Consider the following 57,671-nt stretch of genomic DNA (forward strand, 5'->3'; position numbering starts at 1 on the left):
TCTCGAGGCTAAGCCCTGGTTTCCTGGCTTCAACGAATGGAAGGATCTCTTCTATCTACGCCCGATCGTTTCGCGCCCTCAAAGTCGAGGTCGCTTATGGCTTGCATCCACCGATCCTACGCATCCGCCACAAATCGATCCACGCTATTTAAGCGAACCCGACGACATGCGTGTCTTGCGGGATGGTTTTCGGATCGCCCGAGAAGTGGCTCAGCAACGGCCACTGGACGCTTTCCGGGGTGAAGAGTTGAATCCTGGGCCGAGGTGTAGCACAAGCGCGCAGATCAACGCGCATATTCGCAAGACTGCAACGACGGTGCAACATGCGTGCGGCACGTGTCGTGTTGGACGTGATTCGGGGGCGGTGGTCGATGCGAAACTGGGAGTGTACGGCGTTGAGCGGTTGCGAATTGTTGATGCCTCCGTGATGCCCACCATTCTCAACTGCAACATCCATGCAGCAGTCTTGGCGATTGCCGAATGGGCATCCGACTTAATCAGAGGCCGTTCTCTGCTGCAACCCGAGGGCGACCGAAGCTAAAACGAACAGTCAGCTCAATAGAACTTAGTGCGTATTCCAGTTAGGTTGCCCATTTGCTCCGCGAATAGTTGATCATCAATTAGTAAGAAATCTAGTGTTGCTCATCTTGCGCGCATTAGGCTCCAAACAGGGGATGGCGGTAGATCAGGATGAATCAAATGGTTAAAGACAAACTTTTTCCACAGGCGAGTCGAGTGAGGTCAACTCTGTCCCCAAAGTTTCAATTTGTTTGATCAGATCCTTACTGGCTTCGTCAAGAGGCGCGCGTTCTCGAAAGATTACAGCAATGTCTCGCTTCATCAAGGGAAGAGTAATGGATAGGGCCCTTATGGTGCCATCCCGAACATTGGAGACCACTGAGTGCGAAGGCAGCATTGTCAAATGCTCGCTCGATTCCACAAGCGATTTAGTGAAATCGATCGAGCCGCATTCAACAAGATGGGCAGGGGGGTTGAGTCCTTCTGCCGCCATAAGTTTCTCAAGCACATTCCGTTGTGGCCAGCCGACCATGGGGCAGACCCACGGATAACGCGCGAGGTCGGCCCAATTGACTGCCTCTAGTTGAAAAAGTGGATGGTCTGAACGCGCAAAAACACACAGCCGATCTCGAAACAGAACACGCTGCTTGAGGCCATCCGGAAAAACGTCGAAGAACTCAGTTTGGCCGACGATGAAATTGAACTTGCAGGAGAGAAGCCCAAGAAGCAATTCAATCTGGACTTTTTCGACGATACGAACCAGCGTGTCGGGGTGTCGAAGACGCCATCTGGCGATTGCACGTGGAATCACACTGCTACCGAGCGTCGGTAGTACGCCGACAGTGATGGCGCGAACTTTTCCGGCATCTGCTTTGATTTGCCCTTGCGCCAGTTCCATTTCGTCTTTGATCAGCCGGGCGTGTGCGTAGATCAGCTCGCCAGTGGCAGTGGGCGAAATCCCCGCGGGGCCTCGCTGAAGCAAGCTCATGCCGAGCTCCGCTTCAAGTCGATCCATAGACTTCGAAAGAGCGGGTTGGGAAACGGAAAGGAGCTTCGCGGCCTTGGCCAGGCTACCTTGTTCGATGATCGTGGTCAGGTGCAAAAGCTTTCGTGGGTCCATGGTGTCTCCAGGCATCCCGCCTCTTCGTGGGCGTTACGCAGTTTAAGGCTAGACCGCGTAGCTATAAGCCCGGATCATTATGCATGTTCGCTCCAATGAGCTTAGAAGCACTCGATTTCAGGACAAACCAGTCAGTTGGAGTCGGTAATGCCGTTGTCTTTGATGACCTTTTCCCAGCGAACCGCCTCGCCCTTCATGTACGCGGCGATGGCCGCCTGGTCTCGATACTCCACACTGAAACCGCTAGACGCCAGTTGCTCTAGAACCCCTGGATCTTTCAGTGCCTTAGTAAACGCCTCACCAAGTTGAGTCACGGTCTGGGCTGGCGTGCCAGCTGGTGCCAGAAATGCATACCAGAGCCGCGGAGAAAAGTCGGCAAACCCGGCGCTTGCCATCGTGGGTACGTTTGCAAGTTCAGGTTGCGGTGCGCTGGAAGTAACTGCCACGGCCCTCACCCTGCCTCCTTTGACGAGTGTTGCAGCTTCAGTTGCCGAAGAAAAGAACGCTTGTACCTGACCTCCCAAGAGCGCTTGGACTGCGTCAGGGCTACCCCGGAACGGAATGTGAGTCCCAGTTCCGCCGATTTCATTTAGGAATCTCACGGCTGAGAGATGCGCCAACGTACCGTAACCGCCTGATGCATAAGTGATGCCGTTGGCCCCCTTGGCAGCTTTGGTCACGTCCACAATTGTCTTCAGATTAGATGAGGCAGGAACAATCAGCGCCATTGGGTAAGACCCGACGCCGACGATGGGCACAAAGTCCCGTTGAAGGTTATACGGCAGCTTCTCACGCAATACAGTGATCACAACACCAGAAGCCGTCAGGCTCAGAAGTGTGCAACCGTCTGGTTTAGCCTTGGCGACGAAATCAGTACCAATGGTCGTGCTGGCACCTGCCTTGTTTTCCACAACGAAGGACTGTCCTAGCAGCGTGGCCGCTTTATTTCCAACGATACGGCTGACAACATCCCCCCCACCGCCTGGGGGGTTGGGGACGATCATTTTGATCACCGAGCAGGTGCTCTGCGCCACTGCACTATCCAAGACGACGGCTTGTGCCGCGCTTAGTAACGCCACCACATACAAAAATCTCTTTCCCCTATTCATCTTGGCAACTCCTAATGTCACTGTGACACCTTATGAGCGAGTCTAGGTACCCTTCGCCAAAAGGAACTGCTCCGTTTCCTGATGCCTATAACCATCGGTTATGGCCGGTGGCTACGCACCCGTTCTTATCGTTGACGATGGGTTTCATTCGCTTCATCATCGACATCGTTAGGTGACTGCACCGAAGTTCGGATAGGAGCTACACCGCGTTAGCTAGCTAGGCGAAATAATTTTTCGCCTCTCTCTTGAAACGCTTCGGATAAGCCTGCTGTTGCAACTAACTTTCGCTCTTTGGAAACTGGTGAAGAAGAGCTCAAAAAGGTCTGTACGAGCCCGCTTATTTCAGGGGCGTTAAGCCTCAAAACGCAACGCCAGTAGCGAGAGATTTCGTAACTTGAATGGAACATGACATTGCGAAATGAACGTGCGACTCTGGCCAGTCACCAATAGGCCGATGTAGACCTACCGCCTAATTTATTACAGGCCTATCTCAACCAACAAAAATCATGGACCAAGACTGCACTCTCCCCGAGCTGATTCGGAACGCCAATTACATTGACGGTGTCTGGAAGCCGTCTGCCGATAGTCGTTATTTCAATGTGACGGATCCGGCCACCGGTGTGGCCATCGGCCAAGTGCCTGATAGCGGTGTTGTTGACGCCCGGATAGCCGTCGATGCCGCGTACGCCGCATTCGCTTCTTGGCGAAAGGTTCCGGCCAAAGCACGGGCGCAGATCATTAAGCGCTGGAATGACTTGGTACTTTCACGCACGGACGAACTAGGGGAACTGATCTCGCGCGAGCAAGGCAAGCCGCTGGCAGAGGGAAAAGGCGAAGTCGTCTACGCTGCAAGCTACATCGAGTGGTTCGGCGAGGAAGCCACCCGCGCGAATGGCGACGTGATCCCAGCAGCGGTTCCCGGACGTCGGATGTTCGCAATTAAGGAGCCGGTCGGTGTTGTGGCGGCGATCACGCCCTGGAATTTTCCAGCAGCAATGATTGCGCGCAAAATCGCACCCGCTCTGGCGGCGGGTTGCACAGTGGTGTGCAAGCCCGCAGAAGATACGCCGCTCACCTCCCTAGCGCTGGTAGCGTTAGCCGAGCAGGCCGGCGTTCCCAGGGGAGTGATCAATATCGTGACGGCCTCGCGAGAAAGCACGCCGGAGGTGGTGGATGCTTGGCTTGACGATCCGCGCGTGCGCAAGGTTACATTCACAGGCTCTACGCCCGTTGGAAAGCATTTGGCACGGCGCAGCGCCGATACGCTTAAAAAGCTCTCGCTCGAGTTAGGTGGTAACGCACCGTTCATAGTGTTTGAAGACGCCGACATTGAGGCTGCAGTCGAAGGGCTGATGGTTTCGAAGTTTCGTAACGCAGGCCAGACTTGCGTTTGCCCCAACCGTGTGTTCGTGCAGGCAGCAGTGCACGACGCATTTGTCAACAAGTTGGCAGAGCGGGTCGGCGCGCTGAAAGTAGGCCCATTCACCGATGCCATGTCGCAGATCGGACCCATGATCAACGAGCGTGCCATCGAAAAGATAGAGCGCCACGTCATGGACGCCGTGAGTCGCGGCGCAAAGGTCCTCGTCGGAGGCCGCCGCTTGCCCTCTATTGGACCTACCTACTATGCACCTACCGTGCTGACAAAGGCCAACGCCACGATGACGTGTAGCAGTGAGGAGACCTTTGGCCCAGTCGTACCGATCACGCGATTCGAGACAGAAGACGAGGTTATCGCCGCGGCGAATGACACGCCTTTCGGCTTGGCGGCGTATTTTTTCAGTCAGGACGTCCGCCGCATCTGGCGCGTGGCAGATGCGCTGGAGACCGGCATTGTCGGCGTTAACGAAGGTGCTCTGGCGGCCGAGGCCGCGCCTTTCGGGGGTGTAAAGGATTCGGGCTATGGCCGCGAGGGTTCAGTGCACGGCCTGGATGATTTCCTGCACGTAAAGTATGTCTGCCAGGGGCAACTCAATTGAGCAAATCACTCACATCAGACAGTCACGGGCTCGCGGAATTCGCAAGGCGGGATGAACTGGTCAAGCATTTGAGCAATGCGATACAAGGCGAAGTGCGCTTCGATTCCGGAAGCCGCGCTCTATACAGTGCAGACGCTTCGAACTACCGGCAAGTTCCGATAGGCGTGGTTGTACCGAGGAACATCGACGATATCGTCAAAACGGTAGCTGTCTGTCGGGAATATGGGGCCCCAATCCTGGCACGCGGCGGCGGCACTTCGATGTGCGGGCAGAGCGTCAACGTGGCAGTTGTTATCGACACCTCTAAGTACGTTAACCGCGTGCTCGAAGTCGATCCGGTTAAGCATCTGGCCTTAGTCGAACCCGGAGTTGTTTGCGACGTACTCCGCGATGCGGCTGAGCAATATAACCTGACCTATGCGCCCGATCCCGCTACGCACAGCCGTTGTACTTTGGGGGGAATGATTGGCAACAACTCATGCGGTCCACATTCCATGATGTCGGGCAAGACAGAAGAGAATATTGAGGAACTGGAGATCTTGACCTACGACGGTGCACGGTTCTGGGTAGGGCCGACTAGCGAGGAAGAGCTGGAGCGGATCATCCAAAGTGGCGGACGTCAGGGCGAAATTTACGCTGGACTAAAGGCTCTTCGCGACAAGTACGCAGATGAGATTCGCGCGCGCTTTCCGGACATCCGGCGTCGCGTCTCGGGGTACAACCTTAACCAGCTGCTGCCGGAGAATGGCTTTAATGTTGCGCGAGCTTTGGTTGGCTCTGAAGGTACTTGCGCCCTGACACTCCGGGCACGAACCAACCTGGTGGCCAGCCCTCAGGGACGCGTGGTTGTGGTGGTGGGCTACCCCGATATTTACCTGGCGGGAGACGCGGTGCCCACCTTGCTAAAGTTCCAACCGATCGCGATGGAGGGGCTTGACGAACGCATCATCGGGGGACTCCGCGAGCGCAACTGGAAGCTTGATGACATAGCGCTACTTCCCGCCGGCAACGCATGGATCATGGTCGAGTTTGGCGCCGATACGCCCGAACTGGCGGCAGCGCGCGCGCGTGAGGTGATGGACGAACTGACCCAGCTCTCCTCCCCACCGTCAATGTATCTAGCGGAGAGTGCAAAGACGCAGGCACGCCTGTGGTCGATTCGCGAGCAGGGCGCCTCTGCTACCTCGATGAGCAATGTACCGGGTGAACCCGATCCAATCGTCGGCTGGGAAGATGCTGCGGTCGATCCGGCGCGCCTGGGTGACTACTTGCGCGAGTTTCAGCAGTTGATCGACCGGTGCGGCTACAAGACTTCACTTTACGGACACTTCGGTGATGGTTGCATCCATGCGAGGATCACCTTCGACTTGCGAAGCGTGCCGGGAGTGCGTCAGTGGCGAGAGTTCCTGATCGATGCTTCCAGGCTGGTGGTTAAGTACGGTGGCTCGCTCAACGGCGAACACGGTGATGGAAGGGCCAAATCGGAATTTTTGCCGATCATGTTCGGCGAAACGCTAATGCAGGCCTTCCGCGAATTCAAGGAAGTTTGGGATCCAGGCCACAAACTAAACCCACACATCATCGTCGACCCCTACAAAGCTGACGAGAACTTGCGTATGGGCCCAGACTACCAGCCGCTACGCCCAATTACGCACTTCTCATTTGCAGACAAACAGGGAGGTTTCACGCGCGCGGTCGAACATTGCATCGGCATGGGCAAGTGCCGATCGACCCAAGTCGGCACCATGTGCCCGAGTTTTCGCGCCACTGGTGAAGAGCGCTATTCCACTCGTGGCCGTGCCAGATTACTTTGGGAAATGCTCAAGGGGGAGGTCATCACCGATCGCTGGCAAAGCGAAGAGGTCAAGGAGGCGCTTGACCACTGCTTGGCCTGCAAAGGATGTAAAAGCGACTGCCCAACGCATGTGGACATGGCTACATACAAGGCCGAATTTTTGTCGCACTACTACGAGCATAAGGTACGGCCAGTGCAGGCGTACTCGATGGGCATGATTGGGCGCTGGGCCCCCCTGGCAGCTGCGCTCCCGGCTCTAACCAACCTTGTGACACAGACTCCGGGCTTGAAGAGTATCGCCAAGGCTATGGCAGGTATCGCTCCCGAGCGGAACATCGCACGTTTTGCACCCCGCAGCTTTCGCAAGTTGTTTGAAGCCCACCAGCCCAAGGCGCAAGGCGAACGACGCGTGATGCTATGGCCTGACACTTTCAACAATTACTTCCATCCTGAAACTGCAATGGCTGCGGTACGGGTGCTCGAACACGCAGGCTACCGCGTCGAGATCCCTTCGGTGAGTCTGTGTTGCGGTCGGCCTCTGTATGACTTCGGGTTGCTAGATCAAGCGCGGTCGCAATTGCGCGAGATCCTCGACGCGCTGGGCCCGGCGATTGCTGCCGGCGTGCCGCTCGTTGGCCTGGAGCCGGCATGCGTGGCGGTTTTTCGCGACGAGATGGTAAATCTTTTCCCCGACGATGCCCAGGCTACAAAATTGTCAAAGCAGACATTTATGTTCTCGGAGTTCTTGGTCAAGCAGGCACGCTACCAGCCGCCGCCTCTCAAGATGAAGGCGATCGTGCACGGCCACTGTCACCAGAAAGCGCTGATGGGGATGAGCGACGAGGTGTCGCTGCTGAGTGCCATGGCGCTCGACTTTAATCTGCTCGACTCCGGCTGCTGCGGCATGGCGGGCTCCTTCGGCTTCGACAAAGAAAAAGTCGCCTTGTCGATGAAGATCGGTGAAATGGTGCTGCTGCCACATGTACGTGCTGCGGATCAGGATACGCTGGTCATTACCAACGGGTATAGCTGTCGCGAACAGATCACGCAGGGCGCGCAGAGAGACGCACTGCATCTGGCGCAGGTGATCGATTTGGCAATCCAGCGTGAGGGCAGCGCGCGACCCCAGCAGCCTCGATCGGAACTTGCTTAGTTGAGAATGGAGATCACGGTATTGATGCAGGCAGGAAACCAGCTGTTGTTGGCGCCGTTGTCATGATGTTCACATGAGGTCTGGCCTGCTTCCACCGTTCTTAACGACGAGACTAATGTACGCGGCCGGCGTGACAGAAATGGGGTGGTTTTCTCCAAATCGCGAACTCTTGTGCAATTGAGCAGCCGCGGTTCTCGACCGCGGGCTGCAGCACAAAGCAGCTTGGTCAGCGTATTGGTTTCGTGTACAGGCCCGCGGCGCGGGCCTTCTGTATTGCAAGTCCCACGATCAGGTCGCACGTAGGTGTCGGCACTTCTGCGAGCCTGGCGAGTTCAAGTGGCGCTGCCAGAAGTGCCTCGACTTCCATCGCTCGCCCAGCCATCAGATCCTGCAGAATACTCTGCCTGTGTTTTGATACCCTCAAACGAGAAAGCCCCAGCATCGGGTCGCCCACCGAACAGCCGAGGGCCTGGGCGATCGCAGCGCCTTCCTGCGTCATGCGCTCTGCTGCCGCAAGGGATGCTGGACAGGCAAGTGCCTCACCCATCGTTGAAGCGGTAAGAATGCCTAGAGAACCGCCTACAAGATTCATCAGTACTTTCTCCCAAACCGCGTCGCGGATCCTCGAGGTCACCTCAGCCTGTAGCCCGCCAGCACACATCGCGGCCGCGAGCGCATCCAACTTCTCGTCTGCACTGCCGTCGGGTCGTCCAAAAACAATACGGTTCTTAGGGTTCTGAACATGGATGACACCTGGTCCGGTGACGGTGCAGGCGGTATGTGCGACAGCCCCAACTGCCCTCTGTGGGTCAATGTTGCGCCACACTGTGTCGCCAGGGTCGATCGTAGATAGCCGTTTGCCGTCCAGCCCTCCACCATGGGCGTGGAAATACCACCACGGGATACCGTTCATGACAAAGAGAACCGATGTGCCGGGGCCAAGCAGGGGCGCAATACTTTCAGCAACTTTCGGCAACGCAGGAGCCTTCACCGTAACGATCACGATGTCCTGCACGCCAAGTGTGACCGGATCCTCGGTGGCGATCGGTTGGGAATAAAGCAGCCCTTCCGGTGTTTGCACACGCAAACCGTGCTCACGAATGGCAGCAAGGTTATCGCCACGTACGACCAACGAAACCTTCACGCCAGCTACAGCCAAGCGCCCTGCAATGTGACCGCCGACCGCCCCCGCGCCATACACGCAAACTCGCATATTTTTACTCCTGATTGTGTGGGTTGAAGGTCTATCGCAACGAATCGACCGTGGACGAACATGACTCAAACTCTCGCCACGACTGCATATAGACTCAGTCCTTGCCCATCCATCTTGGCGTCGGTGGTAGACACCCACTGTCGTTGCGACTAGGCGCTGTGCCCACGCGATTTCTGTTCACGAGGTGAGAGACGGGGATGCAGCTAAATGCTGAGGCTAGGCAAGGGAATTAACATCAGCCTATTTCCTTGCGTTTTTGCGTCGCTGCGTTGACGAGCATTGAGAGATCAGCGCCGAGCGAGACATACAGTCCACCCATTGCGACATACTTCTTAATTAAGTCGGGTCTGGAAGCAAGCCCGCCGACACCCAGCGCCTTACCGTGTTTGCGGCAAGCTGCTAACACCTTTGAATAAGCCTCTTCAACAATAGGGTGGTCAAACTGACCCGGTACTCCCACCTCGGTGCACAGGTCGTTTGCCCCGACGAGCAAAATGTCGACACCTGGTACTGCAGCAATCTCATCGGCGGCAGCAAGGCCAGCTGCCGATTCGATCATTGCGACAATGGTGATCGCCGCGTTCAGCTCCGCAGTGGCTTCGCTAGCTGGCAAGGAGCGATACCCCAGTTGCGACATGATGCCGGGGAGAGAGCGCTCTCCTTCGGGTCTGTATTTCGCACAGCGGACTACTGCGCGAGCATCCTCCGCTGAATGCATGTCCGGGACGATGACTCCGATGGCACCTGCATCAAGTGCGCTCGTAATGATATGCGGGTCAACGCCCGGGACGCGGACAAACGGTGCGACGCCCATCGCTAGCGCAGCAATACTGATTTGGCCAGCGGTTTCAATCGAGATGCCACTGTGCTGTAGGTCGATGTAGAGCGCATCGAAGCCGGCCGCCGCAGCAATAGCGCCGATCTCGGCGCCACGCACAAGTCGAACAGTCATTGAGAAAACGGGTTCGCCACGGGCGATCTTGTCGTTTACGAAATTGGGTATACGTTTGATTTTGGCGAACATGAATCAGTCGGACCTCGTTGTTGCGCACTAATGGCAGCGTCTTCTGAATGAGCATTCGCGTCGACATGGAGACGAATGACATCTCGCTGCACTGTCGACCGACGCGGTGTGGAGCCTTGATGTTGGGTTGGGCCACAACCTAAGTCAAGCTGTGTGTGATCGAGGGTATAGCCGAGAGGAATATCTGGGTGAAACCCTTTCTTGATGCTTCGCTTCTCCATCCCTAAGATTGGTCGAACCGCACAGCTTGTCGTGCAAGCTTCAGCACCAATCAGTCAGGAGATCACATGCGAGTATCGGAAGTATCGGCAGCCGAGTCAGGCGTTGTTGGGAGCATGCGCGAAGGCGTGCTCGAACTAAAAATTTTGCTTACTGGCGAAGACGATAGCCCCAATAACTTCTGCTTGCAAATGAATCGCACTGGTGCTGGCGGTTGGGGTACACCTCGTCACAAGCACAACTTTGACCAGGTGCGCTACGTTCTAAAAGGCGAATACCCGTATGCGCCGGGGAAGGCTATGCCCGAGGGTTGGATCGGCTATTTCCCTGAAAGCGTCTCCTACGGTCCGCAAGCGCGGCCAGAGGGATTGGAAGTGCTGACAGCGCAATTTGGCGGCGCGAGCGGCAGTGGTTTTTTAAGTGTCGCCAGGAGAGAGGCTGCGAACAAAGCTCTCCAAGAGAAGGGCGTATTCAAGAACGGCATCTTTACCTATTTCGACGAGACCGGTAAGCGTCACAACCAGGACGGTTCTCAGGCCTGCTTTGAAGAAGCCACAGGGCAGAAGGTTAGCTTTGCCAAGCCTCGATATGACGACGTCGTCTTGATGAATCCGGCCAACTATGACTGGATCCCTGACTCGACGCCTGGCGTGGCTACGAAGTGGCTCGGGACGTTTACCGAGCGACAAACCAAGGTCGGACTTACCCGCATCGACGCGGGTGCTTCGTTCCCAGCTGGCGAAGCGGACTCACTTGAGCTCATGTTCTTGGCAAAGGGGAATCTCATCTGGGAGGGGCAGGAGTACGGCCCCCATACCGCGTTCGAGTTCCTTGCGAACGAAGGGCCTATAGCGCTGAAGGCTAAGACGGAAAGTGAAGTTCTTCGTATCGTTTTGCCCAAATTTTAAGTTTTCGATCGCCTAACAGGGGAAGGCATTCTCCCCCTCATCGATCGCCTCGAAGTCGAACGCAGCTGTGCATTCGGCCAGAATTGTGCACCCCAAAAAAATGGAGACAAACATGAACACCCGAAAGTTTCTACTCGCTGCCTTAGGCCTAATCATCGTCGCAACGATGCCGGCCCGCGCGCAAGTCTTTCCAGATAAACCAGTGCAGATTTGATGCCCTATACGGCAGGAACCGGCCTAGATGCTGTGATGCGCCACGTCGGAGAAAAACTTAGCAAGGTCTGGGGGCAGCACTCATCATCGACAACAAACCCGGTGGCAACCGATGGAACGGTCTGGATGCCGTGAAACGTTCGACACCAGACGGCTATACGTTCTTGCTGGTAGACCAGGTGATCATGTCGCTGCATCCCGATTTGTACAAGAAGATGCCGTTTAACACTGCCAAGGACTTTCAAGCGGTGGCGCCGATGTATTCGACCAACTACTTCATTACAGTCGCTGCTGACTTAAAGATCAACAACTTTTCCGACCTGATCTCTGAGGCCAAGCGCCGAGGCAGCCCGTTGAGCTACGGCTTGTCCGGCGTGGGCAGCCAGTTACACATCGGAGGGGTCATGGTGGAAGCTGCTGCCGGGATGCCAATAATTCAGGTAGCAAATAAGGACATCCCGCAGATGTATGTGGATGTCAGTCAGAGCCGAGTGGATTTCGCCTTCGCCACGGCCGTAACGGCAGGTCCTCTGGTGAAGGGCGGCAAGATCAAGTTCATTGCTTTTGCCGATCCCAAGCGCCATCCTTGCTTTCCAGATGTGCCGACTGTGGCCGAGTCCAGCGGGCCCGCCGATCTGAAAGTGAGCACCTGATTTGCGTTGTTCGCGCCCAGCGGCGTGCCAGCGGCGGCGGTCAGCAAAGTGAATGCTGACATAACCCCAATCATTGCCGCACCCGAGACGCAAGAGTTCCTGGACAACATCGGGTTCATCGCCTGGCCGAGCACTTCGAAAGATCTCGCAGACACCATGGGCAAAGACGCCATGGGTTACAACGATTTCGTTAAGCGATGCAAACTGTCTCTGGACTGAGTCTGGAGCTAAGAATGCAAAACACCATCACCCAGCTTACCGAAGACCCCGGTGTTCCAGTCGCTGCAAGGGATTTTAGTGTTAAGGACATCGTCGTGATTGTTATTGGAGCCGCGCAGGGCATCGGGCGTGAGCTTGCGCGACAGTATGCTGCGGCCGGCGCGATTCCCGTGGTGGCCGACCTCAATATCGATAAGGCGGAGAGAGTCGTAGCCGAAATACGTGACGATGGTGGAACGGCCTTTGGCGTTGCTGTGGACATCGGAGATCGCGAGTCGGTTAATGAAATGGCGAACGCGGCGACTGCGAAGTTTGGGCGGATCGATGCACTCATTAGCAACGCGGCTATTTTTGTTGCCACGCTGCCGAAGCGACCGTTCGACCAAATCCACTTTCCGAATGGGAGCAGGTAATGAAGGTGAACACGACCGGGGTCTTCAACTGCGTGTGCGCCGTTGCGCCGCTTATGCGCGAGACGGGTTGGGGTCGTATCGTCAACATTTCTTCCGACGCGGTGTGACTGGGTGTCACGAACTACCTTCACTTCGTCACGTCTAAGGCGGGCCTGATTGGAATGACCAATTCGCTTGCACGCGAGCTTGTCCCGCATGGAATCACGGTCAACTGCGTTCGGCCGGGCGGTGTCGCGACTGAGGTCGACCGGACTGTCAATCCGACGATTGAGCTTCGTCAAAAGATGCTGGCTCAGCAGGGCGTGCCCCGCGGACAAGTGCCTTCCGACCTCGCGGGTACCTGAACCGCCTATGCAGCTCCATCAGACGTTTAAATCGCGGTGTAGCATTTCGCCCTGCCGATTGAAATGCAAATCTGGCTTTTGCCCAGACTGCAATGGAGGACAAAACACCGTTATTAAGATAATCTTTCTTATCACGATAGCCATGTCACCTTCCCAAGGTAGCTAGACGTTGTCGGGTGTTGGGTTCTACATTTAGGTGACCTATACAGCTTGATTCTGCTGGCGAGGAGAGCCTCAGGGTGATCTTCGGCACACTTAAGATTCCAGTGGCTTATCACCCACGATGGGACGGATGGTGCGAGAAGTCCGTTGATGGGCTGGGCTCCCTCGCCCTGAGCGTGTTTGGGTGTTTCCAGAAAATCGATCTGGATGAGGGCGACTTGAAATCAACTTTGAAGCTGGGCCAGTGCGCTCCTCTTCCCCATCTTCAGCAACGCCTGAATGCGCACAAGTTGTGCCGCTCGCGGTTGCACTTTGCCGGATTCCCACTTGTAGACCGAGAGCGCAGAGGCTTGGACTAGCGTTGCTACCGCCTGCTGCGAGATACCTAACTGTTTTCGTTTGGCTAGAAGCGCTGCGGCATCGAACTTGAACTGACGTCCGCCGCGAGGCAAGACTTCAACCTCCGATTCCGGTTTCTCCGCTGGAACGCGGCGACCAACCGATTTCTGCAAAGACTTGACTTGAGATGTGAGATTTTTGACATCGCGTTTGAGGGCCGCGATGTCGGAGCGTTGCGTGCTGACCGTCTTGCGCAAGGTGGCCAATTCAGTCTTGAGTTCTTTGCGCGCGACACGCAGAATTTCGCTGCGGAAGGCGGAGGTGAAATTTGTCATGGAAAAAGCTGAACGATGCAAAGGTGCTGCGTAGCTTAGCAGTCACACAGAAAAAAACCCTTCGAGGTGCGACCATCGAAGGGCTACGGCAATCCACGAAGGACTAATTACTTGCCAGCCTTCTCTGCCTTGCGTTTGGCTGCCTTAGGATCCACAACTGCCTTGAACTTGGCACCGGCCACAAACTTGGGCACCGTGGCGGCAGGGATCTTCAGCGCAGCGCCGGTTGCGGGATTCTTGCCGGTGCGGGCGGCACGCTTGGCCGATTTGAAGGTACCAAAGCCCACCAGTTGTACAGCGTCACCCTTCTTCACTGCCACCTGGATGGTTTCGATGAGCGTCTCCAGGACGGCATTAGCCGCGGTCTTGGACAGGTCGTTCTTGGAGGCGAGGATTTCTACCAGTTCAGCGCGATTCATATTGGATGGGTTGTTGATAAATGGAAGGTGCAGTTTACCTGTGTGCTACGACGGGCTTCCAACTGCGTTTGACCATGGTCGCTCACGTGTGAAGTGGCGCGACTCCGCCCGTATTCGTACTTAGATCCGATTTTCGCCAGAGACCTCATGTTCACCCGAAGTCATTGGAATTTTCGAAATCTGATCACCGGGTCCGATCCAGAACTCGTGGTATCCACAATGCTCGGAGAACACGGCGACTCGATGCATGTTCCCATCGGCCGGTGTTTCGCCTACAAAAAATGCTCGATTGAACTTCAGATCAGAACCATCCTTGAATTGAATGTGAACACCGGAATCAGCAAAATCGGCGGCCAATAGGTTGTCATCGACAATGTTTGCAGCGGTACGGCCCAGCCGTGTTGCAAGTGCAGCCTGCCAGTTCTCTAGAATACAGATCGCAGGCATAGCTATTCTTTGCTTGAGGCGATCAAGCTCTTGCTGGGCTGCAACGCGGATGGTGTCCGTCGGCAGAATTTCATCCTCGCTGAGTACACGGTCCGAGAAAGCTCCTCCGGCATCCATCGTCGCGACTGCGTAGTCAAGCCAAGATTGAAAACCGGTCGGTGGGGTTGGCGTTTGCGTGCTCATATCGAACCTCCATCTTCTCGTACGGATTGGTGAGACGCATCAAAATTGTGATGGAATGCAGGACTGACTTCCACCGAGGAAAAACCATGCTTCGCGGGTCGAGCTGCGTCGAAAAGGCAGATTTTTGGGCAATGCCGCGTGCAAGGGGGCGACATCTCCTGATCGACTCACGTCGAAATCTTCTCGACCTGGTGCTTCAAGTGAACCAATCATCTGGGCTCACCTTATTTCATGCGGTGGAAGCCGGCGTCCCCGCGCGCCTGATCGAAGTGTTCGCAGACGCAACTCGTATGCCGGTATCCACGGTAATGCGCCTCGTCGGAATTTCTCGTACCGCATTTCTTCGGAGGCGTGAAGCATGTGAACCATTGCCCGATGTTGCGGGGCATCGCGCTATGAGTCTCCTTCGGATCGCCGCTACTTTGCACCGTTTGCTTGACGAATGTGGCGATCCACAACAGTCCGCGACATTTGATGAGTTTGCCTGGTTAGCAAAATGGATTCAGCAGAGCCTTGCAGAGCTTGAGGGGCAGACCCCAGGTGACATGCTGCGAAATCCAGAGGGGCTACGAGTTGTTGAGAGTTTGCTGGAGCGAACGCGTGGGGGCTTGGCTGCATAGCACGGAACTTTGGTGGTCATTCGATGAATGACCAGAATACTGTTGCTGTTTAAAAGCCTTGGCCACGAACCTCCGCTTCAAAAGCCTTTTGACATAGATGTTGGTTGCCACCCTTGGCGAAACCATGTAATTTGTTACCCCAGCACGTGTGCTCTGGCGTTCATCATGTCTAAAAAATTCACTGTTACCAATGTGCATTCGCCATCGCCGGGCGTAAAGAGTGAGGGGCGAATCTACCACCTGACAATGGCAGGCATCCCAAAGGTGGATGCAAAGACCAAGGCACGATTGGAGGCAGCAGCCCGCGACGCGAACCGCAAAAAGCGCGACTTCCCGACCCTTTCTGTCAAATCCTGAGACTCGCGGCTCCATAACGTAAGAGCAACGCTTGCGCTATTGGGCCTAATAAACCCTTTCACTCTCGCAGTAGCTCCAGGTACAGCTCGAAATTCCCCTTAAATGCGTTGCCCTGTTCTGCCAGATTACGTAGCGCAGGTGTTTGCATCACAGTGCTTTTTGCGCTGTCGTTGAGTAGGTCCGCGTACGCCGAAATGAACCACATCTGGAAAGTCGTGCTTGTTTTTGGCTGGTTCCCGGAGATTTTGTATTGGAGGTGAATTGCTTCAGATATGAACAGGGGCGTAAGGTTTGGGGAGAACTCAAGCTGGGAATGCGGATCCCTGTCCGCGTGTTTGAAAAAGTTCTGAGCCCGATTCAACAATTCGACCCATTCTTTGCGCCGATCGGCGCAAATCATTACGTTGTCTCTAAGACAATTTACGAATCCTTGTCTGGCACCAAGATCCGCTAGCACCTGGAAGGCGGCAGAGGCTAGTGCGTGTACGGCAATCATGTTTCTTTGTTCAAAGAATAGATTGATCGCCTCACTCAATAGCCGCTCTGCTGCGTCGAGCTTTGTGACTTTTTCCGTCGAAAACATGGAATCTACCTTTTTCACAGCGCGCAGCTCTCTTTCCCCAATTCTTATAACGCACTGAGGAAAATCCGCAAGGTTTGTGCCGCACTACGAGAATGCAGAAACGCTCCTCATTCTCGAACTGGCCTTAAGGCGGGCCCGCCGACGGCATCGCGGACCTGTGAGCTCTACCGAAAACGCATGCAAGGAGCGCCAAATCTATGGCCAACGGAAGCCGTTGGCGAGTAGCATTTCACTATGTCTAAGAAAGCAGCCCAGAAACATCGCTCGAACCTACTCAGCCGTGGTTCGCCCGTTGATCAAGCTTGGCTTGACGCGGCACTTGTCGGGGGTGAATTCGGAAGCCCGGACTATGAGCGATTGACTGAGCTGGATCAGGCTGCGTTCGTCGCATTCCAATCGTGGGCCCAGGTGCGGAAGTGGCTGCTCACACCCAACAATCAGCTTGAGGGCGCCTGTCCCGAAGATGTGGCGCGAAGCCCCGAAGGATTTGGCAAAGTCATGTCAATCTTGACGGTAGCGGGTGGGCGTGTCAGTGATGACTTTATGCGTGAAAACGAGGCGTTGCCTGTCCAGGAGAGAGATAAGCCCACTGGACTTTAGTGAGGCGGAGGGGTAAGCGCAGAGAAACTCCGCTGCCAGTCGAAACAGGATGACTGGAGGCCTGACGAATCAAGCATGTTGGTCCCTGTAAAAGCTCACCTTAACAGCCGATTTCCGGCTTGAGGCCGAACCGAACTACCTCAGGCAATTGTTGACTATGCGGAAGAGTAATGGGACCAGAGCCTTGATGGATAAGTGGTTGTACAACGCATGAGCATGCTGAGGTCGATTTGTCTACAAGTATTTGTAGTTCCTGATCTGAGACTTGATTTGAAAAAACGGAAGCCAATTCTCTGACTCCGGACATCGAGATCTTTCGACTTTCGGTTCGAAGCTTTTTTAAAGCCCATCTAATTTTTTTTAGATGGAGATCTTTGTTTGTTGCTGAAATTTTGTCGCTCAGTAAGGGATTTATTCTAATCAACTTTCTCACTTGTGCTAGTGATATTCCGCTTTGTCTACATAAACTCAATGGAGTTAGGCGTCGTGGGCGACTGTCAGAATCATTAATCTTCTCGAGTTCATCGATAATTTTTATTAGTTGCGCTACTTTTAGGCTGGTTTTGGCTTTGCTAAATCTAGTGATGCTTTCTTTTTTCTTTGGTAAAACACTCATTAGCCAGATGTTGTCTCGAATTTTTGCTCTCTTAAAGGCATTACTCTCGGCGCTGTTTGTTTTTTTTATTTGATCTGATTTTCTTTTTTTGTAAAGATTGAAAATTATTTCTCTGTCAGAGTCTATTGTTGGCAGTGGGGGTAATTTGATTTCTGGAAAGTGGGTTGAGATAAGTCCGGGGTTTTTGATTCGCAGCAGCCAAAATGCATTCGAGTACTTCAAGTTTTTATTATTGGATTTATGACGATGCTCGGAAATCTTTTTTAAGGCTAATTCTGATGAACTTGGGTTGGTGTGGTAATTAGTAGTTGGCAAAGAATGTAGTTTGGATGAGATTTTTTTGATTTCCCTTATCGCTTCATCCAAGCTAACGTTCTTTGCAACGAGGAGGGCACAGCAATCCGGTGCACGGATGCTGTTAAGAGGCCCCTCCCTTCCTGCTAAGAGGCCGGTTACATCATGTGTAAAGGTGCCAATCTCACGAGAGTACTTTTGATCGAAGGGGCTGAAGCAAGGGCTCAGGATTTTTTTGATGGTCGTGCCATATCGCTTGAAGGCTATTTCTTTTCTTGTTGGTTTTCGATTGATTAGTTCTTGAAAGAAAATTTTCACATGACCGTGATCCCAGTCGTTTGAGGTGTGGTTAAGTGCCTGAGCACTTATCTTTGCTAATTTGGCATAAGGATTAAATGGATCTTGAAAATTTTTGTCTTTGATTAACTCGTGGCCGCACAAGCATTGAACTTTAGGGAGTCCTATCAGTTGATAAACAATGGCTGGTGTTCCAGCAGTGCAAAGACGACATGAATTGTCTAGTAGACAAGAGTGGCGCGAACAGAAGAAGACGTTGGGTAACTGGTGAGATCGATGCCAATATGGCTCTCCATATCTTTTGTAATCTTCCTGCAGACAGTGTGTGCAATATTTTGGTTTGGCCCCTCTGGTCGATATTCCAGATAGCTGCAAAGCTTTAAAAATGCGGGTTCCTATAAAGTAGGAAATATTGGGGGTTGATTCGGTTCCTTTGAGAAATCCTTCGTTAGAGCTACCTCTGTCGAATACCAGCCAATAGGGCAAGGTCGTCATCTCATGCAAAACACGTTCGTAGTTTGTCCCGAGGGTATTGAACAGATTTTGTATATGTGTGCTGTAGGTTGGGACATCAAAAAAAGAAGTAGCAATCTTTGACGGGAAGCCCGCATCTGTCGTTAGTTTTTGCCAGACGCTTTTTCCATTGTGTAGTTTGAGTCGCGCTAACCAAGAACCAAGAATTTCATCCGGATAGGGTTGAAGCAGGTATGGAACGCCTAGCATCGATCTAAACCTCCAAGGTGAGCGATAGGAGTCGTTTCGCCTGCTGCATGGCATGTGCTTTAAGCGTAGGCGACCAAGTTTTGAGGCCCGCGACTTTTTGAAGTCGCCACCAGGTCAAAGCATTTCCCTCTTGATGGATCTGTTCGATGCAGCGAGAAATGCGCCGCATCTGATACATTTCTCTCGATTCGGCTAAAGCATCGAGGCAAGCCATTAGCTGTGGCAACTGCGCGCCATGGGTTCGAACCATGCGTTCGCCCAAGGATTGGAGTAGCCTCGATCGGCTTAAACGGGAACAGTTCTTGTCTCGCTTCAATGCCACCGCGTAGTCCAGCACTTTCCTGCTCAACTCGCGGTCTCGTGCGGGCCAGTCGACGCGGTTTTGTTTTCCGCTTGGTCGCTGGAATCGTTGGCAGGTACTGAGCAGCCACTCGTGGTCATGGCGATACAGCCACGCGTACGTGCTTCCGTCGAGCGCGCGAACAGCATTAACCCCCTCCTTGCCGTGCAGTTTGAGAAGGTGCCCCCAATTGCTTCGATATCTGCGGTGGCTAACGACATTTCGCGTCGCCTGTAGACTTTTCAATGAAGGGGCAATTTCCGAACGTAGGCGGTACACGCTGCTTGGCGAAACCTTGTGCACCACTGCAACCTCTGCTGGCGTGAGCCCTCGCTGTAGGTCCACTTTGATTGCTGCACGCATGGATTCGTTGAGGCTCTTACAGCGGGAAGCGATCGGGATCTTCAATGCTCGGCGACGAAGCACCACCGTGGTGGTTGAAAGACCAAGGGAGATTGCAACTTGTCGGCAGGAGCAGGTGGTATCAAGCAGCAGTTTTCTCTGAAGAGCGTCCGAGCTTTCGTTTGGCCGCGTCGCTTCGCCTGATGGCTGGATGGTTGATGACGGGGCTTCTTTTCGCGTCCAGGGGGCGAGTGCGATCTGCGTAGATTCGCATGCTAGACGGAAGTCATGAATTGATTCAAAGAGAAATCCAATGAGAACCAGGTGGCAAATTGGATGCGTAGCTACGCCCGGTCGATCAAAAACGGTTCTGAGCCAGCACAAGGGATGCGATTCCGACGATAGGAGACGTCGCTTGTGCTCAAAACCGTCGAAGTCTGCGTAATGCTTGCGTAGTATGGCCGCGAGTTCGTGGAAGTCGATTGCGTTGTTTGACCGAGTGTGACCAAGTTGCTCAAAGGCCCGGTAGTAAACGGCGCGGAGTTGCCAAGGGTCTTGTGCAGGTAGCCTTGCCTCCAAAAGCTGCTTGGACAAGCTCGCAAAGCGCATTTGTTGTGCGGTAGCGCGTTCGAGTGTCGCCTTTTGGTCCGCGGTGGGCGGCAGGGTTATGCGCTGTCTTTGGGGTAAGCTACTGGTCGAGGCACCAGTCGTGAGAACGTCCCCGTGAACTGGGCAGCATCTGACCCCGGGCAATTGATGGCTAGCGTGCCAGAAGCAACAGCCCCATTGCTCGAGATCCGTCAATAGGCAGCGATGGCAATAACGCAAAGGCGGATTTGCGCCAAATCGATTCGCAACTCGCCCCAACAACGTTTTGAGGCCCTGGCCGCCACCAAAAAAAATTGAGTGCATCACCTGCGCATGGCGCGCCGGGTCGATGAATGGGCGGTGGTAGGGATAAAGTGTGCCGCGGTCAATCAACTCTTCGATGCTTCCGCATGGACTGAATACGCCCAAGCGCTGATGGAAAGGTTCTAGCCGAGTCGGTAGATCTACGACGGGGATCAGTTTCTCGGCTCCGAAGAGCGTCTTCACCAGGGTACGAGGAGGCCCCAACACATTGAGCATTGCCGCGCGACCAACCCAAGAATACAAAAGTTCGTCCGGAAGCAGCGCTGGAGCGAATTGAAGCGAAGAGGCTGGCTTCATGGTGCGGCCAACTCAGTCTTGGGACATGTTTAAACCACCAGGGGGTCCTCTAGTGGGAGGTCAGGCCATGACTCTTCGTGCTGATCTGATTTTTTGTTGGAGGCTGCGACCTTTGAGCGATGGGCGTGATGCTTGGGCTGCCCGCTGACCTCCTCGAACTCGTCCGATGTCGATTTTTTGGGAGTTGTGTCTTCTACTCCCAGCATCTTGCGCAGTGCCTTGTATCTGGGGCTGAGAATCAGATCGTCAAACGCCTGTAAGGCATTCGGATTTTTGCTGCGCAATGCCATGATGGCCGGCTGCAGAAATGCCATATCGGTGGCGGCTGTGCGTTGAAATGCCTCCGCATCCACGACCTCCCGCCGCCCAATCTCGTTTCGCTGGGCCAACATGAACGCTAGGCAGGCAAAAGCTGTGTTACCGGCTGAAGCAGCGAACCATGCATCGCGCACGGAATTTTCGAGTCGACCTTTATTTTTGACAAATGTGTAGTCCCACATCGTGTCGCAAAATGCGTTCCATTGCGCATCGCCCTTGCGCATGGGCTGGATGACGGTCTCACCGTAGGAGGCGAGCTTTCGGGTGTTTCGTACATTGCCTTCGAGAACGCTTTGAACCGCCGGTGTGGCGAGGACCATCAAACTGATGCCTAAGCGTTCGATGACCTCACTAAAAAGGTTCAGCACGACTTCCCCTTTTTCACCGCGTGCGGCGCGTAGGTTTTGCAGTTCGTCGACGATTAGAAAACCGAGTGAAACGGCTGTGGCCACCTGATTCATTTGCCGCGCCATTTCCGCGATTGAGCCCGCAGAGCGTGCTTGCCTCAAGTAACTCGTCCCCAGCAGACGATCAATCTCTTCGAAGAACTGAAGGCATAGACTTTTAAGAGTCGCGTCATGAGGCATGCGCAATACAAGATAAACGACTTGCTGGCAGCGAAGGTGTTGGCCCTGGTAATCGTTATGCGTGATCACTTGGGGGTAGCGCAGTAGGAACGCATTCATGAAAGTGGTTTTTCCCATGCCGCTGTGTGCCATCACGAAGTATCCCTTTGCAGTAGATTTCCAGTTGGCAGGAAACATGACCCCATCTGCACCCTGAGCGGCAAGGGCATGGCGGCGCTGTACGTCAATGACCGACAGTGGGTGCCGTGCAACGTAGGCTTCTCTGAGAATAGTGGCCCCGGCCAATCCAGATTTTTGATACTCCGGAAATGGCATGACGACTTCGTCGATGATGCCCAACTCCATCGTTCTGACAATTTCCCCTTGCCTTCGCGTGGCCGTGGTCGGCGCCGGTGGGTAGTTGGAAAGACTGGTCAGGAACTCGCTTTTTGTGCTCTCAAGTATCGGCAGCGCCTCGATGAATGGATTGCCGTCGAAGCGGCGGACCCCTGTCGGGGTGTACGAAGCGTCTACATGCGTTCCCTTGTTCATGATTGGCTCCTGTGTTTGCGTATGGTCTCTAACTGATCAAGTCGCTCTTGCTCTTCCAGTTTTTCCCAGCTTGATTGGGCAGATACGTCCGAAGGCTTCTTCGGTTTCGGGGGCTGTTTTTGCTTTCCTAGCAGTGCCTGTTTGATGTTTTCAGTTTCCAATTCGCGTGCGTTTTGCAACCCGCGCTTGTCGAGTTTTTCTGGTGTTCCAGTGGGGCGCTTTCTGGGACCACGCTTCGTTTCCTTCGCCGTCACGCGCTCGATGAGACTGTCGTTTTCGGCCTGGGCCCAAAAGCGTGCGGTTTGCGTAGAAAGTGCCTCTTCTTCGTCTAGGCTGATGCCGAACAATTCACGAGCTGCGCCTGCCGTTATGTGAAACTTTGCCCACTCCCGGCGCGCGGTAACAACGAAGATCTCCATGGGCATGGTCTTGTCGAGCCGAATCTGAACAGCGCGAGCACGTTTGGCCCAACTCGACGCCAAAGTGTGAGCCAACGCGTTGACTGGTTGGTATGCTCGGCCGCGATAGCGAAGAAGGCCCTGCGAACCACTCGCCTGGTCTGTACTCAACAGCATTCTTTGGTAATCTTCATCGGTGAGCGGCGCGAGGCGAACGCCGGTGAGATTTTTTATTCCCCAGAGATACGCTTCTTTCGGTGTAGGGTGAACACCCGCCTGGGTAAGCATTCGCATGCGTCGAAGACTGGTGTGGGGGCTATTGTTGTGAGCGTCGATGATCTCGACGATCACGCGATAGGCATCTGACAGCGAATGCACCGCGGCGGCTTCTGCACGACGTGCGATCCGTTTGGTTTGAGGATCCAGCGGCCGGTCAGCATAGACCCCTTTGATCCTCATGCTGGTCATCCGTCGTTTGAATTCGCGAATAGACCTTTCCACGATCGCTTTCCCGTCTGGGCAAAGTGGTGGGAGAACTGTGTGGTCGATACGGAGATCGTTCACCACGGCATTTTCGAAAGCATCGGATAGGAACTCGGAGCCGCGGTCACTGCAAATCACGGGAGGCATGCGGCCAACGGGCCACCGAGTGTCGTCAATATTGATTCCTAGTTCGCGAAAGCGTGTTTCGCGAGAGGTGAACGCGATCAGCAGTGCATGGCGCACTTCTTCGTATGAAGGCGGACGCAACGACAGGTATACCGCGACCACAAATCGACTCCAACGGTCGATGATGAGGTAGATCGTGGGCTTACCTACCTGTACCGGTGGATCCGCATCTGAAACTAAAAAAAGACGCCCAACAGTTGCGTCAATTTCGTAGATCTCACCAGGGCCGGATGCGCGTACTGAGGCTAGATAGCCAGAGTTTTTCTTATAGATTCGGGCGTTTACCGACAGATCTGCACTAAGTTTTACATGGGTGGAGACGTAGTAACGGAATTGCCGTTCCGTGACCGGGACTGGACGTTTCTTTTTGACGTACTCATCAAATACCTTTTCATGGCGCTCCTTAAAAGCTTTCTGCAGGTATTTCGGATAAACCGATGTGATAAAAGTGGCGCCCTTTCGCAACTCTGCTTTATAGCTTTCGATCATGTCGGCGATGTCATCTTCACCGACAACGAAATTGTTGCTCCCCAACTCTTCCGCTAGAAGAGGCTGTCGACCTCGCCGCCTGGTGAGAGGCGTATTCCCTTCTCCATCTGGGCAAACTGCTGTAGGTGACTTTCCTCCTGGTTTTACTCCCGGATAGAGTGGTAACAGCGCGAATCGAATACGTCCAAAATAGTAGAAACGCTTCACCAGCCGAGTCAGATTTAGCCAACTAGTGCTAGTGCTGTCTGCACGTTCGCAAATGAGCGTATTGAACCTGCTTCTTGAGAGATTTGACTCACTTTCAAACGCGGTAATTAACGGTTCAATCAAGAGCCAACTCGAGTCCAGTTCGATCGCTCTGGAGGATTCCTCAACCGGCTGAATAAGCCCCGGTGGGAGGTGGATTTTTCCCCATGTTGAACCAGGGGTGTCTATTAACTCTTTTAGCTCGGGGAGTGGGATAGGGATAGGCCTGCGCGCGTAGCGCGCCTGTGCAGCAGTACTAACCCACATGCCGTAAACCGCTCTCGAGAAGACGTGCGTCAATCTGAGAAAACGGTCTGAAGTTTCACCCACACGCAGCACCAAGCCGGCGGTGAGCCCGGAGTATTGAATTGGGTGGAAGTCAGGTTCGTTCATGCTGCTGATGCAAAACGACTGGCATGTTCATTTCCAACAGATGCTTGAGCGAGACAGGGATCCTGTCCGACCATGCGCAATAGCGGAATAGGCCATCAGCCAAATCCTGATGTAGGCGGAGCTGCTTCGACGTCATGTTGATCAGATCAACTAAGCAGACATTTGGCTTGTAGGACGCAAGAAATCTTTGAGCAAATCGGTCAGCAGCTTGCTCCGATGGTCGTTCACCGTGTTGAAACCACGCGCGGATGAAGCGTAAGTTAGATAGTACGGTTTTGTTAAATGCAGAGGTGTCCACCAGTGTCCATGGGATGCCTCTTTGACTGCACCAGTCATATTCAATGGACAGTCTGAGGCGTACAGCAGGGTCAGCGGCTTCTTCTGCCGTTTTGATACTGGCTGCTCGGGTTAGAACGCCAGTGTCCGACTGTTCCATGATTAGAAAGTCGATCGTAAAGGGCTGGGGAATATAGCCGCGGTACTGATGACGAACCCCAGCTGCGGCACATAGCTCTAAGGTTCGATCAATATCCAAAATTGGCCACTGTTCGAGAACATCGACAGTTGTACGCTTGCGCTCAGTCAAAAAGAAGTAAATCGCCTCCAACTCGGAGAGCAGGTGGTAAGGGCGATGATGAATGATGCCCGGGACATTTGAAGAGGTCCCTTGGGATGGAACGTCTCTGATCTTTAGCCAGGGTACGTAGCTCTGACCAAACCCGACTCCTCTGCCGCGGCGAATTTTTCCGCGCAGATATGGAGGATAAAGACCGGGGTCTGTCTTCCAGTGCATGGAAGCGGATAGTATTCCTAATTGTCGAAATTATCCACAATTCATTTTTTTAGTCAGAATTATCCATAACTTTAGTCAATTCAAGGTTGTTCTCGCCAATTAAAGTCGTAAACAGCCCTCCAGCATTGGCGCGGGTTTGCGGCGTTAACCCAGCCGACTGGCCTTATGTCGATTCCGCTCTGCTCGCCACTCAAAAAGTTCGGCAGCGATCATTAATCAGCGCATCCCTAAGTAAACTGTTAATTCTGAGCTGACGCTGCTCGGATCTAAGAATTAGATCGTTTTAACGACGTGGTGGTCGATGGGATTAGGTACCGCCACAGCATGCTGCCGGAACTCTCACGCAGCGTTACTCGCTCTTTGCGGCCATTGGAGCCGGGGGGCCTATAGGGTTGGGAATGAATAGGTCTTATCGGATTGTCTGGAGCGTGGCGCTGCAAGCTTGGGTGGTGGTCTCTGAGCTTGCGAAATCCGGCGGTAAAAAAGCGCGCCGGAAGCTTGGCCGGGGCGCAGCTTTGCTGGCAATGCTGGCTTTGTTCGGGCCAGCGCAGGCCGGTACGGTGACTTGGTCTCCCACCGGGCAGAACTCGGGCGGCGCGGGCAATTGGGACCTCACTTCCAGCGCTTGGTACAACGGCACGGTGCTGCTGTCGTGGAACAACCTGCTGGGCGACAGCGCCCAGTTTGGCGGCGTTGCGGGAGCGTTGGCGCTGGTCAGCCCCATCACCGTTCAGAATTTGCTGTTCACGGTGAATGGCTACACCCTCAATGGCGGCACGTTGACTGGCGCTTCGTCCACCATGGGGTTCAATGCCGGCGGTGGTATGAGCGCCACGGTCAACTCGCTCATCGCCAATGCCAACTCTGGTGTTACCCGTGTCGACATCAACGGGGCTGGCACCGTGGTGCTGGGTGGCACGAACACGTACACGGGTGGCACCACAGTCACCAACAACGGCACGCTGCGAGTATCAAACGACAGCAATCTTGGGGGCGCTGCCGGTGCGCTGACGCTTGGGGACACCACCACCGGAGGCACGCTGGCGGTCACCGCTGGCCCCTTCACAACAACGCGCGCGGTGACGCTCGGCCTGGGGGGCGGCACGGTCTCGACGGGCGCGGGCGTCACTGCCAGTATGGGCGGTGTGATGGGTGGCGGCGGCGCCTTCACCGTTGGCGGCACCGGCACGGTGGTGCTGAACGGCGCCAATACCTATAGCGGTGCAACGACCATCTCGTCGGGTACTCTGCAGATCGGCAGCGGCGGAACCACGGGGGCGCTGGGCACCGCTGCTTCGCTCACCAACAATGGCACACTGGCCTTCAACCGCAGCAACAGCTACACCTATGCGGGCGCGATTTCAGGCACTGGCTCTTTGCAGCAGAACGGTGCCGGTACGACTATTTTGAGCGGTGCCAATACCTACAGCGGCGGCACCACGATTAACGCTGGCACGCTGCAGATCGGCGCCGGCGCGGCGACGGGTTCAATCGTCGGCAATGTGGTCAACAACGGGCTGCTGAGCTTTAGTCGCAACAATGGCTATACCTATGCGGGCGTGGTGTCAGGCACCGGCGTTCTGCAGCAAAACGGCAGCGGCACCACCACACTCAGTGGCGCTAACACGTATACCGGTGAAACCGTTATTCGCGCCGGCTTGTTGCAGGTGGCGAACGATGGCAATTTGGGCGCGGCTTCAAGTCAGTTGCACTTCGCTGGCAACAGTAATTTCAACGCGAGTTCTGCGTTCAGCTCGGCACGCAATGTCGTGGTCGACAGCGGTGTTAACGCCTATGCGGGGAGTTCTAGTGCAGCGGCGCCGTTGACGCTGAATGGCGTTGTCTCTGGCGCAGGCTCGTTTGGCGTGTACCAAGGGCAGGTGGTGCTAACCGGGGCCAACACTTACACCGGCAACACCCGAATCTTGGGCGGCGCGCTCGGGGTATCGAGCGACGCCAATCTGGGCGCGGCGGCTAGCAATGTCAGCTTTGTTGGCGCTGGCAGCCTGCGCGCGCTCTCGAGTTTTGGCACTTCACGCAACGTGGTGCTAAGCACCGCGGGCACCGTCGAATCCTTCAACGGCTCGACCTTGACTCTGGGCGGCATCATTTCGGGCGGGTCGGCCCTTACGGTGAACAGCGCAGGGGCGCCCGGGGGCACGGTGGTGTTGAATGGCACCAATACCTATACGGGTGGTACGCTTTTAAGAGGCGGTGTGCGGGCGGAGGTTTCGCGCGACGCCAATTTAGGGGCGGCTGCGGGTGCGCTCGACATCGCCGCAGGCACGCTCGCCACCACCGCCAGTTTCACCAGCGCCAGGTCGATGGTGCTGAATGCGGGTGGCGCCACCATCGACGTGGCACCCACCAGCACGCTGATCGCCAGCGGCGTTATCAGCGGCAGCGGCTCTGCATTGCAAAAGTCCAACACCGGCACGCTGATATTGACGGGGGCGAACACCTATAGCGCTGGCACCACGGTCAACGCTGGCACCTTGCAGGTTGGCAACGGCGGAACTACAGGCTCGATGGGGACCGGCAACGTCACCAACAACAGTGCGCTGGTCTTCAACCGCAGCAATGCTTTTGCCTACGGCGGCGCGATCTCCGGCACCGGTTCTTTGACCCTCGGTGGCGCCGGTGCCACCACGCTGAGCGGCAACAACAGCTACACGGGGGCGACGCAGGTGACGGCGGGCTCGCTCTACGTTAATGGCAACCAAACCTCTGCTACCGGGTTGACCACCGTGGCCTCAGGCGCAACGCTGGGCGGCTCGGGCACCATTGGCGGCAGTGTCACGGTGGCCAATGGTGCCACGCTGGCACCCGGCACCATTGGTGCGGGCGGCACGCTGAACATTCGCGGTGCGCTGTCGCTGTCGAGTGGCTCGGTGTTGAACTACGACCTGGGCCAGCCCGACACTGTGGGCGGCCTATACAACGACCAAGTGGTGGTTGGCGGTGCCCTAACTTTGGATGGCACGCTGAATGTGTCTGCCACCTCGGGTGGCGCTTTTGGCGCGGGGGTGTACCGCCTGATGACCTACACGGGCGCGCTGACCAATAACGGGCTGGCGTTCGGCACAAGCCCCGCTGGCACCAGCTCAACGCTGCAGACCTCGGTTGCCGGTCAGGTCAATCTGCTGACCAGCCTCGCCAACGCCACCTTCTGGGATGGCCCCTCTAGCCCCAATAACAGCTTGATAGAGGGGGGCGCAGGCACCTGGAACAGCGGCACAGGTGCCAACAGCAACTGGAGCGACGCCGGGGGCATTGCCAATGCGCCTTACGCGGCTGGTTTTGCCGTGTTTCAGGCCACGCCTGGAACCGTCACGGTAGACAACACCGGCGGGCAGGTTGTGGCTGCGGGCATGCAGTTTGCAAGCGACGGCTATCGCATCACCGGCAGTCCTGTCAGCTTGGTCGAGACGACACCGGGCTCGGCCAATGCCACGCTCCGCGTAGGTGACGGTACCGGCGCAGGCAGTGGCTACACCGCCACCGTCGACGCGGCGCTGCAGGGCACGGTCGGCGTCACCAAGACCGATCTCGGCACGCTGGTGCTGACTGGCGCGAGCTCCTACAGCGGTGGCACGACGGTGTCCACTGGCACCTTGCAATTGGGAGCCGGCGGAACCTCGGGCTCGATTGCGGGGAACGTGACCGACAACGGCACACTCGTCTTTAACCGCAGCGACGCCGTCACTTTTGGTGGCGTGATTTCGGGTACCGGCGCAGTTCAGCAAATCGGCACGGGCACCACGCTACTGACAGGCAACAACACCTATAGCGGCGCCACCACCGTCTCGAACGGCATCTTGCAGGTGGGCAATGGCGGTACCACGGGCACAGGGGGCACCGGCACGTTGACGGTGAACACCCCAGGCACACTGGCCTTTAACCGCAGCAATTCCGTTACTTTTGGTGGTGTGATTTCAGGCACCGGCACGGTGGCACAAAACGGCAGTGGCACCACGGTGTTCACGGGCGACAACACTTATACCGGTGGTACCAGCATCAATGCCGGCACCCTTCAATTAGGCAGTGGCGGCACCACCGGTTCTATCGTTGGCAATGTCTCGAACAACGGCGCGCTGAGCTTCAACCGCAATGCAACGTACACCTATGGCGGGGTGGTTTCCGGCAGCGGCTCGGTAGAGCAGCGCCTTGGCACGCTGACACTGAGCGGCGCCAACACTTATGCCGGTGGCACGGCCTTCAACGGCGGCGTGCTGCAGGTTGCGGGTGATGGCAACTTGGGTGCCGCGTCGGGGAGCCTGTCGTTCAACACGGGTGGCCGATTACATGCGACATCAAGCTTCAGCACGAACAGAAGTTTGGCGCTGATTGGCAATGGCGCCTTGTCTACCGCTGCCGGAGCAACGTTGACCTTGGCTGGCAACATCTCCGGCACCGGCTCCTTGCTCCTCAACGCGGGGGGAACCGTAGCGCTGTTAGGCAACAACAGTTTCAGCGGCGGTTTGGATTTGGGCGGTGCCACGGTGGTCCAAGCTAACTCTGCGAGCAGCCTCGGTACCGGGACCATTTCAATCCATGACCTCGCCGTTCTGCAGACCATCGGCAGTTTTGTACTGCCGCAGAACATCAGTTGGGCTGGCGGCCCGAACGGCGGCAGCATTGATGTGCAGTCTGGCCAAACAGCCACGCTCACTGGCAATCAAACTGGCACGACGACATTCAGAAAAACCGGCGCCGGCACTTTGGTGGTTGCGGCCAATACCGCCTACACCGGTCCCTTGGCTGTGACGGGAGGCAGCGTACAAATCGGCGCGGGCGGCACTCTGGGAACTCTTGGCGGGAGTGCCGCCATCTCTGCGGGCACGGTGTTGGCCTTTAACCGCAGTGATGCGTCCACCTATGGGGGCGTGATTTCGGGCGCCGGTACCGTGCAGCAAAATGGTACCGGCACCACCTCGTTGACCGCTGCCAGTACCTACACCGGTGGCACCAGTGTCACTGCGGGCACGCTGCAGATTGGGAATGGCGGCGCGGCGGGGTCTATCGTTGGCAACGTCACCAACAACAGCCAGTTCGCCTTCAACCGAAGCGACGTTTATACCTATGGGGGGGTGGTCTCTGGCAGCGGCGCGCTGCAGCAGAACGGCAGCGGCACCACCGTGCTGACTGGCAACAGCACCTACACCGGCGGCACCACCATCAACGCCGGCACCTTGCAGCTTGGCAATGGCGGCACAGCCGGCACGATCCTGGGGGATACGGTCAACAACGGCACGTTGGCCTTCAACCACAGCGACAGCGAAACCTATGCAGGCCTGGTCTCCGGTACGGGGGCGTTGCTGCAGACCGGCGGCCCCAGCAGCGTCACGACGCTGACCCGCAACAACAGCTATACAGGCGCGACCACGGTCACATCGGGGGCGCTCTACGTCAATGGCAATCAGTCGGCCGCCATCGGCGCCACGACTGTTGCGGCCAGTGCTGTGTTGGGCGGTACTGGCACGATAGGTGGGAATGTGGCGCTAGCCAATGACGGCATTCTGGCGCCTGGCAGCGCAAATGGCACGGGCGGCACGTTGACCATCAACGGCAACCTTGGGCTCAATGCCACCTCGATTTTGCGCTACAGCTTTGGCGCGCTTGGCGGTGTGGCGCAGAACAGCCGAACAGACGTTTATGGCAATCTGGTCTTGGACGGTCTGATTGATGTCACCACCCCTGTGGGCGGAACTTTTGACCCTGGCATCTACCGAATTTTCAATTACAGCGGCACGCTAACAAACAACGGCCTGGCGCTCGGCACCGTGCCCGCAGCAACCACGCTTGCGCTGCAGACCGGTATCGCTGGGCAGATCAATCTGATCAACACCACGGGCCTGCTCACCGCAGTGTGGGACGGGGCCAGCGCAAGCCAATACAACAACGGTATTGCCGACGGCGGCGCCGGTATTTGGAGCCGTAACGGCACCAACACGGCTTGGGGTGATGCAAGCAGTTCGGTCAATTCGGTTTACGCGCCAACCTCTTTTGTGATCTTTCAGGGCACGGGCGCTGCGGTGACCGTGGACAAAAGCTTTGGGGATATTTCGACGTCTGGCTTGCAGTTCGCGGTCAACGGATATTCACTCAGCGGCGACGAAATCAATCTCGTCGAGACCGCCTCTGGAACAGGCAGTACGAACATTCGCGTGGGCGATGGCTCGCCAGCCTCGGCCGCCTACACCGCGAGCATTGGTTCTGTTTTGCAAGGCAGCACCAAGGTGACCAAAAACGGCTTGGGCACACTGGTGCTCACGGGTACCAATCTCTACAGCGGCGGAACGCAGATCGACGCTGGCACGGTAAGGATATCCAGCGACGCAAACCTGGGTGCGGCTGCCGGCGCGCTGGGGTTCGATGGCGGCGTTCTGGAAACCACAGCCTCAATGGTCACGGCGCGTGCCACCACGCTCAACACCAACGGTGCCACGGTGGATGTTGATGCTGGGCAGACGTTGACCATGAACGGTGCGATCAGCGGCGTGGGCAAATTAACCAAGACCGATACCGGCACGCTGGTGCTGAGCGGAGCCAACACCTACAGCGGAGGCACGTCGGTCAACGGCGGAAGAGTGAAGGTGTCCAGCGATTCCAATCTTGGTGCTGCCGCTGGTGCACTTAGCATTGACGGCGGCACGCTGGAAACCACCGCATCGATGAGCTCGGTGCGCGCGGTCACACTGAACACGGGTGGCGCAACCCTGGACGTTGCAAACGGCACCACGCTGGCATTGACCAACACGGTTGACGGCACTGGCGCGTTGACCAAGACCAGTGCCGGTACGCTGGTGTTGAGTGGTGCCAATAGCTACAGCGGGGGCACAGTCATCAACGGCGGCAAGCTCAGCATCGGCAGCGATGCCAATCTCGGCGCCGCCGCAGGGGCACTGAGTTTTGGCGGTGGGGCGTTGGAGGCCACGGCGTCTTTCACCTCGGCGCGTGCCATCACGCTGAACGCCAGCGGCGGCACGCTAGACGTAGACGTCGGCAGCACGCTGACGCTGACCAGCAGCATCGCTGGCACGGGCGCGTTGAACAAGACCGACGCGGGCACGCTGGTGTTGAGCAGCGCCAATACCTATAGCGGCGGCACCACCATCTCAGGTGGTGTGCTGAAGATCACCCATGTCGACGGCGTCGGCTCCGGCACGGTCAACATCGGCGCGACGGCGAGCCTGGAGCTGGCAACGGTTGCACCAGCTACTTTCGACAACCTGCTAGCGGGTACGGGCACCACCACGGTGAGTGGCGCGCAAACCAGCATCACCGGCGCCAATGCGGCATATGCCGGCCAGTGGAACCTCACGGGGAGCGGGAGGCTGGTGGTCACAAACACATCTACCAGCAGCAACCAGAACCTGGGGACGGGTGCGGTCAACATTGGCGCCACGGCCAGTGTCGATGCGCAGACGACGGGCGCCTTCACCTTTAATAATGCGTTGAGTGGCGCTGGCACGTTGAACGCTTCTAACGCCAACCAAGCCTTTTCTTTCGGCGCGGGCGCGGGCAACGCCTTCACCGGCACGCTCAATCTATCGAACAACAGCTTCGATCTGTCGGGGCCAGCGACCAGCGTGTTGACCAATGCCACGTTGGCGCTGGGCACGGGTAACGTGACCACGGTTGGCAATGGCCATCAGGTGATTGGTGGGCTGAGCCTTGATGGCGCCACGCTGGGTTTTAATGCCTCCGCACTCGACCAAACAGTGGCCATCAGCCACATCACCACTGGCACGTTAGACATCAGCCGTGCCGGGACGGTGCGCATCGATCTGCCGGTGTCGTATGTGATCAGCCCACCGAGCACGCCCAACACCAACAACCTGCTGATGCAGGATGAAGGCGACGCTGGCATGCAACTGATCGCGGCGGGCACGGTGGCGGGGTACGGCAGCAACCTGGCACTGACTGACCTCAGCGGCAATGTCATCACGGCGGCAACCCAGGTGGGCTTGATTCAGAACGGCAGTGTGGTGGCCCAGGGCCTCTACGACTACCGGCTGAGTGCCGGCGCTGCGGCCGACGGGCTTTACGTGCGCTATGGGCTCAACCAGTTGGCCTTGCTGGCGGGCCAGACCTTGACGTTGGCGCAGGATAACGGCGCGACAAATGCCTCGGCAGATATGTCCGCCAAGATCACGGGCTCCGGCAACCTGGCCATTGCTGCGGGCGCAGGTACGGTGTCTCTGTCGAATGCGGGTAATGACTACAGCGGCGAAACGAGCGTAGCCTCGGGCACCTTGCGTGTCGATGCCAACAATGCGCTAGGCCAGACCAGCAAGCTAAGCCTGGCCAACGCAACCGGTTTCGACTTGAACGGCAAGACCCAGTCCATTGGTGCGCTCAATGGCGCCGCAGGTTCAACTCTGGATCTGCACGGCGGCACGCTGACCCTGAGCAACGGCGGAACCTCGGCCGGCGCGTTAACCGGCGCAGGCCAATTAAACTTCACCGGCGGCGCGTTGGCAGTGCCTGGGTCTAACCCTGGCCTCACGGCCAGCACAGCCATCACCAGCGGCGCCACTGTGCGTTTGAACCGCGTGGACGGGCTGGGCAGCGGTGCGATCAGCCATAGCGGCGCGTTGGTGTTCGACGGCGCCACCGGTGTGATGGCCAACACCATCACCGGTGCGGGCACGGTTCAGCTGACGAACGCCGCAGATATCAGCTTCACGGGCAGCAATGCTTTGTCTAGTAGTTGGGACACGGCTGTGGGCACCCGCCTCAGCGTTGCCACCGCCGCTAACCTGGGCACCGGGGCGATCCACAACGCAGGTACGTTTAACGTCGACACCGCCTCGGACTGGACCCTTACCAATGCGCTCAGCGGCGCGGGTGCGATCAGCAAAAACGGTACAGGTACCTTGACTGTCACACAGGCCAACACCAGCGCTACGGGGGCGACCACGATCTCGGGCGGCCTGCTGCAGCTGACCGACATTGCAGGTGTAGGCAGCGGTGCAGTGCGCATCAACACCACACTTGGCAGCACTACAACCGGGCTGGCCCTGGTGCTGGGTTCGGCAAGCACCTTCAGCAATACGCTGACGGGCACGGGCACCACCACGGTTAGCGGCGCGCAAGTTGCGGTCACCGGCGCCAATGCGGCTTATACGGGTCAATGGCGCCTTGCAGGGCCGGGTGCGCTGGTGATGGCGAGCACGTCCACCAGCAGCAACCAGAACCTGGGGACAGGTGGGGTCGACATTGGCGCCACCGCCAGTGTCAATGTGCAGACCACGGGGGCTTTCAGCTTCAACAATGCCTTGAGTGGCGGCGGCACGTTGAATGCGGCCAACGCCAACCAAGCCTTCTCTTTCGGGGCAGGGGCGGGCAACGCCTTCACCGGCACGCTCAATCTATCGAACAACAGTTTCGATCTGTCGGGGCCAGCGACCAGCGTGTTGACGAATGCCACGCTGGCGCTGGGTGCGGGCAACGTGACCACGGTTGGCAATGGCCATCAGGTGATTGGTGGGCTGATCCTTGATGGCGCCACGCTGGGTTTTAATGCCTCTGCATTAGACCAGACGGTGGCGATCAGCCACATTACCGCTGGCGCGTTGGACGTGAGCCAGGCCAGCACGGTGCGCATTGATTTGCCTGTGTCGTATGTCATCAGCCCGCCAAGCACGCCGAACACCAACAACCTGCTCATGCAGGACGAAGGCGACGCTGGCATGCAACTGATACGCGCCAGTACGGTCAACGGCAGCGCCGGCAACATCATGCTGAGCGACCGCAACGGCAATGCGATCACGGCCTCGATGCAGACCGGGATCGCGCAGGGCGGCAATACCGTGGCCCTGGGCACCTACAACTACAGACTGACCTCGGGCATAGCATCGGATGGCCTGTACGTGAGTTATGGCCTCAACCGAATAGAGTTGCTGGTGGGCCAGACGTTGACGCTGGCACAGGACAGTGGCGCGACCAACGCCGCGGCGGACATGTCTGCCAGGATCACGGGCATCGGCAGCCTGGCCATTGCTGCGGGCGCGGGCACGGTCTCACTATCGAATACAAGCAACGACTACAGCGGAGAGACGCGTGTGGACTCGGGCACCTTGCGTGCCGAGGCTAATACCGCGCTAGGTCAGACCAGCAAGCTAAGCCTGGCCAATACAACCGGGTTCGACTTGAACGGCAAGAGCCAGTCGATTGGTGCGCTTAATGGCGCCGCAGGTTCAACTCTGGATCTGCACGGCGGCACGCTGACCGTGAGCAGTGGCGGAACCTCGGCCGGTACGTTAACCGGCGCAGGCCAACTGAACTTCACCGGCGGGTCGCTGGCAGTGCAAGGCGCCAATCCCGGCCTGACGGCCAGCACAAGCATCACCAACGGCGCCACTGTGAGTTTGAACCACGTAGAGGGTCTTGGCAGTCGTGCCATCCGCCTTAACGGCACGCTGCTGCTCGATGGCGCCACCGGCTTGATGGCCAATGCCATTGAAGGCACGGGCGAAGTCATCAAGCAGGGCAACGGTACGGTCACGATGACCGGGCGGACGGCCTGGACGGGCACCACCCAACTCGCGGGCGGTGTGTTGGTATTGGATGGCAGCGCCGGCGGAGGGCGCTTGGTCAGCAACATCGTGGGCACCAGTGGAACCAGTTTGAGTCTGCAAAACGGCGCGATGCTCACTGGCTGGATTGACCCGACCAATGTCAACATCGACGCGCGCAGCAACTGGAACATGACGGCCAGTTCGCTGGTCGACACGGTTGCGCTAGCGGGCACCATTCAGTTCGCCGCGCCGGCGTTGTTGCCCCTGAGCTTAGGACGCACGTTGACGGCCAGCAACTGGGTAGGTCAGGGCGGCACGGTGACACTTTTCTCGGTGCTGGGCAGCGACAACTCGCCCAGCGACAAGATCGTGATTGACGGCGGTCGCGCCTCGGGCAACACCGGGCTTGTGATCAAGCACGGCGGCGGGGTTGGCGCGCAGACGAACAAAGGGATCCGCTTGGTCGAAACACTTAACGGTGGGACGACCGATGCCGGGGCATTTAATCTTTCCGCCGCATCCGACGGTTATCGTGCGGGCACTGGCACCATTGCTGCGGGCGCCTACGACTACAGCCTCAAACGCGGCGGAAACGGTGGCGTGGCCAACGACTGGTATCTGGTATCAGCATGCGCAAGCTGTGCGCCAGAGGCGCCGACTGAAACGAACTACCGCCCAGAAGTTGGCGCGTATCTCAACAACCGGTTGTTTGCGCAGACGATGCAGATGCACACGCTGCACGAACGTCGGGGTGAGGCCTTGGGTACGCAAACGCAAAACACATCGAGCGATGTTATTGGATGGGCTCGGGTGGAGGGCAAGAGCAGCAGCCGGGACAGTGTTGTGTCTCTGAGCGACCGTACCTATTTATTCCACGCAGGCATAGACTTGGCGCGCCTTAAACGCGGCGACGGCAGCATCCGCTTGGGGGTTATGGGAGCGTATGGTCTGAGCGAGAACCACGCCGACAACGGAACACTGGGTTCGCGTGGCACGGTGCGCGGCTACAACCTTGGGCTGTATGGCACGTGGTACGGCAACCAGGACATTTCGACTGGCCCTTATGTGGACGCCTGGCTGATGGCCGGTGTGTTTAACAACGAGGTCAGCGGACAAGGGCTGACGACCGAGCGCTACAAATCACGCAACCTGGCGGCCTCGTTGGAGGTGGGGCATTCTGTGCCGCTTTTGTCAACCGGCAACACCCTGGTCTACCTGGAGCCGCAAGGCCAATTGATCTTGTCCAACTACCGGGCGGATACGCATACCGAGCGCACTGGCACGGTGGTCTCTACCAATGCGAACACCAGGGCAACCACGCGTGTAGGCTTGCGTTTGCATACCGTTGCCAAGAACGTCGAGGGCAAGAAATTACTGTGCTCGTTTGTTGAGCTGAACTGGTGGCTTGGCCCGAGTTCGCAATCGGTGAACTTCGACGCGGACACAGTGCGCGATACGCTGCCCCGTAGTCGCCTGGAAGCCAAGGTGGGGCTGGAGGGCCAGGTGAGCAGGGCTGTGAGCATGTGGGGCTCGGTCGGGTATGAGACCGGCGCCCGTCAATACAGCGCTGGCAAGGCTCAGGTCGGCGTGAAGTACAGCTGGTGAGGGCGGCATACGACTTATGAGGCATCCGCGTTATCGCGTCGGCATGCCGGCGACCACTGCACCCAACTGGCTGAAAAAAGAGTTCACAGTGGCTCAGCCGGACCCATGAAGGCTGGCTGGATTTGACCGTGGTGTTGGACCTGTACTCACGTTGCGTGGGGTGCAACTTCAAATGCGTTCTCAGCATTCAGGGCTTCGAGTGGACCAGGGCAGCGATGCAGTTGTTGGGCGCATAGGCGACCGAAGATCTCCAAAGCGGCTGAAGTTAACTTCGAACATGAACGGCGAGTCCACCCAGTAGTGCGGAGCGCTCAATACTGATAGTCATGTGATGCGCTGCAGCGATACGCATGGCAATCGAGAACCCAAGTCCGCTGCCACTTCCCGAAGTTCCCAAGGGTCTGAAGAAGCGCTCACCCAACCGCGCCAGATCTGCAACTGGTAAACCGGGTCCGCTATCTTCAACACTCAAATGAATACCCGAGCTGTCACATGCAGTACGCACCTGGATGTGGGCGAGTGGAGGGCTATAGCGGATGGCGTTGTCGATGAGGTTGCGAATGAGCACGCCCAGAAGTGTCTCGTCACCGTGGACCAGGCACGCGGGCCCATCCTCGAGTGCCAGGGTCAGTCCCTTGTCTATCGCGCGTGGGGCCATATCAGCCATTTCGCGCTGCGCCACGGCGCGCAGGTCAACGGCTTTCTCCTCACGGTTCACATTGGCTTCCAGGCGCGACAGGGTCAAAAGTTGCTGAACCAAGCGCGTGGCACGGTCGCATCCATCGAGTGTGCCCTGCAGTGCACTGTGTCTAAGCTTCTCGTCAACCTCGTTCATGGCGACCTGTGCGTGCGCGCGTATGGCGGCAATAGGTGTGCGCAGCTCATGGGCTGCATCGGCCGTGAATCTGCGCTCAGAGTCGAGCAATCTTTCGATGCGCTGAAACAAGGAATTCAGCGCATCGATCAATGGAACCATTTCTGATGGCGCCCCGTCGACACGTACACGGTCCAACGTATCCGGGCGGCGCTCTACCAGCAAGCGCCCCAGGCTGCGCATGGGGCTCAACCCCTTATGCATGGCCCACCAGACGGCTAGAACCATGAAGGGCAGCGCGGCAATCAATGGCCATAGCGTGCTTCTGAGAACCGCCCAAAGAATGGCGTTGCGGGACTTGCCTTGCTCTCCCACATAAATTTTTATGCCCCGCTTGGAGTCATCTACTGCGAAAACACGCCACTCCGAATTGTCCAATACGACAGTCTGCAAACCGGCTTCTTCGCTGCCTCCTGCTACCAGAGCTGTGGCTGGAGCATTTGCAGAACGCAGCACCAAGCGACCGTCATGGAAGACTTGGATGGCGGTTTTGTAGGAATAGCGGTGAAGAGCGGGCATATCGACCTGCAGATCATTTCCTGGTCGATCATGCTGGTACTGTGCCGCAACAAATGCCGCCGCTTGTGCCAGGTGACTGTCAAGAATTTCTTCCACTTCGTGGCGCGCATCAAACCAAACAACGGCGGCGGTAGCGCTCCATACCGCCGCGAGCAGGCCCAGCACCAGCAGGGCCAAACGGCTCTGCAAAGAGTAACTGGCCCGGGTCATGGCGACCCGGAGGTCCGCATCAAGACGTAGCCAACACCTCGCACCGTTTGGATAAGAGTATTGCCCAACTTGCGCCGCAACCAGTGAACATGGACCTCGATGGCATTACTCTCCACTTCCTGGCCCCAACTGTAGAGTTTCTGCTCCAATTGTTCGCGCGAAAGAACCCGTCCAGTATTGAGCATAAGGGTATGCAAAAGGTCAAACTCCCTGGCGGAGAGCGTCACTTGCTCGCCCGCCTTGTGGACGGAGCGTGCGGCTGGATCCAGCACGATATCCTGAACTGCCAAGCATTCTTGAGGTTGGCCATGTGAGCGTCGAATCAGCGCACGCAGCCGGGCTGCAAGCTCGAGTATGTCTACCGGCTTGACGACATAGTCATCGGCTCCCAAGTCAAGGCCCCGCACACGGTCATTGACTTCATCCCTGGCGGTCAGGATGAGCACTGGGATTTTCACATCGGCTTTGCGAATGGATGCCAGGACCAACAACCCATCCTTTCCGGGCAAGCTCAAGTCCAGTACAACAGCCGCATAAGGACCTGTGACCAAGGCCTGTTCGGCGGCCTTGCCATCGAACACCCAATCAACAGCAAAACCACATTGTTGAAGTCCTGCTCGCAGCCCATCTCCAAGCAGGGTGTCATCTTCCGCGAGAAGAATTCGCATATTTAGGGGGTGACAGCAAAGTCTCAATTCGCGACGCTTGGCGTCTGTCGAACATCGGTTGCAGGTTTGTCGGAAAGAGAGGCTGATCAGTCTACGCGACTCTACTTGAGTACCCAGAATACAGCGACGGCAGCAACAATAAGCAGAGCGACACTGCGCCATGTTCTGTCGATGGCTTCGCTGGGTGCCCCCAACTTGGTTCCGGTGACCATGGCAAGCAAAAGATTCTCACCAGATCTCCAGCTGCTGAAGACAACACACACTATGTGCAAACCGACAAAAACAAGTGTTGTGTAAGCCGCACTCTCGTGGAATCGCGCAATCGAAGCCGACGACTGAGCGCTAAACACCATCCACCCGGTCGCCCCGAGCACAAGTACCAACAGCAAAAATGCAGGAACAATCATTGCGCTGAGTGGGCTGTAGCCGATGTAACGCTTGCCCCAGCCATGCTGCATTTGAACCATGTATCTTGCGATGGCTGCGGGGCCTTGGATCGATCCATAAAACCGGACATATCGGGTGCCTATAAACCCCCACACAATCCGAAAAATTGCCAGACCACACGTCGTGTAGCCAAGGGTGGCATGAACGGCCTCCCAATCATCCTGGTCTGCGGTCCAATACGCTCCAGCGAAGCAAACCGCCAAGAGCCAATGGCATACCCGCGTCGGCGCATCCCATACAAGCACTTTTGAAAAATACAGAGGTGTTGTTGCGGGGGGCGACTGCATCATCATCCTCAGGTTCTAGTCGAGTCTATTGGGTAGTGCTTATGGCATGGCCATTGTTGCACCGTGACCTTATCGAATTCTTAACAGCATGCCCCGGCCAGATGTACCGCTCAACCCTCAAAAGCGACTTCACGTTCGCAGGCAAAAAAGAAGAAAAAGCGACGACCAACCCGACCTGAGTCAGGACGGGTTGGATTCTGGCGACTCAACCGACGCCGCCCGTCAACCACGAAGCTCAACCATCTAGGGGCTGCTGGGTCTTGATGGCAGGATTGGTGTTGAAGGAGTGGTGCCTACAGGGCGCTGGGGATAGACCGAAGTGCCGAAGGTATTGCCCATGCGGTGGCCTGTGGCGGCGCGGTTAAAAACACCCAGCTGGTGGGTTGGGCGTTGTGTGATCGCGTCTGATGTGCGTTCGGCTGTGGAGGGTTTCGCTGCCGGTGGAGTCAGGCCGTGGTTGAGGCGCTGGTTCAGGCAAGCATAAGACGGCGCTGCGCGCACACCATCGACTTCGACATCGACGCAGCTTGGTGGGGGCTGTACCTCAGGGGCCGGTGTTTCCAACGCTTGGGTGGAAGTCGCCAGTACCAGCCAGATGCCGGGTATCGCGCGCAGGAGCTGGTGCGGGGGCAAAAGCATGGGGGCATGTTAGGCGCCAAACATGACGCCGGGGTGAAGGGTTGCAGCGGTAGGTGGTCAGCGCGCATGAAGGCTTGTATGCCAACGAAGAGGGCATCCACTTGCGTGTTTTTGTCATGGGCTGGTCATCTACCTGACCTAGCATCGCCTTTTTTCTGTGCCCTCGGGTGGCAGGCCAACTCGCCGTGGGCACCGAGCCAACGCCTGCTGCGTCTGTCTTCCGTCTGTTTTCATGATCCTCTCGAATTGTGCTTACCTTTGCTTTGGTCGGTCGCGTGGCGCTGGCTTGTGGCTTGGCGCTGCTGCCGTTCCGGGCGGTCGCCGCCACCGGAGCCGCGCATGCTGAAGTGCAGGCGCTGGTCTACTTCGAGTTGCCCGAGCAAACTCTGGACAAAGCACTGGCCGATTTCAGCCGGCGCACCGGGCATTCGGTTTTGGTGGACAGCGTTATGACGCGGAGCCGCACCACGCAGGCTTTGCGTGGTGACTTCGCGCCGCAAGACGCCCTGCGCCAATTGCTGATGGGCACAGGCCTGTCTGCGCGTTACACCGGACGTAATGCCTTTACCCTGGAGCCGGAATCGGCGACGACAAACCTCGCCGGGTCATCGGCGGCCAACGATGCTGAAACAGCGTCAGGGCCGCAGCTACCGCGCCTGGGTGGTATGAGCGAAGCTGCGGCGGTTGACTTTGCCGGGGCACTGCAGGCCGCACTCACCAGGGCCATGTGTGCTGCGCAGCCCGATACGGTGGGGCGTTACCGTGCCGCTGTACAGCTTTGGATAGACGGCGATGGCCGGGTGAGCAAGGTGCGCTTGTTGGCGAACACCGAGCTTGGCAGCCGCGACGCCCAGTTGGTTGCTCTGATCAACGGTTTGCGTGTGGGTGTCGCGCCGCCACCCGCGTTGGCGCAGCCGCTGACCATTCTCTTGACGCCTAGACCCGATCCTGCCGCTGTCTGCCGCGAAGCGTTGCGCAAAGGCGGTTGAAGACCATGCCCGAGGCCATAAAGTCCGCATTGCGCGCACTATTTTTTGCGCGCTACGACCAGTTCCGGCGGCATCTGCATAAGCGGCTGGGCTCGGAAGACTTGGCCAACGATGCCTTGCACGAGACCTATCTACGTATGGAGTCCATGACGGTGCCCAGCGCGATTCGCTTCCCGTCGGCCTACCTGTTTCGTGTCGCGCTCAATATTGCCGAGGACCAGCGTAAAAGCGCTGCCCGCCTTTTGAGCTTGCCAGACGTGGAAGCGCTTTATGAGATGGCCGACGAGCTGGCCGACCCCGCGCGCACCGCCGAAGCGCGTGGCGAAGTCCAAGCCCTGGAACGCGCCCTGGCCGAGTTGCCGCGTCGGCGCCGGGCGATTGTGGTGGCTGCGCGTATCGACGAGGTGCCGCACGCCGATATTGCGCGTCGGTTTGGCGTTTCCGAGCGCACCATAGAGAAAGAAATACGCGCGGGGCTCGAGCATTGCTGCGAGCGTTTGGGGCGGGATTTCATCCAACGCTTCGGTCCCGGCGCGGGAAAACAGTCTAAGTCTCATGATTGAAGCACACGACTCCATGGCCCGCCGGGCGCAAGCTATCCAGCGTGAAGCGCAAAGCTGGGTGGTGCGTCTGGCATCACAGCATGTCACGGCCGAGGATGGCCTGGCCTTCAAGCGCTGGTGCGCCGCCAGCACGGAACATGCGACGGCGTTTGTCCAGGTCCGAGCGGTCTGGAAGGAACTGGCAGTGGCCGCCGAGCGCGTCGAGCGCGCAGACCAGGCTGGTCGCGCGCGGTCCGCCGCGCCACGAGAGACATCACACCACGGCCGCCGCGCCTTTATCGGGGCTGCCTTGGCGGCCTCGGTCGGCTATTTGGTGGTGCGGCCACCGCTGGGGCTTTGGCCTGCGGTGACGGACCTCGCTGCAGACTTTCGCACCGGCACAGGTGAGCAGCGCGAATTGCTCATCGCCGAAGGCGTGGTGGTGCAAATGAATACGCGCACGCGTGTCGACGTGCGCAGCAAGTCTGGGCAGGCCAGCACGCTGGAACTGCTGGAAGGCGAAGCAGAAGTGCGCGCCGATGCCGGCGGTCGGTCGCGCTCGGTCTTGCTTGTGGCCGGCAATAGCGCCATCGTGGCCGATGGTGCTCGCTTCAATGTGCGTTACATCGGTGGCGAGGTATGTGTGACTTGCCTCGCCGGTCAGGTGGCGATTCGCCGCGGCGGCGCACAGACGACGATTGATGCCGGGCGGCAAGTCGTGTACGCCTCCTCCGGCCCCGGCGTGTCGCGTCTAGTGGATGCGGAGACGGTAAGCGCCTGGCGCCGACGTCAGTTGGTGTTTGATCAAACGCCCTTGGCCACGGTTGTGGCAGAAGTCAACCGTTACCGCCCCGGCAAGTTGATCCTGACCAATGCCGAGATCGGCCAGAAGCGGGTCCACGCCAGCCTCTCCATTGACCGCCTGGACGACGTAGTCGCGTTGATGCGCGACGTGTATCGGTTGGACGTGACACATTTGCCGGGCGGCATTGTGTTGCTGGGCAAGGCTGCGGCCTGAGACCGTGGGTTGCGGGTGGGCCGCAAGCCACACGCAGCATGCGCGGCACGGCTGCGCTGTGTGAAATTTTCATGACATGCTGCAGTCGCGTGTTGTTCGTTCTGTCATAGCTCCCATAGGCCATGACCAATCCGCGACCGGTGTGTCGGTTGATGCGGGGTGGGTCATGGCGCGGTCGAGCAATTGAATACGAACAGGTCATCCATGCAACGTCATACGGCAGTCAAGCGCAACAGGAACGCATTCACTCTCTTCTCTTCGGGTCGGCGACTCTCTCCCCGCCGCAATCGGTTGAGCCCGATGATGCGTGCGGTGGCGACCCTGCTCACGGCGGGTGCGGCCATAGGCGCCACGAATACGGCGCAAGCGCAACGCGCTTTCAGCCCGGCCTGGATGGCGCAGAAGAACCTGGTGCAGGATACCGCCATCACCACCGGACGCATGCCCAATGGCCAACTCGCCTCCACTGGTGTCAGCTCGCTGGCGCAGCAGCAACAGGCCAACGAAAAACTGCAACGCTCCATTGGCAACCTGAACCTGGCCGCGCGGGGCATTGCCGCGCAGCAGGCAGCGCAGGCGGCGGCACAAGCTGCAGCGCAGAACGCACCATCAGACGTGCCGGATGGTTTGGCCGAAGGCGGCCTGAAGATTGATACCAACAGCCTGACAGCAGGCTGGCTCAACGCCAAGGCGCCGACGCAAGGGGCAGTCGATGGTCGTACCCAAGTCACGATTGAACAAACCGGCTCCAACGCCATTCTCAATTGGGAGACCTTCAACGTCGGCAAGAAAACCACCGTTGAGTTCAAGCAGCAGGCGGACTGGGCGGTGCTCAACCGCGTCAACGACCCCAAGGCCCGTCCTAGCCAGATCCAGGGCCAGATCAAGGCCGATGGCACCGTCATGGTCGTCAACCGCAACGGCATCGTGTTCAGCGGCAGCAGCCAGGTCGACACGCGCAACCTCGTGGCCGCGGCCGTGGGCATGAGCGACGCCCAGTTCAAGAAGGGCCTGTACAGCGACGCGCAAGGCAATGCCAGCATTCCCACCTTCGCCAACGACCTGGCAAGCACCGCCAGCACCTTCAGCCATGGCGCGGCCACGGGTGATGTGGTGGTGGAGGCGGGCGCCAAGATCACGACCCGCAAGCCGACCAGCGTCACCGAAGGTGGTGGCTACGTGTTGCTGGCTGGGCGCCAAACACACAACCGGGGGCAGATCGAGACCCCGTCGGGGCAGACGGTGCTGGCGGCCGGTGATGCCTTCGTCATCAAGCGCGGCATGGCCACCGATGCCAACCAGAACGGCACCACCCGGGGCAACGAGGTCAGCCCGCTGCTGCTGGCCAACAGCGCCGCCGGCTTGGCCATTAACAACGGCCTGATCCTTGCTCCCACGGGTGACATCACGTTGACGGGCCGCGATGTGCGCCAGCAGGGCGTGGCGGTGGCCACCACCTCGGTGCACACCCGTGGCACCGTGCACCTGACCAATGCCACGGCCGATGCACAGGCCAGCATTACGCTGGGCCAAGGCAGTGTCACGGCCATCTTGCTCGACGATACCGCCGCCACTGCGCTAGACACCCAGCGCGACGCGCTGATCAAGGACTCGGACAAAGTCGGCGACGGCATCGCGCATCGGCGCGACCAGTCGCTGATCCTGATTGACAGCGCGGCGGGGAAGGTTGACTTCCTCGGCGACTCGCTGACACTGGCCACCGGCGGCCAGGTGTTTGTGAACGCCGCCCGGACGCGGCTGGCCGATCGCTCAAGCATCGATGTGTCCGGCGCAGTCGGGGTGCGTGTGGCGATGGAGGCCAACAACGTCAAGGTGAACGTTCAGGGCAACGAGCAGCGCGACGCCCCCGTCAACCGCGACGGCGACAAGTTGCGCAACAAGGACATCTGGGTCGACCGTCGTTACCTGGTGAAGGTGGCCGCAGGCACCAACGGTTATGAGACCGACCGCTGGTACACCGCTGGCGGCCTGCTGGAAGTTGGCGGTTACCTCGGCATCAATGGCCACAGCATTGGTGAATGGGCGGCGCAGGGTGGTACTGCCCAGTTCAGCGGCGGCAGCCTGGTGGCGCAGGCCGGCAGCCTGATCAATCTCGCCGGTGGCAGCCTGGATGTGCAGACGGGCTACGTCCAGCAGACCTTTTTGAAGGGCAATGACGGCAGGTTCTACAACGCCAACACCGCGCCCGGTGACCTGCTCTATACCGGGTTGTACCGCGGCTTCGAGACCGCGCATACCCGCTGGGGAGACGGCGCCAAAGAAAGTTTCTACAGCCCGTTGATCGCGCCACAGCGGCGCCTGGAGAACGGCTATACCGTGGGGCGAGACGCAGGACGTTTGATTGTTGCCACGCAAACGGCTTCGCTGGACGGCACGCTCGATGCCAACGCCTATCAGGGGCCACAGCAGACCCGTGGGCGCGATGCCGGGGTGGACGGCTACCAACAAGCGCAGACGGCGGTGGCGCAGCGCGGGCAACTGGTTTTGGGCAGCTACTTGCCGCTCTACGACAAAGAAACGGGCCAGTTGCGCTACGGCCCCGATGCCGTCGCGAAAGAAGTCTTCATCGGCGACAAGGCTGCGCATGGCGCCACGCCGGCCAACCACATTGCGCTCGATGCCGCTTGGCTGAACGCCCAGCAGCTCGGCAGCCTGGAGGTCTACGCGCAGGGCCGCGTCACGGTCAATGAAGCCATCGCCGTGGCCAACGGCGGCAGCATCGCGCTACATGCGAGCGACGTGAAGGTCGAGGCGGACCTCACCGCCCGCAGCGGCAACATCCGCTTGGGCAATATGGTGGTGATGCGCTCGTCGGGTGGCGATCCATGGCTGGAGCAGCCGGTGGGTCAGCGTACCTCGGCGGGCTACGAGCGCCAGGTCGCGATTGCTGAAGGCGTGACCCTCGATGCGCGCGGCCTCTGGAGCAATGCGCTGCTTGACGGTGGCATGGGCTTGCAGCCATTCATCGACGGCGGTAGCGTTGCGCTGCGCAGTTCGGGCAGCGTGCTGTTGTCGGCAAACAGCCTCATCGATGTGTCCTCGGGCGGCCTGATCAATGCCAAGGGCAAACTCACCGGCGGCAAGGGCGGCAACGTTACGCTGGCCACTGGGCTGTACCAAGAGTCGGGCGTGTTGGCATTGGACGGCACCATCCGTGGCTACGGTATCAAGGGCGGTGGTGCGCTCAACATTGAACACGGCACCTTGGTGAGCATAGGCGGCGACTTGCCACAGGCGATTGAACAGCTCGAAGCGGGTGAGGTGAGCGCGCTGCCGTTGCGCCTGGCGGAAGACGTGGTGTTGGTCGCCGGCGCGGTCATCCCCATGAGCTTTTCTGTCACGGTGAGCGTGGTCTTGGACGGTCAACCCATGCCGGTCACGATCAGGCCCAACATCACCTCGGCCAACCCGGTGACGCTGCAGGCACCGTGGTTGCTGCCGGTCACGGTGCAACTGGCCAACAACGGCCCCGTGGTTTATGCCGGCACCACGCTGCCGGCCGGCACCATGCTGGGCGCCATCACCGACCTGCCCAAGGGTTATGTATTGCCATTGGGTGTGTTTCCGTCTGGCCTTCCGATTGCGCCGCAGACTTTCAACTACGTGGCCGGCAATGTCACGCCCAGCGATCTGGTCGTGCCACGGGGTACACGTGTGCCGGCCGGCACCGCGTGGCAGCAAGACATCGCGGTGCAGTCATTCCTCTCGCTGACAAACGACACCTTCCGCTCCGGCTTCAAGAGCTACAGCGTCACCGGGCGCGACGGTGTGACGGTGCTCCCAGGCGCGCAACTCGACGTGGTCATGCCGCTGCTGCGCGTTGATCCTGCGGCCATGCGCTCGGTTGCCAGCGCGGGCGACCTGTCGCCCGCGCTGTCGGTGTGGCTGCCGCCGTTGCAGCAAGACGATCCGGCCGCTGGCAAGGTCTCGTTGCGCGGCGGCGCCGGCCTGGCCTTGTATGCCGGCGACTTCGTAGGCACTGGCAACTTCATGATGGGCACGGGTAGCCGCATCAACGTCGACCCGGGGCAGGCGATTGCTATCACGGGCAACGGTCAGGTGACGATTGACGGCTCGCTCGTCGCCCACGGCGGGCGCATCTCGGTGCTGACAGGCGATGCCGTGACGATCGGCACCACTGGTGCGCCCATTGGCTCGCCGAGCGGCACAGCCAATCTGCCGATGGGCACGCCGAACGCGCGCTCGTTCTGGATTGGCGAGCACGCAGTGCTCGACGCCTCGGGCCAGGCCTACACCGGCGTGGACGGGCAGGGCAATCGCTACGGCCAAGTCCTCAACGGCGGCACGATTGAAGTCGGCGGCAAGTACAACGCGACGGCGGTCACGCAGGGTGCGGTCAATGCCTTCGTTGTGGTGCGCCCAGGCGCGTTGCTGGATGTCTCGGGTGCACAGGCCGTGCTCGACCTGCCGGGCTTGGGCGGCACCGCGCTCGCCAGCCACGGCGGCGTGATCGGCCTGGGTTCGGGCAATGGCCTGTTCATTGATGGTGAACTGCGCGCGGCGGCCGGCGGCGCTGGCGCCATGGGCGGCATGTTGGCGCTGAACCTTGAAACGCCGTCCTACGGGACGGTGGACCGGATCTCGTTCAAGGGTGCGGGCGTGAGCGATGGGGTGCGCGTGCCGCGCGAGTTGGTGCTGGAGCAGGTGTACGGCGGCAGCGGTCTCGCCAGTGGCGTGCAGGTGGGCCAGCTGGATGAGAGCCTGGCCTACGGCAAGGCGCGCTACGGTGTTGACGCGATCCACGCGGGCGGCTTCGGCTCTGCCTTGCTGTCGGTCAACGGTCTGCTGAGCTTCGACGGCAACGTCGAACTGCTCCTGCCGCAAGCCCTCTACCTCACGGCCAGTAGCCTGGGCCTTTCAACCGCAGCACCGCGCGATAGCCAGGTCAACCTGGCCGCACCTTACCTGCGCCTGGCCGGGTCGACCGCGCGCCAGCTCGACAACACCATCATGCCAAACCCCGTGTTCGGCTCAAGAAACGTCAGTGCTATCGGTGGCACCCTGGGCACGCCACTGCTGGCGGCGGATTCCCATCTCACGCTGGCGGGCAGTCTGGTGGACATCGTGGGTGAAGTGGGCATGGGCGCGCGCGGCGAGATCATCCTGAACGCCGCCACGCCGCTGTCGGTGCTGCGCGACGCCTTCGGCCAACTGCGCATTGAAAGCAGCGGCGACCTGCGCCTGCGCAATGCGAAGTTTTATTCGCCCGGCGACACCACGCTGGCGGCCGCGCAGATCTACGGCAGTGGCACTGTGATCGTTGGCACCGTCAGCGACGTGACCCCCTGGGGAACGATCAGTCGTTCGTTCGATCCCGCGCGCGCGCTCACCATCGAGCGTGTGGGCAGCGAGCTACCACCTATGCCGTACGACGTGTTCGGTGCCATGATCTTCGGTGCGGCCACGGTCAACCAAGCTGGCGTGTTGCGTGCGCCGCTGGGGAGCATCACGCTGGGGGCGGCTGACGGCGATGGCTACACCGGCGCGGTGAATCTGTTGCCTGGCAGCATTACTTCGGTCAGCGCCAACGGTCTGGTCATGCCCTACGGCGGCACGGTCGACGGGCTGATCTACAACTACAACGGCGTTGATGTGGTCTACCAAGGTATGGGCTCGGAGCCCAAGGTCGAGTTGAAAACCCACGCGGCGAATGTGCAGGACGGCGCACTCATAGACCTGTCAGGCGGTGGCACGCTCACCGGTGCTGCATTCTTGCAAGGCCGTGGCGGCTCCACCGATGCGCGGCTGAATCCGCTGGTGCAAATGAATGCGCAGGGCGGTGGCTTTACGCTGCCAGGGTTGTCCACCAATCCGGTCTATGCCATTGTGCCGGGCGTGCAGGCCAGCGCCGCTCCGCTGGGGGCTGAGAAGGGCGCTGGCGACCCTGCGGTCGGCCGCCAGGTCACCATAGGCCAGGGCGTTCCGGGCCTGCCCGCGGGCACCTATACACTGCTGCCTTCTAGTTACGCGCTTCTGCCTGGCGCGTTCCGAGTCGAGATCAACGGGCTGGCCAGCCAGCGCGCGGCTTTTGGCACCACCGCTGCGATGCGCAACGGCTCGTACAGCACGGCTGCGCGCTTGGGCATTGCCAACACCGGCATGGTCGACGCGTTGTCGACCCAGGTCATCGTGACGCCAGCCGACATACTGCGCAGCTACTCCAAATACAACGAGACGAGCTACGCTGATTTTGCGTTGCAGCAGGCCGTGCGTGAAGGCGTGCCGCGGCCGCTGCTTGAGCGCGACGGCAAGGCGCTGAGCCTGGCGCTCAGTTCACCCGGTTCGGTGGGCTCTTTCGGCTTGCCGCAGCTCACCATTGCGGACCGCACGGTCCTGGTGAAGCCTGCCGAAAACGGCCACGGCAGCGTGACGCGCCTGTGGAACGCGAGCAACTACGAATTGCTGGCCGATGGTGATGCGCCCACGGCAGGCTTCAACGGCGTTTCGGTGCAGGCCAGCCAGCTCAACGCCACGGGGGCCTCGCGTCTCGAAATCGGCGGCCAGTTGCGCAGCACCTACACCGACCCCAACACGGGTTCTCTCAAGAACGCCAACATCATCACCTTCAGCGGTGCCAGTGGCAGCAACAGCATCATGCTGCGCGAAGGGGCGGTGCTGAGGGCCGCCGATGTATTCTTGATGACCGGCCGCACGGACGGCAGCATCACTGTCGAACAGGGCGCCAGCATCAACACGCTGGGCCGTGGCGCCTCGTCGTACGAAGCCATGCAGGGCTACATCTACAACCCTGGCCGCACGTCGGTGCTGGCATTGTCCAACGGTCAACTCGACCTGCTGGCGCCCACCGCGCCCAGCGCCAGCGATCCATCGGTTGGGGCCGGTGCGATCCAGATCGGCGTCTGCGCAGCCAGTAGCACCTGTGCATCCGACACGCGCCTGTACTCAGAAGGCACCATTGCCACCGCCACCGACAACCGCTTCTTGCTGGGCGACGCCGTGCGCTACGGCACGCGCAGTCTGTCACTGGCACTGGGGGGCGTCAACTTCGGCAGCAATGAATCGCTGGCGGCAGCCTCGGCGCGCGGTGCGCTGCCTGCGGGCATGACGCTCAACCAGAACCTGGTCGATCGCCTGCTGCTGGGCGACACCAGCACCGGTGCACCGGCACTGGAGGCGTTGTCGTTCACGGTGCGCGATTCGGTTAATTTCTTTGGTGACGTGACCTTCTCCACGTACAACGCCAACGGCAAGTCGGCGTTGCAGCGCCTGGTGCTGGGCACGCCCGCAATCTACGGTTATGGCGACGCTGACGACGTGGCGCGCATCCACACCGACACCTTGGTCTGGACCGGCGCGCTGACTCCCGCCGGCAATGTGGTCGCCAACGGCCCGGGCACCGGTGCCGGACAGTTGGTGGTGGATGCACGTGAGATCGTCTTCGGCTACGGCCCGCGTACCCAGGCCGACACGGTGCGCGACCAGAACCGCGTGGCGCTGGGTTTTGGCAACGTGCACCTCAACGCCTCGGAGCGCGTCACGGCTACGCACCAGGGCAGCTTGTCGGTCTACGAGGCACAAGGTGCATGGAATGCCGACGCCAAGGCGTTCGACTACACGGGCGGCAAGCTCTTCATCAACACGCCGCTTTTGACCGGCACAGCCGGCTCGGTCAACAGCATCACGGCGGGCGGCGACATCCGCGTCGGTGGCATCACTACCGCAGCCGCCGCAAGCCAAACCACACCCGCCAGCGCGCTGGGCGCCGAGATCAAACTTGACAGCCGTGGCGGCAACCTGGTGCTCGATACCGCCGTGCTGCTGCCCAGCGGCAAGCTCTCGCTCGCAGCGCAGGGCGACGTGACTTTGGCCGATGGCGCCAAGCTTGACCTCGCGGGTAGCAAGATCGACTTCTACGACGTCAGCAAATACAGCTGGGGCGGTGATGTGTCGCTGGACAGCCGCACGGGCAACGTGCAGCAGTCCGCCGCGTCGCGCATCGACGTGTCGGCGCGGTACAACCGCGCGGGCAAGATCGGTGTTTTCGCGGAGCAGGGCGATGTCTCGCTCCTGGGGCAGTTGATAGGCAGCAGCAGCGGTCACTACGACGCTGGTGGTACCGACGTGCCTTTCCTGGCAGGCAGCATTGACCTGCGTGGGCGCAGCATTGCCGACTTTGCCGGGCTGAACCGGCGGCTCACCACGGGCGGCGTCACCGGAGCGCGCAGCTTCCACCTGGGGCAGGGCGACCTGGCCATTGGTGCCGAAGTCAAGGCGCACGAGGTCAATGTGTCTGTGGACAACGGCCATCTCAGCGTCAATGGCCGCATAGACGCCAGCGGCGAGCAGGCCGGCAGCATACGCCTGGCGGGCAAGAACGGTGTGACGATTGCCGGCTCGGCCATGTTGGACGCCAGCGCCAGCGTGCTGCGCCGCGACAGCTACGGCCAGGCGATCGAGGCACCCAACCGCGCCGTGATCGAGATCGACTCGGGCACGGGCCTGTTGGCCATTGGCAGTGGCGCACGTATGGACTTGCGCGTGGCTGGCGCCAGTGTGAACTACGGCACCGTGACGCTCAACGCGCCACGCGTGGGCAGCAACGACGTGGCCATAGACGCGGCTGGCACCGTCGCCATCGACGGCGCCAAGTCCATCCACGTCAACGCCTTCATCACCGACAACACGGCCACGCTGGGCAGCGATACCTCGGCCGACGGCAAGAGCTACCAGCAGCTGGATCAGGCCTACCTCGACCGTCTGCATGGCGAGAGCAACACCTTCATCAATGCCGCGCTGGCCAACGGCGCGCTCATGAACGGCAAGCTCGCCGGCCTGCGCACGTACACCAACCAGTTCCACCTGCGCCCCGGCGTGGAGGTGGTGGCCGACCTGGCGCTCAACCCCGATGGCAACCTGCATGTGGATGGCGACATTGACCTCTCGGGCCAGCGTTATGCCAGCGTCAACCCGACGGCGCAGAAGAACAACCTGGTCTACGGCTCCGGCGAAGCGGGCGCACTGGTGCTGCGCGCGCAGGGCGACCTCGAAGTTTTTGGCAGCATCAGCGACGGCTTTGACGGCAGCCGACTGAAGAACTCGTTCATGGCAGATGGTCAGTTGGGCCCCTCGTTCGACAGCACCGGCTGGGTGCTGACCCGGGGGCGTCAGCTTTGGGGCTCAGACGTGGTGGTGCCGCACGGTGGCATGGTCACGCTGCAACCGGGCACGATCTTCAATTCTGGTCGTGTGTTGAATTACGACTTGCCTATCCAGCCCATGCTCATGGCGCCGCAGACCGTGCTGCCGGTGCCGGGGACGCTCGCGCAAGACTTGGTGATGGCTGCTGGCACGGTGCTGGGGGCCAACGTACGCGCCGCCGATGGCTCGCTGCTGATGGCGGCCGGTAGCGTGTTGGCCGATGTCGTTACGTTGCCGACCGGCACCCGGCTTGACGCGGGCTTCCGCCTGCCTGCGGCCGCGCGCATGGCCGCCATGAGCTGGCCGGCCGGTGTGGCGCTGCCTTCGCCGCCCACCGGTAATGCGGTGGTGTTGTCTGCGGCCCTGACGCTGGCCAAGGGCGCGCTGATCCCTAGCGATACCAATGTGGTGTTGCCTGGCGGCGTGGCCGAGGTGGATTTACGTCCGCGCGATGCCGATGGCAGCCAGGGCCGCATCTGGGCCGTGGCGCCCATGCTGCCAGGCGGTTCGCAGTCGTGGGATCTCTCGCTCGTGGCGGGCGCCGATACATCGGCAGCCGACCGGCTCACGACCCTGCGCAACTCACATGCGAGCCTGCGCTTCTCGGATGCCCACTACGGTCGGGCCGGTTTGGTGGAGGCCGTACCAGGCACGGGTTCGCCCGCCACCTACAAGTGGGGCGACTTGGCGTTGTTCGAACAGTTGGTGAGAGATTTCTACGGCGACTATGTGATGAGCTTCGTTCCGGTCGCGGGGCAGGCCATCACGGCCGACCAGGTTGCCGAGGTGCAGGCCTTGCTGTTCGTGTCCGACGTGGGCGAACTCAACGGCTACGGTTACGGCGATCTGGCCGCCACCGACCAGCCTGCGGTACCGCCCGACATGGCGTTCACCCCTAAGGCGGGAGTGCGCGAGCAACTTTCCAGCGTTGTGCGCACTGGCACCGGCGACCTGCGGCTGGTCTCCGCCGGCAACATCGGCACGACCTCGCTGTATGGCATCTACACGGCCGGCACGCAATCTGCTGCGCTGCCCACGGTGAACGGTGTCGATCGTTATAACCTGCCGCGCAGCACGATTGATGGAGCGGTGCTAGGGGATGCGGGCACGCGCTTCGAGCCACTGGTGAATGGCGACGCCGACAGCCTCTATGCGGCCTGGTACCCCGAAGCGGGCGGCAACCTGCTGCTGCGCGCGGGTGGCAATATCAGTGGTGACAGCCTGATAGGCGGCACCTCAACGCTGCGCTTCGAGCAAGGCGATATTCTGGCCACTGGCCTGATGACACCGACCTCGTCGGTGGGCAACTGGCTGTGGCGCCAGGGCACGGGTAGTGTGCAGACTGGGGCGGACGGCGTGCCCACGGCCTGGTGGATCAACTTCGGCACCTATGTGCACGCGCCGGAAGCTGCCGGTTACTACGGCGTCTTCGACAGCATGCCGCGCCTGGTGGGCTTTACCGGCTATGGCACGCTGGGCGGCGGCAACCTGGTGCTGGAAGCCGGTGGCAATGCTGGCATGCTGCAAGCGAAGGGTGACCACGGCGGTGCCTACTTGCTGCGCAGCACCGGCCTGAACCTGGCCGTGGCCAGCAGCGGACGCGTGGCGCCCGACGGTCGACTGGTGCTCACCGGTGGCGGTGACCTGGACATTCGTATCGGTGGTGGCCTTAACAATGATCCGTCGCTGAATGCCTTCACCGGTAGCAACTCCGATCCCGTGGCCAACAGCCTGCCGCTGGGCAACCTGCACCAACTCGCGCTCAATGGCAGCATCACCAGCTTGCGTGGCGCACTGCGCTTGGAGGCCGGCGACGTGGGCACCGTGGCCTTGCGTTTTGGCGCGCAGGACCCGAAGGACTCGCGCCCGAACAACATCTTCAACGCCACCTCGGCAACGTCTTCGGGCGGGCCGGTGCTGCTGCTGGGCGACTCGGCGGCGCGCATAGACGCACGCGGCGACCTCGTGCTTGGCACGGCTGCCGATCCGGGACGAACGCCCCAGGTGAGCGGCGGCACGCCCTTCACCGCCAATGGCACGGCCTACGGCAATGGCGGTTACAGCTGGTTCTCGCTGTGGACGCCGTCTACCGCAATCGACCTGCTGGCCGCGGGTGGCAGCCTCACGCCTACGCTCAATCCGGTGGACCGTGGCGCGGGCTCCGACGCGTCATCGACCGACATGCATGCGCTTTACCCCTCGGTGTTCCGTGCTGCGGCGGCCAGCGGCAGTGTGTTCTACGGCAATTCGGCCAGCACGGTGCTGGGCGTCACGTTGGCGCCGTCGCCGGTGAGCAGCCAGTTTGCGGTGAGCGGCACCGGCCAGCTTGAGCTGCTGGCGGCGGGTTCGCTCTACGCAGCGGGGTCGAATTTCTCGACCTCAGGCGCCGACCCGACGCAAATGGTCAGCCCGTTCAACCCCGGCTTCGTTGGCTTTGGTGACCCGCTCTGGTATGGCCGTCAGTTTCTCCATAACGTGAGCCTGGACGCGGTGGCGCCGACCATCTTGTTCAACCCGGCCGCAGGCAACAGCAACTATGCGACGGGTGGCTACACGCTGTTCCCGTTCGTGGCGCCCACGGCCTCGGCTTATGTCCATGTGGGACAACAGCCCGCACGATACTATGCCGTGGACGGCGATATCGTGGGGCTGCGCACCGGCTCCATGGTGTACCGCGCCAGCATCACCGGCGTGGCGGGCTCGTTTGGCACCTGGTACGACGGTGGCGGTGCGGTGGCGATCCGCGCCGGCCGCGACATCACCGATTCGGGTACGTCGCTGGGCAGCTACAACAATTGGAGTATGGGGCCGGGCGCAGCCGGCTGGACCACGGTGGAAAGCCGTGCCGACCTGTCGGCACCACACAAGCCTACGACGTTTGCCGGCAGCACGATGCGTGGCAACCTGATCGTGCACACCAGCGCTGACGACGTGTCCCTGGTGCAGGCCGGACGTGACATACGCAACAGCAGCTTCTACATTGCGGGCCCGGGCCTGCTGGACATCTCTGCCGGACGCGACCTGTACCTGGCCGACAAGGGTGAGTTGCGCAGCCTTGGCCCGGTGGCGAATGTGGTGCCGGGCGACCGCAGCAGTGGCGCAGGCATTGCCGTGGCTGCAGGCATGGGTGTGCAGGGGGCGGCGTGGTCTGCCTTTGCGGATCGTTACCTGGACGCCAGCAACTTGGCGGTCACCGGTAAGCCGCTGGCCGACCAGCCAGGCAAGGTGGTGCGCAGCTACGGTGGCAGTATCACGCTGTCGCAGTGGCTGGCCAGCGAGTTTGGCTATACCGGTGACGAAGGCGGTGCCGAAGCCTTCCTGGTGCAGCAGCAAGCGGTGTTGGACCAGACACGCCAGCAGGCATTAGCCAGCGGCGGCACCGCCAGCAACCGCGATCTGGCACGCGAGTACAAGCTCGAAAGCCAGTTGCACCTGGTCAACTGGCTGATGCAACGCTTTGGCGGCGCCAATGGTCGTGGCCTGCATTTCGATGCGGCGACCATGGACGCGCGCGCCTTTTTTGATGCGCTGCCGCCCGAGCAGCAGAGCGCCTTCCTGCGCAACGTCTACTACGCCGAACTCCGTGCCGCGGGCCGTGAGTACAACGACGTGAACGGCCCGCGCCAGGGCAGCTACCTGCGCGGCCGCGAAGCCATTGCCACACTGCTGCCTTCAAAGGACGCGAAGGGCCGGGACATCGTGTACGACGGTGACCTGACGATGTTCAGCAGCGCGCTGTATTACCCGCAATACGTGACCGAAGACCTGCCCAGCCGTCGGCCTAAGCCTGGCGTGAACTATGTGCGCGAAGACGAATGGCTGGCCATGGGTAGCCCCGGCTACAACGTGCCCTTCTACAAGGTGAACGACGGCGGCATCCACACCGACTTTGGTGGTGACATCAGCCTGATGGTGCCAGGCGGACGCACGCTGGTGGGCGTGGACGGCGGCTTCTCGCCAGGCGCGGGTTCCGGTGTGCTGACACAAGGCGAGGGCGACATCAACATCTTCTCGCTGAGCGACATTCTCTTGGGGCAGAGCCGGATCTTCACGACGTTTGGCGGCAACATCCTGGGCTGGTCAGCCGAAGGCGACATCAACGCGGGCCGTGGCGCCAAGACGACGGTGGTCAGCACGCCGCAACGGCGCGTGTACGACAGCATGGGCAACGTGGCCTTGTCCCCCAGTACCCCGAATACGGGCGCAGGCATTGCCACGCTCAACCCGATTCCTGAAGTACCACCGGGCGACATCGACCTGATCGCCCCGCTGGGCACCATCGATGCGGGTGAAGCGGGGATCCGTGTGTCGGGCAACGTCAACCTCGCGGCATTGCATGTGGTGAATGCGGAAAACATCCAGGTGCAGGGCAAGGCGGTGGGCATTCCGGTGGTGGCAGCTGTGAACGTCGGCGCCTTGAGCAACGCCAGTGCAGCGGCTTCGCAAGCAGCGGTGGCGGCGCAGGACGTGATGCAGCGTGAGCGGTCAGCCGCTCGCCAGGCACAGCCTTCAGTGTTCACGGTACGGGTGTTGGGCTATGGCAGTGATGCCCCGGCTGCGCCACCGGTCCCCGCGCCGGCCAAGTCGCAGCAGCTGAGTTACGACTACAACGGTGTGGTGCAGGTGTTGGGGGCGGGCGTGTTGAGCGCGGCCCAGCAGCAGGCTTTGACCCCCGGCGAGCGCCAGGGCCTGGTTCGCTGAAGTTCCGCAGCCGCAACGGGTGTGGCATGGGCGTGCAGCCGATTTAGGCTGCGCGCCCTTCTTCTTTCTCGGTCCGCGCCTTTTTTAAGAAGTTTTTGTGACAAACGACAGTCGTTGTACGCCAGCGCCGTCTATGTAGTTGTACGCAACGGCGACATGAAGAAATCCCATCATGTTTGTTTTCGGCAGCACTCTGAACGATTGAGTCGCGCGCATCACTTTTGAGATCGAGTTGGACAAATGCATGAACTGAAAGAGAGCCGGCCATGGGCGC

The 57,671-nt window shown here is 59.3% G+C and carries 33 protein-coding genes and 2 pseudogenes (1 of these 35 running past the window's edge); 18 read left to right on the plus strand and 17 right to left on the minus strand.

What is annotated here, in order from left to right; translation table 11 throughout:
* On the plus strand, positions 1-541 hold a 541-nt coding region (locus tag ACFQ95_RS17165; protein WP_422832896.1), incomplete at its 5' end, for a GMC oxidoreductase.
* A 162-nt stretch (positions 542-703) separates the two neighbouring features.
* On the opposite strand, the gene ACFQ95_RS17170 is transcribed toward ACFQ95_RS17165, so the two are convergent.
* Positions 704-1,639, minus strand: a complete 936-nt coding sequence (locus tag ACFQ95_RS17170; protein ID WP_422832898.1) for a LysR family transcriptional regulator — start codon at positions 1,637-1,639, stop codon at positions 704-706.
* Positions 1,640-1,770: 131 nt separating this feature from the next.
* Positions 1,771-2,748, minus strand: a complete 978-nt coding sequence (locus tag ACFQ95_RS17175; RefSeq protein ID WP_422832899.1) for a Bug family tripartite tricarboxylate transporter substrate binding protein — start codon at positions 2,746-2,748, stop codon at positions 1,771-1,773.
* 506 nt (positions 2,749-3,254) lie between these two features.
* Here ACFQ95_RS17175 and ACFQ95_RS17180 point away from each other — a divergent pair.
* Positions 3,255-4,727 (plus strand): NAD-dependent succinate-semialdehyde dehydrogenase, encoded by a 1,473-nt coding sequence (locus tag ACFQ95_RS17180; protein ID WP_422832901.1) that lies wholly within the window; start codon positions 3,255-3,257, stop codon positions 4,725-4,727.
* Positions 4,728-4,783: 56 nt separating this feature from the next.
* Positions 4,784-7,675, plus strand: coding sequence for an FAD-binding and (Fe-S)-binding domain-containing protein (locus ACFQ95_RS17185; protein ID WP_422833007.1), 2,892 nt, complete (start codon positions 4,784-4,786; stop codon positions 7,673-7,675).
* A gap of 226 nt (positions 7,676-7,901) precedes the next feature.
* Here the strand turns inward: ACFQ95_RS17185 and ACFQ95_RS17190 are convergent, their stop codons facing one another.
* Positions 7,902-8,888 carry a ketopantoate reductase family protein gene (locus tag ACFQ95_RS17190; protein ID WP_422832903.1) on the minus strand — a complete coding sequence of 329 codons (987 nt, stop codon included), beginning with the start codon at positions 8,886-8,888 and terminating at the stop codon, positions 7,902-7,904.
* 235 nt (positions 8,889-9,123) lie between these two features.
* Positions 9,124-9,912, minus strand: a complete 789-nt coding sequence (locus ACFQ95_RS17195; protein WP_422832904.1) for an HpcH/HpaI aldolase family protein — start codon at positions 9,910-9,912, stop codon at positions 9,124-9,126.
* A gap of 287 nt (positions 9,913-10,199) precedes the next feature.
* Between ACFQ95_RS17195 and ACFQ95_RS17200 the strand changes: the two genes are divergently transcribed.
* The 5 genes and pseudogenes from ACFQ95_RS17200 (at position 10,200) to ACFQ95_RS17220 (ending at position 12,881) form a co-directional block, all read left to right on the plus strand.
* Positions 10,200-11,039, plus strand: coding sequence for a hypothetical protein (locus tag ACFQ95_RS17200; RefSeq protein WP_422832905.1), 840 nt, complete (start codon positions 10,200-10,202; stop codon positions 11,037-11,039).
* A gap of 281 nt (positions 11,040-11,320) precedes the next feature.
* On the plus strand, positions 11,321-11,905 hold the full coding sequence (locus ACFQ95_RS17205) for a Bug family tripartite tricarboxylate transporter substrate binding protein (RefSeq protein ID WP_422833009.1): 585 nt from the start codon (positions 11,321-11,323) through the stop codon (positions 11,903-11,905).
* 6 nt (positions 11,906-11,911) lie between these two features.
* Complete coding sequence (locus ACFQ95_RS17210) at positions 11,912-12,124, plus strand: hypothetical protein (protein WP_422832907.1); 213 nt, start codon at positions 11,912-11,914, stop codon at positions 12,122-12,124.
* A gap of 14 nt (positions 12,125-12,138) precedes the next feature.
* Complete coding sequence (locus ACFQ95_RS17215) at positions 12,139-12,537, plus strand: SDR family NAD(P)-dependent oxidoreductase (protein WP_422832908.1); 399 nt, start codon at positions 12,139-12,141, stop codon at positions 12,535-12,537.
* Positions 12,537-12,881 (plus strand): annotated as a pseudogene (locus ACFQ95_RS17220) (SDR family NAD(P)-dependent oxidoreductase). The gene ACFQ95_RS17215 and the pseudogene ACFQ95_RS17220 overlap by 1 nt, the downstream one beginning before the upstream one ends.
* A gap of 386 nt (positions 12,882-13,267) precedes the next feature.
* Here ACFQ95_RS17220 and ACFQ95_RS17225 read toward each other — a convergent pair.
* The 3 genes from ACFQ95_RS17225 to ACFQ95_RS17235 all read right to left on the minus strand — a co-directional run bounded on the left by ACFQ95_RS17225 (position 13,268) and on the right by ACFQ95_RS17235 (position 14,766).
* Positions 13,268-13,717 carry a helix-turn-helix domain-containing protein gene (locus tag ACFQ95_RS17225; protein ID WP_422832910.1) on the minus strand — a complete coding sequence of 150 codons (450 nt, stop codon included), beginning with the start codon at positions 13,715-13,717 and terminating at the stop codon, positions 13,268-13,270.
* 107 nt (positions 13,718-13,824) lie between these two features.
* Complete coding sequence (locus ACFQ95_RS17230) at positions 13,825-14,136, minus strand: HU family DNA-binding protein (RefSeq protein ID WP_422832686.1); 312 nt, start codon at positions 14,134-14,136, stop codon at positions 13,825-13,827.
* Positions 14,137-14,256: 120 nt separating this feature from the next.
* On the minus strand, positions 14,257-14,766 hold the full coding sequence (locus ACFQ95_RS17235; RefSeq protein WP_422832911.1) for a hypothetical protein: 510 nt from the start codon (positions 14,764-14,766) through the stop codon (positions 14,257-14,259).
* Between the two features lie 86 nt (positions 14,767-14,852).
* Here ACFQ95_RS17235 and ACFQ95_RS17240 point away from each other — a divergent pair, with 86 nt between their 5' ends.
* Together ACFQ95_RS17240 and ACFQ95_RS17245 are read left to right on the plus strand one after the other, a co-directional pair.
* Complete coding sequence (locus tag ACFQ95_RS17240; RefSeq protein WP_422832912.1) at positions 14,853-15,386, plus strand: antitoxin Xre/MbcA/ParS toxin-binding domain-containing protein; 534 nt, start codon at positions 14,853-14,855, stop codon at positions 15,384-15,386.
* Positions 15,387-15,551: 165 nt separating this feature from the next.
* Positions 15,552-15,743, plus strand: coding sequence for a hypothetical protein (locus ACFQ95_RS17245; protein ID WP_422832914.1), 192 nt, complete (start codon positions 15,552-15,554; stop codon positions 15,741-15,743).
* A gap of 58 nt (positions 15,744-15,801) precedes the next feature.
* On the opposite strand, the gene ACFQ95_RS17250 is transcribed toward ACFQ95_RS17245, so the two are convergent.
* A complete protein-coding gene (locus tag ACFQ95_RS17250; protein ID WP_422832915.1) occupies positions 15,802-16,326 on the minus strand; it encodes a hypothetical protein in 525 nt (174 codons plus the stop codon).
* Between the two features lie 234 nt (positions 16,327-16,560).
* Between ACFQ95_RS17250 and ACFQ95_RS17255 the strand changes: the two genes are divergently transcribed.
* Positions 16,561-16,926 carry a hypothetical protein gene (locus tag ACFQ95_RS17255; RefSeq protein WP_422832917.1) on the plus strand — a complete coding sequence of 122 codons (366 nt, stop codon included), beginning with the start codon at positions 16,561-16,563 and terminating at the stop codon, positions 16,924-16,926.
* A gap of 100 nt (positions 16,927-17,026) precedes the next feature.
* Here the strand turns inward: ACFQ95_RS17255 and ACFQ95_RS17260 are convergent, their stop codons facing one another.
* From ACFQ95_RS17260 to ACFQ95_RS17280, 5 genes are read right to left on the minus strand one after another with little or no spacing between them, the layout of a single operon-like run.
* Positions 17,027-18,856, minus strand: coding sequence for a TniQ family protein (locus ACFQ95_RS17260; protein WP_422832918.1), 1,830 nt, complete (start codon positions 18,854-18,856; stop codon positions 17,027-17,029).
* Positions 18,857-18,860: 4 nt separating this feature from the next.
* Complete coding sequence (locus tag ACFQ95_RS17265) at positions 18,861-20,747, minus strand: TnsD family Tn7-like transposition protein (protein WP_422832920.1); 1,887 nt, start codon at positions 20,745-20,747, stop codon at positions 18,861-18,863.
* Positions 20,748-20,776: 29 nt separating this feature from the next.
* A complete protein-coding gene (locus tag ACFQ95_RS17270) occupies positions 20,777-22,183 on the minus strand; it encodes an ATP-binding protein (RefSeq protein ID WP_422832922.1) in 1,407 nt (468 codons plus the stop codon).
* Positions 22,180-24,378: an integrase catalytic domain-containing protein gene (locus ACFQ95_RS17275; RefSeq protein ID WP_422832924.1), complete on the minus strand. Its 2,199-nt coding sequence runs from the start codon at positions 24,376-24,378 to the stop codon at positions 22,180-22,182. The genes ACFQ95_RS17270 and ACFQ95_RS17275 overlap by 4 nt, the downstream gene beginning before the upstream one ends.
* On the minus strand, positions 24,365-25,171 hold the full coding sequence (locus ACFQ95_RS17280; protein ID WP_422832926.1) for a TnsA endonuclease N-terminal domain-containing protein: 807 nt from the start codon (positions 25,169-25,171) through the stop codon (positions 24,365-24,367). Before ACFQ95_RS17280 ends, ACFQ95_RS17275 begins: the two co-directional genes overlap by 14 nt.
* Positions 25,172-25,569: 398 nt before the next feature.
* Here ACFQ95_RS17280 and ACFQ95_RS17285 point away from each other — a divergent pair.
* Positions 25,570-25,698 (plus strand): annotated as a pseudogene (locus ACFQ95_RS17285) (ESPR domain-containing protein); the annotation flags it as partial.
* 33 nt (positions 25,699-25,731) lie between these two features.
* Entirely contained in the window at positions 25,732-37,302 is an 11,571-nt protein-coding gene (locus tag ACFQ95_RS17290) for an autotransporter-associated beta strand repeat-containing protein (RefSeq protein ID WP_422833011.1), read from the plus strand.
* Positions 37,303-37,567: 265 nt separating this feature from the next.
* On the opposite strand, the gene ACFQ95_RS17295 is transcribed toward ACFQ95_RS17290, so the two are convergent.
* From ACFQ95_RS17295 to ACFQ95_RS17310, 4 genes are all read right to left on the minus strand, one after another.
* On the minus strand, positions 37,568-38,905 hold the full coding sequence (locus ACFQ95_RS17295) for an ATP-binding protein (protein WP_422832927.1): 1,338 nt from the start codon (positions 38,903-38,905) through the stop codon (positions 37,568-37,570).
* Entirely contained in the window at positions 38,902-39,573 is a 672-nt protein-coding gene (locus ACFQ95_RS17300) for a winged helix-turn-helix domain-containing protein (RefSeq protein ID WP_422832929.1), read from the minus strand. The genes ACFQ95_RS17295 and ACFQ95_RS17300 overlap by 4 nt, the downstream gene beginning before the upstream one ends.
* A gap of 101 nt (positions 39,574-39,674) precedes the next feature.
* Positions 39,675-40,307 (minus strand): cytochrome b/b6 domain-containing protein, encoded by a 633-nt coding sequence (locus tag ACFQ95_RS17305; RefSeq protein WP_422832931.1) that lies wholly within the window; start codon positions 40,305-40,307, stop codon positions 39,675-39,677.
* 243 nt (positions 40,308-40,550) lie between these two features.
* Positions 40,551-40,946, minus strand: coding sequence for a hypothetical protein (locus tag ACFQ95_RS17310; RefSeq protein WP_422832933.1), 396 nt, complete (start codon positions 40,944-40,946; stop codon positions 40,551-40,553).
* 248 nt (positions 40,947-41,194) lie between these two features.
* Here ACFQ95_RS17310 and ACFQ95_RS17315 point away from each other — a divergent pair, with 248 nt between their 5' ends.
* From ACFQ95_RS17315 to ACFQ95_RS17335, 5 genes are all read left to right on the plus strand, one after another.
* Positions 41,195-41,935, plus strand: a complete 741-nt coding sequence (locus tag ACFQ95_RS17315) for an STN domain-containing protein (RefSeq protein ID WP_422832935.1) — start codon at positions 41,195-41,197, stop codon at positions 41,933-41,935.
* Between the two features lie 5 nt (positions 41,936-41,940).
* Complete coding sequence (locus ACFQ95_RS17320; RefSeq protein ID WP_422832937.1) at positions 41,941-42,498, plus strand: RNA polymerase sigma factor; 558 nt, start codon at positions 41,941-41,943, stop codon at positions 42,496-42,498.
* Entirely contained in the window at positions 42,491-43,495 is a 1,005-nt protein-coding gene (locus ACFQ95_RS17325; protein ID WP_422832939.1) for a FecR family protein, read from the plus strand. Before ACFQ95_RS17320 ends, ACFQ95_RS17325 begins: the two co-directional genes overlap by 8 nt.
* A 300-nt stretch (positions 43,496-43,795) precedes the next feature.
* Entirely contained in the window at positions 43,796-57,397 is a 13,602-nt protein-coding gene (locus ACFQ95_RS17330; protein ID WP_422832941.1) for a filamentous haemagglutinin family protein, read from the plus strand.
* A gap of 240 nt (positions 57,398-57,637) precedes the next feature.
* Positions 57,638-57,671: the 5' end (the start) of a ShlB/FhaC/HecB family hemolysin secretion/activation protein gene (locus ACFQ95_RS17335; RefSeq protein WP_422832943.1), read on the plus strand. It continues 1,589 nt past the right edge of the window; only the first 34 of its 1,623 coding nucleotides appear in the window; it begins with the start codon at positions 57,638-57,640; its stop codon lies beyond the right edge, outside the window.

Source organism: Variovorax sp. HJSM1_2 (genome assembly GCF_049316285.1).
Taxonomy (GTDB): domain Bacteria; phylum Pseudomonadota; class Gammaproteobacteria; order Burkholderiales; family Burkholderiaceae_C; genus Rhodoferax_B.

Bases quoted from the DNA above. Each gene is read 5' to 3' on its own strand.
- ACFQ95_RS17170 (WP_422832898.1), bottom strand. From the start codon at position 1,639: ATGGACCCACGAAAGCTTTTGCACCTGACCACGATCATCGAACAAGGT.
- ACFQ95_RS17175 (WP_422832899.1), bottom strand. From the start codon at position 2,748: ATGAATAGGGGAAAGAGATTTTTGTATGTGGTGGCGTTACTAAGCGCG.
- ACFQ95_RS17180 (WP_422832901.1), top strand. From the start codon at position 3,255: ATGGACCAAGACTGCACTCTCCCCGAGCTGATTCGGAACGCCAATTAC.
- ACFQ95_RS17190 (WP_422832903.1), bottom strand. From the start codon at position 8,888: ATGCGAGTTTGCGTGTATGGCGCGGGGGCGGTCGGCGGTCACATTGCA.
- ACFQ95_RS17195 (WP_422832904.1), bottom strand. From the start codon at position 9,912: ATGTTCGCCAAAATCAAACGTATACCCAATTTCGTAAACGACAAGATC.
- ACFQ95_RS17200 (WP_422832905.1), top strand. From the start codon at position 10,200: ATGCGAGTATCGGAAGTATCGGCAGCCGAGTCAGGCGTTGTTGGGAGC.
- ACFQ95_RS17215 (WP_422832908.1), top strand. From the start codon at position 12,139: ATGCAAAACACCATCACCCAGCTTACCGAAGACCCCGGTGTTCCAGTC.
- ACFQ95_RS17225 (WP_422832910.1), bottom strand. From the start codon at position 13,717: ATGACAAATTTCACCTCCGCCTTCCGCAGCGAAATTCTGCGTGTCGCG.
- ACFQ95_RS17230 (WP_422832686.1), bottom strand. From the start codon at position 14,136: ATGAATCGCGCTGAACTGGTAGAAATCCTCGCCTCCAAGAACGACCTG.
- ACFQ95_RS17235 (WP_422832911.1), bottom strand. From the start codon at position 14,766: ATGAGCACGCAAACGCCAACCCCACCGACCGGTTTTCAATCTTGGCTT.
- ACFQ95_RS17240 (WP_422832912.1), top strand. From the start codon at position 14,853: ATGCTTCGCGGGTCGAGCTGCGTCGAAAAGGCAGATTTTTGGGCAATG.
- ACFQ95_RS17245 (WP_422832914.1), top strand. From the start codon at position 15,552: ATGTCTAAAAAATTCACTGTTACCAATGTGCATTCGCCATCGCCGGGC.
- ACFQ95_RS17250 (WP_422832915.1), bottom strand. From the start codon at position 16,326: ATGTTTTCGACGGAAAAAGTCACAAAGCTCGACGCAGCAGAGCGGCTA.
- ACFQ95_RS17255 (WP_422832917.1), top strand. From the start codon at position 16,561: ATGTCTAAGAAAGCAGCCCAGAAACATCGCTCGAACCTACTCAGCCGT.
- ACFQ95_RS17260 (WP_422832918.1), bottom strand. From the start codon at position 18,856: ATGCTAGGCGTTCCATACCTGCTTCAACCCTATCCGGATGAAATTCTT.
- ACFQ95_RS17265 (WP_422832920.1), bottom strand. From the start codon at position 20,747: ATGAAGCCAGCCTCTTCGCTTCAATTCGCTCCAGCGCTGCTTCCGGAC.
- ACFQ95_RS17270 (WP_422832922.1), bottom strand. From the start codon at position 22,183: ATGAACAAGGGAACGCATGTAGACGCTTCGTACACCCCGACAGGGGTC.
- ACFQ95_RS17275 (WP_422832924.1), bottom strand. From the start codon at position 24,378: ATGAACGAACCTGACTTCCACCCAATTCAATACTCCGGGCTCACCGCC.
- ACFQ95_RS17280 (WP_422832926.1), bottom strand. From the start codon at position 25,171: ATGCACTGGAAGACAGACCCCGGTCTTTATCCTCCATATCTGCGCGGA.
- ACFQ95_RS17295 (WP_422832927.1), bottom strand. From the start codon at position 38,905: ATGACCCGGGCCAGTTACTCTTTGCAGAGCCGTTTGGCCCTGCTGGTG.
- ACFQ95_RS17300 (WP_422832929.1), bottom strand. From the start codon at position 39,573: ATGCGAATTCTTCTCGCGGAAGATGACACCCTGCTTGGAGATGGGCTG.
- ACFQ95_RS17305 (WP_422832931.1), bottom strand. From the start codon at position 40,307: ATGCAGTCGCCCCCCGCAACAACACCTCTGTATTTTTCAAAAGTGCTT.
- ACFQ95_RS17310 (WP_422832933.1), bottom strand. From the start codon at position 40,946: ATGCTTTTGCCCCCGCACCAGCTCCTGCGCGCGATACCCGGCATCTGG.
- ACFQ95_RS17320 (WP_422832937.1), top strand. From the start codon at position 41,941: ATGCCCGAGGCCATAAAGTCCGCATTGCGCGCACTATTTTTTGCGCGC.
- ACFQ95_RS17325 (WP_422832939.1), top strand. From the start codon at position 42,491: ATGATTGAAGCACACGACTCCATGGCCCGCCGGGCGCAAGCTATCCAG.
- ACFQ95_RS17330 (WP_422832941.1), top strand. From the start codon at position 43,796: ATGATGCGTGCGGTGGCGACCCTGCTCACGGCGGGTGCGGCCATAGGC.